Annotated in this window: 52 protein-coding genes (1 of these 52 running past the window's edge); 14 read left to right on the top strand and 38 right to left on the bottom strand. The window is 62.1% G+C overall.

Annotated elements, in window-relative coordinates; all coding sequences use genetic code 11:
- A protein-coding gene (locus NFR87_RS05445) for an ECF transporter S component (RefSeq protein WP_251447463.1) crosses the window boundary here: on the top strand, positions 1-546 show its 3' portion. The gene continues 3 nt to the left of window position 1, outside the view; only the last 546 of its 549 coding nucleotides appear in the window; its start codon lies beyond the left edge, outside the window; its stop codon occupies positions 544-546.
- A gap of 75 nt (positions 547-621) precedes the next feature.
- Here the strand turns inward: NFR87_RS05445 and udp are convergent, their stop codons facing one another.
- Positions 622-1,392 (bottom strand): uridine phosphorylase, encoded by a 771-nt coding sequence (gene udp / locus NFR87_RS05440; RefSeq protein ID WP_251447460.1) that lies wholly within the window; start codon positions 1,390-1,392, stop codon positions 622-624.
- A 246-nt stretch (positions 1,393-1,638) separates the two neighbouring features.
- Between udp and NFR87_RS05435 the strand changes: the two genes are divergently transcribed.
- Entirely contained in the window at positions 1,639-3,765 is a 2,127-nt protein-coding gene (locus NFR87_RS05435; protein ID WP_251447457.1) for a sodium-translocating pyrophosphatase, read from the top strand.
- Between the two features lie 53 nt (positions 3,766-3,818).
- On the opposite strand, the gene NFR87_RS05430 is transcribed toward NFR87_RS05435, so the two are convergent.
- A complete protein-coding gene (locus tag NFR87_RS05430) occupies positions 3,819-4,763 on the bottom strand; it encodes an L-lactate dehydrogenase (RefSeq protein ID WP_251447454.1) in 945 nt (314 codons plus the stop codon).
- Between the two features lie 177 nt (positions 4,764-4,940).
- Between NFR87_RS05430 and NFR87_RS05425 the strand changes: the two genes are divergently transcribed.
- The 8 genes from NFR87_RS05425 (at position 4,941) to NFR87_RS05390 (ending at position 11,818) form a co-directional block, all read left to right on the top strand.
- A complete protein-coding gene (locus tag NFR87_RS05425) occupies positions 4,941-5,306 on the top strand; it encodes an ArsR/SmtB family transcription factor (protein WP_251447491.1) in 366 nt (121 codons plus the stop codon).
- Positions 5,307-5,321: 15 nt separating this feature from the next.
- Positions 5,322-5,540, top strand: a complete 219-nt coding sequence (locus NFR87_RS05420) for a heavy-metal-associated domain-containing protein (protein ID WP_251447451.1) — start codon at positions 5,322-5,324, stop codon at positions 5,538-5,540.
- A 2-nt stretch (positions 5,541-5,542) separates the two neighbouring features.
- Complete coding sequence (locus tag NFR87_RS05415) at positions 5,543-6,151, top strand: class I SAM-dependent methyltransferase (protein WP_251447448.1); 609 nt, start codon at positions 5,543-5,545, stop codon at positions 6,149-6,151.
- A 19-nt stretch (positions 6,152-6,170) separates the two neighbouring features.
- On the top strand, positions 6,171-8,027 hold the full coding sequence (locus NFR87_RS05410; RefSeq protein ID WP_251447445.1) for a heavy metal translocating P-type ATPase: 1,857 nt from the start codon (positions 6,171-6,173) through the stop codon (positions 8,025-8,027).
- An 88-nt stretch (positions 8,028-8,115) separates the two neighbouring features.
- Entirely contained in the window at positions 8,116-9,324 is a 1,209-nt protein-coding gene (locus NFR87_RS05405) for a type III PLP-dependent enzyme domain-containing protein (RefSeq protein ID WP_251447442.1), read from the top strand.
- Between the two features lie 15 nt (positions 9,325-9,339).
- Entirely contained in the window at positions 9,340-10,215 is an 876-nt protein-coding gene (locus tag NFR87_RS05400; RefSeq protein WP_251447439.1) for a metal ABC transporter substrate-binding protein, read from the top strand.
- Entirely contained in the window at positions 10,212-10,976 is a 765-nt protein-coding gene (locus NFR87_RS05395; RefSeq protein ID WP_251447436.1) for a metal ABC transporter ATP-binding protein, read from the top strand. The genes NFR87_RS05400 and NFR87_RS05395 overlap by 4 nt, the downstream gene beginning before the upstream one ends.
- Positions 10,976-11,818: a metal ABC transporter permease gene (locus NFR87_RS05390; RefSeq protein WP_251447433.1), complete on the top strand. Its 843-nt coding sequence runs from the start codon at positions 10,976-10,978 to the stop codon at positions 11,816-11,818. Before NFR87_RS05395 ends, NFR87_RS05390 begins: the two co-directional genes overlap by 1 nt.
- 37 nt (positions 11,819-11,855) lie before the next feature.
- Here the strand turns inward: NFR87_RS05390 and NFR87_RS05385 are convergent, their stop codons facing one another.
- From NFR87_RS05385 to ybeY, 10 genes are all read right to left on the bottom strand, one after another.
- Positions 11,856-13,232, bottom strand: a complete 1,377-nt coding sequence (locus NFR87_RS05385) for an MATE family efflux transporter (protein ID WP_251447431.1) — start codon at positions 13,230-13,232, stop codon at positions 11,856-11,858.
- 4 nt (positions 13,233-13,236) lie between these two features.
- Positions 13,237-14,112 carry a radical SAM protein gene (locus tag NFR87_RS05380; RefSeq protein ID WP_251447429.1) on the bottom strand — a complete coding sequence of 292 codons (876 nt, stop codon included), beginning with the start codon at positions 14,110-14,112 and terminating at the stop codon, positions 13,237-13,239.
- Between the two features lie 105 nt (positions 14,113-14,217).
- Positions 14,218-14,481, bottom strand: coding sequence for an HPr family phosphocarrier protein (locus NFR87_RS05375; RefSeq protein ID WP_251447427.1), 264 nt, complete (start codon positions 14,479-14,481; stop codon positions 14,218-14,220).
- Between the two features lie 139 nt (positions 14,482-14,620).
- Positions 14,621-16,990 (bottom strand): endonuclease MutS2, encoded by a 2,370-nt coding sequence (locus NFR87_RS05370; RefSeq protein WP_251447425.1) that lies wholly within the window; start codon positions 16,988-16,990, stop codon positions 14,621-14,623.
- Positions 16,991-17,040: 50 nt separating this feature from the next.
- Positions 17,041-19,101: a ferrous iron transport protein B gene (feoB, locus tag NFR87_RS05365; RefSeq protein ID WP_251447423.1), complete on the bottom strand. Its 2,061-nt coding sequence runs from the start codon at positions 19,099-19,101 to the stop codon at positions 17,041-17,043.
- 1 nt (position 19,102) lies between these two features.
- Positions 19,103-19,318 (bottom strand): FeoA family protein, encoded by a 216-nt coding sequence (locus NFR87_RS05360; RefSeq protein WP_251447421.1) that lies wholly within the window; start codon positions 19,316-19,318, stop codon positions 19,103-19,105.
- A gap of 13 nt (positions 19,319-19,331) precedes the next feature.
- On the bottom strand, positions 19,332-20,084 hold the full coding sequence (recO, locus tag NFR87_RS05355; protein ID WP_251447419.1) for a DNA repair protein RecO: 753 nt from the start codon (positions 20,082-20,084) through the stop codon (positions 19,332-19,334).
- Positions 20,085-20,280: 196 nt separating this feature from the next.
- Positions 20,281-21,180, bottom strand: a complete 900-nt coding sequence (gene era, locus NFR87_RS05350) for a GTPase Era (RefSeq protein ID WP_251447416.1) — start codon at positions 21,178-21,180, stop codon at positions 20,281-20,283.
- A gap of 17 nt (positions 21,181-21,197) precedes the next feature.
- Entirely contained in the window at positions 21,198-22,259 is a 1,062-nt protein-coding gene (locus NFR87_RS05345; RefSeq protein WP_251447413.1) for an acyltransferase, read from the bottom strand.
- A 6-nt stretch (positions 22,260-22,265) separates the two neighbouring features.
- Positions 22,266-22,973 carry an rRNA maturation RNase YbeY gene (gene ybeY / locus NFR87_RS05340; protein WP_251447410.1) on the bottom strand — a complete coding sequence of 236 codons (708 nt, stop codon included), beginning with the start codon at positions 22,971-22,973 and terminating at the stop codon, positions 22,266-22,268.
- Between the two features lie 84 nt (positions 22,974-23,057).
- On the opposite strand from ybeY, the gene NFR87_RS05335 reads away from it, so the two are divergent.
- Positions 23,058-23,234: a hypothetical protein gene (locus tag NFR87_RS05335; protein ID WP_251447407.1), complete on the top strand. Its 177-nt coding sequence runs from the start codon at positions 23,058-23,060 to the stop codon at positions 23,232-23,234.
- Here the strand turns inward: NFR87_RS05335 and NFR87_RS05330 are convergent.
- From NFR87_RS05330 to NFR87_RS05315, 4 genes are all read right to left on the bottom strand, one after another.
- A complete protein-coding gene (locus tag NFR87_RS05330; RefSeq protein ID WP_251447403.1) occupies positions 23,231-24,205 on the bottom strand; it encodes a PhoH family protein in 975 nt (324 codons plus the stop codon). The two genes, NFR87_RS05335 and NFR87_RS05330, sit on opposite strands and share 4 nt — an antisense overlap.
- A gap of 28 nt (positions 24,206-24,233) precedes the next feature.
- The gene (locus NFR87_RS05325) at positions 24,234-25,436 is read right to left on the bottom strand and encodes a sporulation protein YqfD (protein WP_251447400.1); all 1,203 of its coding nucleotides are present in this window, start codon (positions 25,434-25,436) and stop codon (positions 24,234-24,236) included.
- Positions 25,437-25,445: 9 nt separating this feature from the next.
- On the bottom strand, positions 25,446-25,724 hold the full coding sequence (locus tag NFR87_RS05320) for a YabP/YqfC family sporulation protein (protein ID WP_251447397.1): 279 nt from the start codon (positions 25,722-25,724) through the stop codon (positions 25,446-25,448).
- A gap of 91 nt (positions 25,725-25,815) precedes the next feature.
- Positions 25,816-26,808, bottom strand: coding sequence for a CCA tRNA nucleotidyltransferase (locus NFR87_RS05315; RefSeq protein WP_251447395.1), 993 nt, complete (start codon positions 26,806-26,808; stop codon positions 25,816-25,818).
- A gap of 121 nt (positions 26,809-26,929) precedes the next feature.
- Here NFR87_RS05315 and murC point away from each other — a divergent pair, with 121 nt between their 5' ends.
- Entirely contained in the window at positions 26,930-28,303 is a 1,374-nt protein-coding gene (murC, locus tag NFR87_RS05310; protein ID WP_251447392.1) for a UDP-N-acetylmuramate--L-alanine ligase, read from the top strand.
- 115 nt (positions 28,304-28,418) lie between these two features.
- Here murC and mreB read toward each other — a convergent pair whose 3' ends face one another.
- The 8 genes from mreB to NFR87_RS05270 all read right to left on the bottom strand — a co-directional run bounded on the left by mreB (position 28,419) and on the right by NFR87_RS05270 (position 36,609).
- Positions 28,419-29,444: a rod shape-determining protein gene (gene mreB, locus NFR87_RS05305; RefSeq protein WP_251447389.1), complete on the bottom strand. Its 1,026-nt coding sequence runs from the start codon at positions 29,442-29,444 to the stop codon at positions 28,419-28,421.
- A 142-nt stretch (positions 29,445-29,586) separates the two neighbouring features.
- Complete coding sequence (locus NFR87_RS05300; protein ID WP_251447386.1) at positions 29,587-30,231, bottom strand: ComF family protein; 645 nt, start codon at positions 30,229-30,231, stop codon at positions 29,587-29,589.
- Positions 30,218-30,406, bottom strand: a complete 189-nt coding sequence (locus NFR87_RS05295; protein ID WP_251447383.1) for a hypothetical protein — start codon at positions 30,404-30,406, stop codon at positions 30,218-30,220. The genes NFR87_RS05300 and NFR87_RS05295 overlap by 14 nt, the downstream gene beginning before the upstream one ends.
- 68 nt (positions 30,407-30,474) lie before the next feature.
- Entirely contained in the window at positions 30,475-31,155 is a 681-nt protein-coding gene (locus tag NFR87_RS05290; protein ID WP_251447380.1) for a YoaK family protein, read from the bottom strand.
- A gap of 125 nt (positions 31,156-31,280) precedes the next feature.
- Complete coding sequence (locus tag NFR87_RS05285; protein WP_251447377.1) at positions 31,281-32,909, bottom strand: gamma-glutamyltransferase family protein; 1,629 nt, start codon at positions 32,907-32,909, stop codon at positions 31,281-31,283.
- A 99-nt stretch (positions 32,910-33,008) separates the two neighbouring features.
- Complete coding sequence (locus NFR87_RS05280) at positions 33,009-34,217, bottom strand: hypothetical protein (RefSeq protein WP_251447374.1); 1,209 nt, start codon at positions 34,215-34,217, stop codon at positions 33,009-33,011.
- Positions 34,218-34,310: 93 nt separating this feature from the next.
- Positions 34,311-35,441: a M20/M25/M40 family metallo-hydrolase gene (locus tag NFR87_RS05275; protein ID WP_251447371.1), complete on the bottom strand. Its 1,131-nt coding sequence runs from the start codon at positions 35,439-35,441 to the stop codon at positions 34,311-34,313.
- A 34-nt stretch (positions 35,442-35,475) separates the two neighbouring features.
- Positions 35,476-36,609: a M20/M25/M40 family metallo-hydrolase gene (locus NFR87_RS05270; RefSeq protein WP_251447368.1), complete on the bottom strand. Its 1,134-nt coding sequence runs from the start codon at positions 36,607-36,609 to the stop codon at positions 35,476-35,478.
- 229 nt (positions 36,610-36,838) lie between these two features.
- Here NFR87_RS05270 and NFR87_RS05265 point away from each other — a divergent pair, with 229 nt between their 5' ends.
- A complete protein-coding gene (locus NFR87_RS05265; RefSeq protein ID WP_251447365.1) occupies positions 36,839-38,164 on the top strand; it encodes a helix-turn-helix domain-containing protein in 1,326 nt (441 codons plus the stop codon).
- On the opposite strand, the gene NFR87_RS05260 is transcribed toward NFR87_RS05265, so the two are convergent.
- The 14 genes from NFR87_RS05260 to NFR87_RS05195 all read right to left on the bottom strand — a co-directional run bounded on the left by NFR87_RS05260 (position 38,127) and on the right by NFR87_RS05195 (position 54,867).
- Complete coding sequence (locus NFR87_RS05260; RefSeq protein WP_251447362.1) at positions 38,127-39,311, bottom strand: M20/M25/M40 family metallo-hydrolase; 1,185 nt, start codon at positions 39,309-39,311, stop codon at positions 38,127-38,129. The two genes, NFR87_RS05265 and NFR87_RS05260, sit on opposite strands and share 38 nt — an antisense overlap.
- A 20-nt stretch (positions 39,312-39,331) precedes the next feature.
- Positions 39,332-40,492, bottom strand: coding sequence for a M20 family metallopeptidase (locus NFR87_RS05255; RefSeq protein ID WP_251447359.1), 1,161 nt, complete (start codon positions 40,490-40,492; stop codon positions 39,332-39,334).
- Between the two features lie 239 nt (positions 40,493-40,731).
- Entirely contained in the window at positions 40,732-42,480 is a 1,749-nt protein-coding gene (locus NFR87_RS05250; protein ID WP_251447356.1) for an S-layer homology domain-containing protein, read from the bottom strand.
- Positions 42,481-42,790: 310 nt separating this feature from the next.
- Positions 42,791-43,348, bottom strand: coding sequence for a hypothetical protein (locus NFR87_RS05245; RefSeq protein WP_251447353.1), 558 nt, complete (start codon positions 43,346-43,348; stop codon positions 42,791-42,793).
- 48 nt (positions 43,349-43,396) lie between these two features.
- Complete coding sequence (locus tag NFR87_RS05240) at positions 43,397-43,810, bottom strand: hypothetical protein (RefSeq protein ID WP_251447350.1); 414 nt, start codon at positions 43,808-43,810, stop codon at positions 43,397-43,399.
- Between the two features lie 24 nt (positions 43,811-43,834).
- The gene (locus NFR87_RS05235) at positions 43,835-44,278 is read right to left on the bottom strand and encodes a helix-turn-helix domain-containing protein (RefSeq protein WP_251447347.1); all 444 of its coding nucleotides are present in this window, start codon (positions 44,276-44,278) and stop codon (positions 43,835-43,837) included.
- Positions 44,279-44,509: 231 nt separating this feature from the next.
- Positions 44,510-46,720 (bottom strand): SF1B family DNA helicase RecD2, encoded by a 2,211-nt coding sequence (gene recD2, locus NFR87_RS05230; protein WP_251447344.1) that lies wholly within the window; start codon positions 46,718-46,720, stop codon positions 44,510-44,512.
- A 29-nt stretch (positions 46,721-46,749) separates the two neighbouring features.
- Positions 46,750-47,079, bottom strand: a complete 330-nt coding sequence (locus NFR87_RS05225; RefSeq protein WP_251447341.1) for a hypothetical protein — start codon at positions 47,077-47,079, stop codon at positions 46,750-46,752.
- A gap of 62 nt (positions 47,080-47,141) precedes the next feature.
- Positions 47,142-47,642 carry a COG2426 family protein gene (locus NFR87_RS05220; RefSeq protein WP_251447338.1) on the bottom strand — a complete coding sequence of 167 codons (501 nt, stop codon included), beginning with the start codon at positions 47,640-47,642 and terminating at the stop codon, positions 47,142-47,144.
- A gap of 67 nt (positions 47,643-47,709) precedes the next feature.
- Positions 47,710-48,642: a hypothetical protein gene (locus NFR87_RS05215; protein ID WP_251447335.1), complete on the bottom strand. Its 933-nt coding sequence runs from the start codon at positions 48,640-48,642 to the stop codon at positions 47,710-47,712.
- Positions 48,643-48,866: 224 nt separating this feature from the next.
- The gene (locus NFR87_RS05210; RefSeq protein WP_251447332.1) at positions 48,867-49,214 is read right to left on the bottom strand and encodes a TIGR04076 family protein; all 348 of its coding nucleotides are present in this window, start codon (positions 49,212-49,214) and stop codon (positions 48,867-48,869) included.
- A 13-nt stretch (positions 49,215-49,227) separates the two neighbouring features.
- On the bottom strand, positions 49,228-52,050 hold the full coding sequence (uvrA, locus tag NFR87_RS05205) for an excinuclease ABC subunit UvrA (RefSeq protein ID WP_251447329.1): 2,823 nt from the start codon (positions 52,048-52,050) through the stop codon (positions 49,228-49,230).
- Positions 52,051-52,128: 78 nt separating this feature from the next.
- Entirely contained in the window at positions 52,129-54,096 is a 1,968-nt protein-coding gene (gene uvrB, locus NFR87_RS05200; RefSeq protein ID WP_251447326.1) for an excinuclease ABC subunit UvrB, read from the bottom strand.
- 87 nt (positions 54,097-54,183) lie between these two features.
- Positions 54,184-54,867: a JAB domain-containing protein gene (locus NFR87_RS05195; RefSeq protein ID WP_251447323.1), complete on the bottom strand. Its 684-nt coding sequence runs from the start codon at positions 54,865-54,867 to the stop codon at positions 54,184-54,186.
- A 209-nt stretch (positions 54,868-55,076) separates the two neighbouring features.
- Here NFR87_RS05195 and NFR87_RS05190 point away from each other — a divergent pair, with 209 nt between their 5' ends.
- Positions 55,077-57,437 (top strand): M13-type metalloendopeptidase, encoded by a 2,361-nt coding sequence (locus tag NFR87_RS05190; protein WP_251447319.1) that lies wholly within the window; start codon positions 55,077-55,079, stop codon positions 57,435-57,437.
- The last annotated feature ends 51 nt before the right edge of the window (positions 57,438-57,488 follow it).

Raw genomic sequence — 57,488 nt, 5'->3', positions numbered from 1 at the left:
CAGAAATTCTCCACCAAACAGCTGGTCTTCGCCGCACTCTGTGTGGCCCTGGGGGTAGTACTGCCCCAGGTCTTCCATGCCGTGCCCAATGCGGGGAACGTCCTGCTGCCCATGCACCTGCCCGTGCTGCTGTGCGGCCTCACCTGTGGCTGGCCCTACGGCCTGGCCTGCGGAGTTCTGACCCCCCTGCTGTCCCACCTGCTCACCGGGATGCCCGGGGCGGCCTATCTGCCCGCCATGCTCTGCGAGTTGGCGGCCTACGGCCTCATTTCCGGACTTCTCTCCCGCCTGATCCACACTGGGCGGCGCAGTCTCGACCTCTACGTCCAGCTGATCGGCGCGATGGTCATCGGCCGGGTGGTCTACGGCGTGATGAACGCCCTGGTGTTCCGGGCGGGGGCCTACTCCATGGAGCTCTTTCTCACCGCCGCCTTCGTCACCGCCCTGCCGGGTATCCTCATCCAGCTGATCCTTCTGCCCGGCCTGGTGCTGGTGCTGGAAAAGGCCGGGGTGCTGGAGCCCCCCTACCGGCGGGCCGCCGCCTGAACTCCCGGGACAGAAAGCGCGAAAAACCAGCTGTTTCACGAAGAAACAGCTGGTTTTTTTGATCTCTTTTTCCGTTCAGAGCTTCGCCCGATCTTCCCGGATGAGCAGCTTCACCGCCTCCACGCCCACCTCCAGGGCGGCGGAGAGGTCGTGGCTCTCTTTCTGATCCAGGCCGGCAGCCTCCCGCTCCTGGTTCCAGATCACGTGGAAACAGGAGCCGCACCGCACACCCAGAGCGGCGGCGCAGCAGAACAGGGCGGCGGACTCCATCTCGGAGGCCAATACCCCCAGCCGTTTCCACGCCTCCCATTTGTTCAGCAGCTCATAGCTGACGGGCATCCGCTTGGGGTCGTGCTGGCCGTAAAAGGAATCCTTGCACTGCACCACGCCGGCATGCCAGGGTTTGCCCAGGTTCTTGGCCGCCTGCACCAGCGCCTCCTGCACGGTATAGTCGCTCACCGCCGGGAACTCGATGGGGGCGTACTCCCGGCTGGCCCCCTCGTGGCGGATGGCGCCGGTGGCGATGACCACATCGTCGGACTGCACCTTCAGGGCAATGCCGCCGCAGGTGCCCACCCGGATGAAGGTGTCCGCGCCGATATTGTGGAGCTCCTCCATGGCGATGACCGCCGAGGGCCCGCCGATCCCGGTGGAACAGACGCTGACCTTCTCCCCCAGAAGCGTGCCGGTATAGACCACATACTCCCGGTTTTGCTGCACCTTTACCGGGTCGTCAAAGTAAGCGGCAATGATCTCGCACCGGCCGGGATCCCCTGGGAGAAAACAGTACCGGCCCACGTCCCCTTCCTTACATTTGATATGGAATTGCAGCTCATGCTCCTGCATAAAGACCGCCTCTTTTCTCACTCAATTGTCCAAAAAAGAAACTACACAGTATATCATATCACCGATTCGTCGTTTTTGCAAGTTCTGCACAAAAAAATTCTTCTCTTTTTCTTATTGTTGTCACTTATGGAAATATATGCCGAAATGGCTCACAAAATTTTTTCTTCTCTTGAAATGTGCAGTTTCGTTTGATACACTTTTGTTTATACCAAGGGTTCAAAAACCTCGCAAAAAGGAGATGGATCTATGCACATTGAGGATATGTTTTGGATCGGATTTGTGGGCGCCGTCGTGGCGCTCGTCTTTGCTTTTATGCAGAGAAACAAGGTTCTGAAGTTCTCAGAGGGCACGGAGCGAATGAAAAAACTGGCCGCCTCCATCCGGCAGGGCGCCAATGCCTACCTTCGCCGGCAGTATAAGACCGTATTTCTCATTTTTCTGATCGTCTTCGCCCTGCTGCTGGGCCTGGCCTATGCCGGGATGCTGGACAACTGGTTCATCCCCTTCGCCTTCCTCACCGGCGGCATCTACTCCGCCCTGAGCGGTTTTATCGGCATGAAAATCGCCACCAGCTCCAACGCCCGCACCGCCAACGCCGCCCACGAGAGCCTGAACCGGGGCCTGAACGTGGCCTTCTCCTCGGGTACCGTCATGGGCTTCACTGTGGTGGGCCTGGGCCTTCTGGACGTAACGGTGTGGTTCCACATCCTGCGCTATGGCGCCGGATATGACGCGGTGCAGATCGCCCAGACCATGGTCATGTTTGGCATGGGCGCCTCCTTCATGGCCCTCTTCGCCCGGGTGGGCGGCGGTATCTACACCAAGGCTGCCGACGTGGGCGCCGACCTGGTGGGCAAGGTGGAGGCCGGCATCCCCGAGGACGACCCCCGCAACCCCGCCACCATCGCCGACAATGTGGGTGACAATGTGGGCGACGTGGCCGGCATGGGAGCCGACCTCTACGAGAGCTATGTAGGCTCCATCCTGGCCACCTTCGCTCTGGGCGCCTCCGCCTTTGCCGCCGACGGCCTGGCCTGGCGGGCCATGCTGCTGCCCCTGGCGGTGGCCGTGGTGGGCGTGCTGTGCTCCCTGCTGGGCTCCTTCCTCATCAAGACCAGGGAGCAGGCCGACCAGCGCTCCCTGCTCCAGACGCTCCGCAAGGGCACCTACTCCGCCGCGGCCCTGGCCGCTGTGGTGTGCGCCCCGGTGACATACCTGCTCATGGGCTCCTTCCGGGCTTACATCGCCATTCTCATCGGCCTGGTGGCCGGCTGTGCCATTGGCTACTTTACCGAGGTTTACACCTCCGACACCTATAAGCCCACCCAGACCCTGGCCGCCGCTACCGAGACCGGCTCCGCCACCACCATCATCGGCGGCCTGAGCCTGGGTATGAAGTCTACCGCCGCCCCCATCGTCATCATCTCTGTGGCCATCATCGTGGCCTTCGTGGCCGCCGGCGGCAGCCTGAATACCGCCGACCAGGCCCTCTATGAGGGCAGCTTCGCCAGGGGCCTCTACGGCATCGGCATCGCCGCGGTGGGCATGCTCTCCACCCTGGGCATCACCCTGGCCACCGACGCTTACGGCCCCGTGGCCGACAACGCCGGCGGCATCGCCGAGATGGCGGGCCTGGGCGCCGAGGTGCGGGAGCGCACCGACGCGCTGGACTCCCTGGGCAACACCACCGCCGCCACCGGCAAGGGCTTCGCCATCGGCTCCGCCGCCCTCACCGCCCTGGCCCTGCTGGTGAGCTATGTGGACGTGGTCAAGGGCAAGACCGCCGCGCTCGATCTTGAGCTGACCAATCCCGCCGTGCTGGTGGGTATCTTCGTGGGCGTGATGCTCACCTTCGTCTTCGCCTCCCTCACCATGTCCGGCGTCCAGCGGGCAGCCCAGTCCATCGTGGTGGAGGTGCGCCGCCAGTTCCGGGACATCCCTGGCATCATGGACAGCGCCGCCGACCCGGACTACGCCTCCTGCGTAGATCTGTGCACCAAGGGCGCCCTTCACGAGATGGTCAAGCCCTCCCTGCTGGCCATCATCGTCCCCGTGGTCACCGGCCTTCTGCTGGGCCCTGAGGCCGTGGTGGGCCTGCTGGGCGGCGTCACCGTCTCCGGCTTCGCCCTGGCGGTGTTCATGTCCAACGCCGGCGGCGCCTGGGATAACGCCAAGAAGTACATCGAGACCGGCACCCATGGAGGCAAGGGCTCCGAGCAGCATAAGGCCGCCGTCATCGGCGACACGGTGGGCGATCCCTTTAAGGACACCGCCGGCCCCTCCCTGAACATTCTCATCAAGCTGTGCTCCACTGTCTCCATCGTCTTCTCCACCCTCATCGTCAGCTGCAATTTGACCGCCCTGCTGGGTTGAGGAGAGCCATAACAAAAAGGGACGCCGCTTACAAAGCGGCGTCCCTTTTTCTTTTACAGCCCCAGCTGATCCGCCACCTGGCGCAGGGTGACGGCGGAGGCGTGAAAGGCCCGGCTCTCCTCTGGCGACAGCTCGATCTCCAGCACCCGTTCCACCCCGGAGCGGCCCACCACGGCGGGAACGCTCATGCACAGATCCTCCACCCCGTAGAGCCCGCCCAGCTGGGCGGACACCGGAAGCACCGAGTGTTCGTCGCGCACGATGCACAGGGCAAGGCGCTTCACCGCGGCGGCGATGCCGTAATAGGTCGCTCCCTTCTTCTCAATGATCTCGTAGGCCGAGTCCCGTACATCCCGGTAGATGCGCTCCATGTTCTCCCGGTGGGCGGTGTGGCCGCACAGCTCGCAGAAATGATCCAGATCCACCCCGGAGACGTTAGCCCCGCTCCACACTGCCAGCTCGCTGTCCCCGTGCTCCCCCACGATGACGGCGTGGACGCTGCGGGCGTCCACGTTCAGGTGCTGACTGAGCAGGTACTTGAGCCGGGCGGTATCCAGCACGGTGCCGGAGCCGATGACCTGCCGGGCGGGGAGCCCTGAGAGCTTCTGAGCCACCCAGGTCAGGATGTCCACCGGATTGGAGACGATCAGCAGAATGGCCTCCCGGTTATAGCGAACGATCTGGGGAATGACGGACTTGAGTATGGCAACATTTTTGTGCACCAGATCCAATCGAGTCTCCTCAGGCTTCTGGTTGGCGCCCGCCGTGATAACGATGAGGGCGCACTCGCGCAGGTCGGGATAATCCCCGGCGAATATCTTCATGGGCCGAGCAAAGGGCAGGCCATGGGAGAGATCCATGGCCTCCCCCTCCGCCTTTTCCCGGTTCACGTCGATAAGCGCCAGCTCAGAAAAAACTCCGGTCTGGGTCAGGGCAAAGGCGATGGACGAACCCACAAAACCACAGCCGATAACGGCGGCCTTTTGGATGTTGACCATGGGACACGCTCCTTCCAACGAAATTTTTCATAGTATCCCCTGAAGAAAAGGGGCAATTCCTCAATTTCTTTTTTCCGAGCTATTGACAACGGCGGGAAAAGGTGTATGATATAGGCAGACAAACATATGAGCATTTATTCATATGTTTGTGAGAAAGGAGGCTTCCCTGTGGACGATATGAGAGAGCCCACCGCTGAAATGCAGGGGTGCGAAGCGGGCCACGACCACACGGAGGCGGTGCGCCGGGTCAGCGCGCAGCTGCCGGAGGACGACATCCTCTACGACCTGGCGGATCTCTTCCGCATCTTTGCCGATTCCACCCGCATCAAGATCCTCTACGCGCTGTACGAATCGGAGCTGTGCGTGGGAGCCATCACCCAGCTGCTGGGTATGACCCAGTCGGCGGTGTCCCACCAGCTCCGGGCGCTGAAGCAGTCCAAGCTGGTAAAGTACCGCCGGGAGGGCAAAACCATTTTCTACTCCCTGGCCGACGAGCACGTGGTGACCATCCTGGCGCAGGGTATGGAGCACATTGAGGAATAATAGGAGGACAACATGATGAAAAAGAAATTCAAGCTCATGGATCTGGACTGCGCCAACTGCGCGGCCAAAATGGAGGAGGCCATCAACCGCATCGACGGCGTCGGCGCCGCCACCGTCAGCTTCATTCAGCAGAAGCTCACCATCGAGGCCGACGACGCCCGGTTTGACGATATCATGGCCCAGGTGGTAAAGGTCTGCAAAAAGGTAGAACCCGACTGCACCATTCTTCTCTGAACATGACCTTCTGGGATAAGACCGCCAAGGTCTACGATCTGGCAGAGCGGCTCAACCGCAAGGCCAACGCCGAGACCGCCCGCCGGGTGGGCGCGCTCATCCCCCAGTGGGCTTCGGTATTGGACTGCGCCGCGGGCACGGGGGAATTTTCCCTGGCGGCCGCGGAGCGGGCGGGGGCGGTGATGTGCACCGACCTCTCCCCCGCCATGCTCGCCAGAGCGGAGAAGAAGGCCAGGCGCCGGGGAAAGAACAACATCTCCTTTTCCCTGCGGGACTTGACCGCCCTGCCTGAGGGGGACGGCACCTATAATGTGGTCATCGCCGCCAACGTGCTCCACCTCCTGCTGCGGCCGGAGGAGGCAGTGCGGGAGCTGTGGCGGGTCACCGCCCCCGGCGGGATGCTCATCCTGCCCACCTATCTCCAGGGGGAGACCAGCGCCCTCTTCCGGCCTTTCCTCTCCCTCTACCAGTATTTCGGCTTCCGGCCCTACTGGAAATTCACCCTGGGCTCCTACCGGGCCTTCCTTCTGGATATGGGCCTGCCGGTGCAGGTCAGCCGGGTGGTGGGCGCGCTTCCGGTGGGTCTGGCCGTATGCCAAAAGCCCGACTGATCCCAAGGAGGGACGTACTATGAACAAAAAGCAAAAACACACCCTGTGGCGTATCCTCATCGCCGCCGCCCTTCTTGTGGCGGCGGTGCCGGCGTCCTCCAGGCTGCCCATCCCCGCCATCCTCCTCTATCTCATCCCCTATTTCACCATCGGCTGGGACATTTTGTGGAAGGCCATCCGCAACATCGCCCACGGCCAGGTCTTTGACGAGAACTTTCTCATGGCCATCGCCACCGTGGGAGCTGTGGCCATCGGAGAGTATCCGGAGGCGGTCTTCGTCATGCTCTTTTACCAGGTGGGCGAGCTGTTCCAGGCGGTGGCCGTGGGCCGCTCCCGGCAGTCCATCGCCGCCCTCATGGACATCCGTCCCGAGGAGGCCAATGTGGAACGGGACGGCGTGGTGGAGACCGTAGACCCTGACGAGGTGGCGGTGGGCGAGACCATCGTCATCAAGCCCGGCGAGCGGGTGCCCATCGACGGGGTCATCCTGGAGGGCAGCTCCACCCTGAATACCGCCGCCCTCACCGGAGAATCTCTCCCCCGTGATGTGGCCCCCGGAGACGATGTGATCTCCGGCTGCGTCAACCTCTCCGGGCTTCTCCGTGTGCGCACCACCAAGGCCTTTGAGGACTCCACCGTGGCGAAGATCCTCGACCTGGTGGAAAACTCCACCGCCAAAAAGGCCAGGGCGGAGCAGTTTATCACCCGCTTCGCCCGGTACTATACCCCCGCGGTGGTCATCGGGGCCGTACTGCTGGCCATCCTCCCGCCCCTGCTGGGCGGCGGTGCATGGAGCAAGTGGTTTGAGCAGGCCCTCATCTTCCTGGTCATCTCCTGTCCCTGCGCCCTGGTCATCTCGGTGCCCCTCACCTTCTTCGGCGGCATCGGCGGCTGCTCCAAGGCGGGTATTCTGGTCAAGGGCAGCAACTATCTGGAGGCCCTGGCCCGGGCCGAGATCGTGGTCTTCGATAAGACGGGCACCCTGACCCTGGGCGTGTTCAACGTCACCGCCATCCATCCCCAGGCATGCAGTGAGGCCCGCCTTCTGGAGCTGGCCGCCCTGGCGGAGAGCTGGTCGAACCACCCCATCGCCCGCTCCCTGCGGGACGCCTGGAACAAGGAGCTGGACAGCAGCCGGGTGGACAATGTGGCCGAGATCACCGGCCGGGGCGTGAAGGCCGACGTGGATGGGCAGACCGTCTATGTGGGCAGCGGCAAGCTCATGGAGGACTGCGGCGTCAGCTGGCACCCCTGCCACCAGGTGGGCACCACCGTCCACGTGGCCAGCCAGGGGGAATACCTGGGCCACATCGTCATCTCCGACGCGGTGAAGTCCGACGCCAAACCGGCGATCGCCGGGCTGAAGCGCTCCGGCGTGCGCAAGACCGTCATGCTCACCGGCGACGCCCAGGACGTGGGCGAGGCGGTGGGCGCCGAGCTGGGCCTGGACGAGGTGCACGCCCAGCTCCTCCCCGCTGACAAGGTGGAGCGGGTGGAGTCCCTGCTGGCGGAAAAGACGCCCAAGGGCGTGTTGGTCTTCGTGGGGGACGGCATCAACGACGCTCCCGTCCTCTCCCGGGCCGATGTGGGCGTGGCCATGGGCGCCCTGGGCAGCGACGCCGCCATTGAGGCCGCCGACGTGGTGCTCATGGACGACAAGCCCTCCAAGCTCTCCCAGGCCATCGCCATGGCCCGGAGAACCCTGCGCATCGCCAACCAGAACATCGTCTTCGCCCTGGCGGTGAAGGCCGTCTTCCTGCTGATGGGCATTTTCGGCGTGGCCAATATGTGGGAGGCCACCTTCGCCGACGTGGGCGTCAGCGTCATCGCCATCCTCAACGCCACCCGGGCCCTGAAGCTGACCGGGGACATATGAGCAAGCGCTCATTTTACAAATTTCCGGAAATCGGATATAATAGCCAAATAGGGCTATTATATCCGATTTTTTATGGAGGCGGGCGCCCGTGAAACAGCAGCTTTTGTTTGCCCTGGCCCAGGAATACGCCAGCTTTTACCTCTATGAGGAGACGACCCTCTCCCAGCGGGCCGGCCGGCTCCGCCGGGACTTGCCCGGGGCGGAGCTTCTCTACTCCGTGAAATGCAACCCCGCCCCCGCGGTGCTTCGCACCCTTTTCGCCCGGGGCTTCGAGGCCGACGCCGCCAGTCTGGAGGAGGTAAAGCTCGCCGCCCGTCTGGGCCTGGTGCCCCATGAAATCTACTACTCCGCCCCCGGTAAAAGTCAGGCCGACCTGGCCGCCGCCCTGGCCCTGTCCACCGTGGTGGCCGACAGTCTGGGGGAGGTCGACCGCATCCAGGCCATCGCCAAGCGAATGGACAAAAGGGTCTCCATCGGCCTGCGCCTCAACCCCGACTACAGCTTCGGCGGCGGGGAAGGCGCACCCTCCAAATTCGGTGTGGACGAGCTTCAGGCCCTGGAGGCGCTGGCACAGGAGGGCCGCTGGCCCAATGTGCGGGTGACGGGCCTCCATGTCCATCTCCGCAGCCAGGAGCTGCGCGCGCCGGTATTGTGTGAATACTACGAGGCCCTTCTGGCCCTGGCCCTGCGGTTCCAGACCCTTCTGGGCCGGAGCCTGGACTTTCTCAACTTGGGCTCCGGTCTGGGCATCCCCTACGCCCCAGAGGACGCCGAGCTGGATACCGCCGCCCTGGGGGAGACCCTCCAGGCCCTGAAGACCCGGCTGCCCCAGACCCGCCTTCTTCTGGAGACGGGCCGGTATGTGGCGGGGCCCAGCGGCGTCTACGTGACCCGGGTCATGGACAAGAAGGTGTCCCGGGGCGAGACCTTTGTGATCCTGAACGCCACCCTCAACGGCTTCCTGCGGCCCTGTCTGGCCCGGATGGCGGAGGGCTATTCCCCCCACCCTGCCCCCTGCGAGCCCCTCTTCACCTGCACCGAGCCCTTCCGGCTGCTGGCCCTCAGCGCCGCGGCGGAGACCGAGACGGTGACCCTGGTGGGCAGTCTGTGCACCGCCGCCGACGTCATCGCCCGGGACGTGACCCTGCCCCGGCTGGAGGTGGGGGACGCGGTGGCCCTCACCCACGCCGGAAGCTATGGCGCCACCCTCTCCCCCACCCTCTTCTCCTCCCAAGTCCCTCCCGCCCAACTTTTCCTGACCCAGGAGGGACAGGTGGAGGACGCCACCCTGCTGTAAAAAAGGAGGCCCCTTATGCGCAAACGTCTGTATGCCGTCTTTTTCGCGGCCCTGCTGCTCCTGCCCGGGTGCCGCCAGGCCCCAAAGCAGGAGGACAGCGCCCTCCATATCCTGTGTACCACCTACCCGCTCTATCTCTTTACCACCGACCTCACCGGGGGGGTGGAGGACGTGGAGGTGACGCTTTTGGTCAACTCCCAGACCTCCTGTCTCCACGACTACACCCTGACGGTGGAGGACATGAAGGCCATTGAGGGGGCCGACGTGATCGTCATAAACGGCGCGGGGCTGGAGGATTTTATGGCCGACGCCCTGGCCGCCTCCGATGCGGCGGTCATCGACTGCTCCGAGGGGATCGACCTGCTGCCCACCTTAGAGCATGCGGGACACGACGGCCACGACCACGAGGAGGAGTATGACCCCCACTACTGGATGGATCCTCTGTGGGGCCTCATGGTCAGGAACAGTCTGTGTTCGGCTCTGGAGGAGTACACCGGGCCCATCAGCCCCCATACGGACTACCAGCTCCCGGATCCCAGGGAGCTTTTGGGGGAGCTGTCCTGTCCCTATCTCATCACCTTCCACGATGGGTTCCAGTACTTTGCCGACGCCTGCTCCCTGACCCTTCTCAAGGCCATCGAGGAGGAGGAAGGCTCCACCGCCTCCGCCGCCGAGATCAAAGAGATCGCGGCCCTCATCGAGGAATACCACATCCCCGCCATCTTCGTGGAGAAAAACGGCTCCCGGGCCACGGCGGAGGTCATCGCCCGGGAGACGGGCTGCGAAATTTACGAGCTGGACATGCTCATGTCCGGCCAGGAGACGGGCTTTCCCGCCTATCTCAACGCTCTGCACGCCAACATAGAAACCGTCCGGGAGGCTCTCCAATGAGTATTCACAAGCACGAAAACTGTAATGGCTGCGAAGGGCTGTGCTGCCTGGAGCTGAAGGAGGTGGGGGTCAGCGTGGGAGAGGCGGAGCTGCTCCACAACGTCTCCTTCCACCTCCACTGCGGGGAGATCGCCGCCCTCATCGGCCCCAACGGGGCGGGGAAGTCCTCCCTCTTTAAGGCCATTTTGGGGCAGCTGCCCCACTCCGGCGACATCCGCTTCCAGCGCTCCGACGGTAAGAAGAGCCGCCCCGTTATCGGCTATGTGCCCCAGTCTCCCGCCTTTGACCGGGGGGATCCGGTGAGCGTGCTGGACTTCTTCGCCGCCGCGGTGGCGGACTGGCCTGTGTTCCTCCCCATCCCGCAAAAGCTCCGGGAGCGGGTGCGCCAGTGTCTGGAGCGCACCCACGCCGAGGGCCTGATGGACAAGCGCGTCGGCGCCCTGTCCGGAGGGGAGCTACAGCGGGTGCTCATGGCCCTGGCCCTGGAGCCGGTGCCCCACATCCTCATCCTGGACGAGCCTCTGTCCGGGGTGGACATCGACGGGGAGCGCCAGCTTCTGGACATGCTGGACGAGCTGCGGGACAAGTATGACCTGTCCATCCTCCTGTCCACCCATGATTTCGCCACACTGGAGAGCTTTGCCGACAAGGTCATCCTCCTGCAAAACACCGTTCTGGCCGTGGGCGGGCCGGGAGAAGTCCTCTCCTCCTCCGCTTTTGCGCAGGTCTTCCGCCTGCGCCTGGGAAAGGGGGCGGTGTGATGGCGCTGTGGTATTCCCTGGTGGCTCTGCTCCCCTTTGAGTGGGCCCAGCCGGGACATCTGTTCTTTATGAAAAACGCCCTGCTGGCCGTACTGGTCATCGCCCCCCTCTTCGGTCTTCTCTCCACCATGGTGGTGCAAAGCCGCATGAGCTTCTTCTCCGACGCCCTGGGCCACTCCGCCTTTACCGGCATTGCCATCGGCTCCCTGTGCGGCCTGGGAGAACCCATGTGGGCCGCGGTGGCCTTCGCCCTGGTGTTTTCCCTGCTGTTCACCCTCATCCGCCGCAAAAGCGCCCTGGCCAGCGACACGGTCATCGGGGTCTTCTCCTCCACCGCCGTGGCCCTGGGCATCTTCATCGCCACCCTGGGGGGCGGCTCCTTCACCAAATTCAATGCCCTGCTCATCGGCGATATCCTGAGCGTGGAGCCGGCCAAGATCGCCCTGCTGGCCGGGATCCTGGCGGTCATTCTGGTGCTGTGGGTCTGCGCCTACAACACCCTCCTCCTCTCCGCCCTCCACCCCGCCCTGGCGGACAGCCGGGGCGTGAAGGTCTTCTGGCAGGAGGCGGTCTTGAACGCCGCCATCGCCGTGGTGGTCACCCTGTCCATGACCTGGGTGGGCCTGCTGGTCATCAACTCCCTGCTGGTGCTCCCCGCCGCCTCCGCCCGAAACCTGGCCCGGAACACCCGGCAGTATCACCTCTTCTCCGTGGCGGGCGCTCTGCTCTGCTCCGTGGCGGGGCTGATGACCTCCTATTACATCGGCGCCTCCGCCGGGGCGGCCATCACCCTGTATCTGGCGGTATACTTCGCCCTGTCCATGATCTTCCGGCGAAAATAAATAAAAAAAGCTCCGAGCCGCTTGGCTCGGAGCTTTTTTATCCTTCCAGCCCGGACAGGGCCACCCACTTGCCCTTCCGCCAGCGCAAGGCGCACAGCACGCCCCGCAGGACGAGATCCATGGACATGGCGAACCACACCCCCGCCAGGCCCCACGAAAAGCGGAGCACCAGCAGACAGGCCAGGGGCACCCGGATAAACCACATTCCCGCCAGGCCCACCATCATGGGGAAGCGCACATCGTCCGCCCCCCGCAGGGCGCTTGTGAGGATGATGGACAGGGCGAAGAAGGGCTCGGCAAAGGCCACCACCCGCAGGGCCAGGGCGGCCTCCGCCACCACTTGGGCGTCGGAGTTGAACAGGGAGGCCAGAGGCGTCGCGAAGAGGAAGAGGGCGGTGCCGGTGACCAGACACAGAAAGGAGCCCAGAATAGCCGTCAGGTCTCCGTAGGCCTTGGCGTCCTCCCTGCTCCCCGCCCCCACCGCCTGTCCCACCAGCGCGATGGCGGCGTAGCCGATGCCGTAGGCGGGCAGATAACACAGCCCCTCGGCGGTGGTGGCGATGTTGTTGGCCGCCAGGGCAGCGGTGGTGAGGGCGTGTCCCACCAGTCCTGTCATGGCGATCTGCCCCAGGTTCACCACCGCCCGCTCCAGGGCGGAGGGGAAGCCCAGGTGGACAGCCCGGAAGATGATCATCCTATCCGGCTGCAGTCCCTCCCGGAGGGAGGTGGTATACTGTCCCTGACGGAAGGCGGCGATGGCCGCGGGCACGCCGGCGCAGACAATGGACGCGGCGGTGGCCACCGCCGCTCCCTCCACACCCCAGCCCGCGCCAGGGATGGTCAGGCCGTTCCACTCCCGGGTGGGATAGATAAGAAAGAAGTTCAGCACCATATTGGCCAGGTTGGCGGCGGTATTGAACAAAAGCGGTGTCTTGGTGTTGCCCATACACCGCAGCACCGCCGCGAAGACAATCAGCAGGGCGTTGAAGGGCATGGCGGCGCAGTAGATGCGGATGTAGTGGACGGCGTGGGGGAGCACCTCCGGCTTGGCCCCCAGCCACCGGGGAAGATAGCCCCCCAGCACTTCATAGAGCCCGCAGGCCGCAAGGCCGCAGATCAGCGCCGCCAGAAAGGCCTGCCGGATGACCTTCCGCACCCGCTGGGGGGCGTTTGCCCCCACAGCGTTGGAGACCTGGACCGAGTAACCCACGCCCACTCCGGCCAGAATACCGTTGAGCAGCCAGATGGGCGGGCCGTTCACCGACACGGCGGCGGAACCCACCGCGCCCAGCACCCCTACCATGGCGGCGTCCACATAGCTCACCATGGTGCCCAGCACCTGCTCGATGATGGCCGGCCAGGACAGACGCCACAGGATACGCAGCCGCTCCTGTTGTCCTGTCAGCACAGACATGGTATCACACTCCTGTCAAGTCGAAATGGGGAACATACTCCCCTGTGGCCGAGTCGGCGTCCTGGGTGAAGCCGGGCAGCGCCAGCGCCGCCATATATTCCTGGGCGGCTTGGATCTCGCTCCGGCGCAGCCGCCGGTCGATCTCCGGGTACTGACCCGCCCTTCCCAGGGGCACATACTGGCTCATGAGGGAAAAATATACCTCTCCCCGGGGGAAGGTCTCCCCCACCCAGTCCATCACCGCCCTGGCCTCCGGAAGGCCGCCGGGGAGGAGCAGGTGGCGGATGACGACCCCCCGCCGGATAAGCCCGTCGCCGTCAAAAACACAGGGGCCGGTCTGGCGAACCATCTCCCGGATGGCGGCGGCGGCCACCGCCGGGTAATCAGGGGCCGCGGAGTAACGCCGGGCCCGCTGGGGATCCAAATATTTCAGGTCGGGCAGGTAGACCTGCACCTTCCCCTCCAGCCTTTGCAGGGTCTCCACCTTCTCATAGCCGCCGCTGTTCCACACCACGGGCACGGGAAGGGGCTCCTCCAAAGCCTCCAGGATCACATGGGTAAAGTGGGTGGGGGTCACAAGGTCGATGTTGTGGGCCCCCTGGGCAACGAGCTCCCGGAAGATCTCCCGAAGCCGCTCCACCGTAACAGGCTTCCCATAGCCCGCCTGGCTGATGGCGCTGTTCTGACAGAACACGCACCGCAGGTTACAGCCGGAGAAAAACACCGTCCCCGCCCCCCGGGTGCCGGAAATGGGCGGCTCCTCCCAATGGTGGAGGGCCGCCCGGGCCACCACCGCCTGCCGGGGCATGGCGCACACGCCGCCCGGGGCGGTCTCTCCCCGCGCCGCGCCGCAATTTCTGGGACACTGACTGCAGACCACGCCTTCCCCCTCCCCTCTCTCCAGGCTCTGCGCGAAAAGACGCGCAATCGTCAAAAAAAGCGCCGCGTTCGCGGCGCTTTTTTCTGCGCGTTGTTGGGTATTTGCTCAGTCCTCAAAGTTGCCGGAGATCAGCTCCACGAGGGCCTCGACGGCCTCCTTCTCGTCGGCGCCGTCGGCGATCAGGTTGATGGCGGTACCCTTGACGATACCAAGGGACAAAACGCCCAACAGGCTCTTGGCGTTCACCCGGCGCTCATCCTTCTCCACCCAGATAGAGCACTTGAATTCGTTGGCCTTCTGGATAAAGAAAGTGGCCGGACGGGCGTGAAGACCCACCTGATTGTTTACGGTAGCTTCCTTCATATACATAGCGATTTCCCCCCAAGCACACTTGTACTGTGGTAATAGAATAGCAAATTTATCCCCTGCCGTCAACGGCAAAATACACAAATAAAAGCCACCGGCTTATGCAAAACCCCACAGGGCGATGCAACGGGGACACGGTTTCTCACTTCAGCTCCGCGACGGTCACGCCGTCCTCCCCTTCTCCATAGCGGCCGGGACGGAAGGACTTGACATAGCGGCTGCGCTTGAGATGCTCCCGCACCGCCGCGCGCACCGCGCCGGTGCCCTTGCCGTGGATGATGCGCACCTCCTGGAGCTTGCCCATGACGGCCTGATCCAGGAACCGGTCCAGCTCTACCACCGCCTCGTCCCCCGTCATGCCCCGGAGATCCACCTCCGGGGAGGCCCCCAGGGAGCGCAGCTGGTGGGTGGCCCGGGAGACGATGCGCTTTACCGACTGCTCGGTCTCCCCCTGGGTCACCCGCACCTCGGCCTGGCTGGCGGTGAGCTTCAAAATGCCCGCCTGGAGCTGCAGGGTGCCATCCTTCTTCACATCCAGCACCACGGCCTTGGTGCCCGGCATCTTCACCAGCTCCACCGTGTCCCCCTTCACCGCGGGGCGGGTGGGGGGCGGCGGAGGCGTCTCCGGCCGCTGGCCCAGGGCGTCCTCGGCGGCGTTGAGCCGGCGGCGCAGGCCGGTGCGGGCCTCGTTGACCCGCTGGGCGTCCAGCTCCTGTTTGCTCTTTTTCCGCATGTCGTCCAGTTCCTGGAAGGTCTCGTCGGCGGCCCGGCGCGCCTCCTCCAGAATGATCCGGGCCTCGGCCTGGGCCCGCTCCACCGCCTTGGAGCGCTGCTTTTCCAGGTCGTCCCGGTACTGGGTGGCCTTCTGCTTTGCCTCCTCGGTCTCCCGGCGGAGCAGCCGGGCGGCCTCCTTCTCCTTCTCCATCTCCTGCCGCTGGCGATCCAGCTGGGTGAGCACATCCTCGAACCGGATGTTCTCGGCGTTCACCCGCCCCGCCGCCGCGTCGATGACATGCTCGGGGAGCCCTAACCGCCGGGAGATGGCAAAGGCGTTGGACTTGCCGGGGATGCCGATAAGCAGCTTGTAGGTGGGGGCCAGGGTCTCTACGTTAAACTCGCAGGAGGCGTTCTCCACCCCGGGGGTGGTCATGGCGTAGACCTTCAGCTCGGCGTAGTGGGTGGTGGCGGCCACCAGGCAGCCCAGAGAGCGGGCCTCCTCGATGACGGCCGCCGCCAGGGCGGCCCCCTCCACCGGGTCGGTGCCCGCCCCCAGCTCGTCAAAGAGGATGAGGGTGTCCTCGTCCGCCTCGGCGAGCATCCCCACAATGTTGGTCATGTGGGAGGAGAAGGTGGACAGGCTCTGGGCGATGGACTGCTCGTCTCCGATATCGGAGAGCACCCGGCGGAACACCCGCATATGGCTGTCCCCTCCGGCGGGGATGTGGAGGCCGCACTGGGCCATGAGCACCAGAAGGCCCAGGGTCTTCAGCGTCACCGTCTTGCCGCCGGTGTTGGGGCCGGTGACCACCAGGGTGTCGAAGTCCTCCCCCAGGCGCAGATCGTTGCGCACCGCCGTGTCCCGATCCAGCAGGGGATGGCGGGCGCTTTCAAAGGAGACACCCCGCTCCACGATCCTGGGGGACATCCCCCGCATCCGCAGGGACAGCCCCGCCTTGGCGAAGACCACATCCAGCAGGATGATAAGGTCGTAGTCCTGGGCGATGTCCTCCCTGTGGGCGGCGCACTCCGCCGAGAGCTGGGCCAGGATACGCTCGATCTCCTTCTCCTCCTTGGCCTCCAGCTCCCGCAGCTCATTGTTGGCCTTCACCACCCCCATAGGCTCGATGAAGAAGGTGCCGCCGCTGGCGGAGAGGTCGTGAACCAGGCCGGGCACGTCGTTTTTGTGCTCGGACTTGACCGGCACCACATACCGCCCGTTGCGCTGGGTGATGATGTTCTCCTGCAGGTATTTGGACTGGTTGGAGGAGATGAGCTTCTGCAAAATGTCCCGCACCTTCCCCGCCGCCGCCCGCTTCTTCCGGCGGATGTCGGCAAGCTCCGGACTGGCGGCGTCGGCGATCTCCTCCTCGGAGAGGATGGAGCCGGAGATCTGCTCCTCCAGAAAGCGGTTGGCTGTCAGGCCCTTGAAAAGCGGATCAATGGGAGTCTTCTCCCCCCCGGCGGCATACTCGATGCACCCTCTGGCGCACCGGAGCACCGCCGCGATCCCCAGCAGCTCCCGGGTGTTCAGCGCGCCCCCCATATCCGCCCGCTGGAGACAGGCGCGCACCGGCTTCACCCCGCCGAAATAGGGGGCGCCCCGGAGGGCGACCAGATCCACCGCGGCGGAGGTCTCATGGAGGGCACGCTGTACGTCGTCGGCGTCGATAAAGGGCCGCAGCGCCAGGCACCGCTCCTTTCCCTCCTCGGTCACCGCCTCGTTTGCCAGCAGCTCCAGGATCTTGGGCAGCTCCAGGGTAAGCATGGATTTTTCAAATAATTCGTCTTTCATAGCATACCTCAATTCCCGTGCCGGGGCGGGCGCAAATGCGTCCGCCCTGTTCATCTCAAAAACAGTCCGCCGACCTGATAGATCAGGACGCTCATACCATAGGCCACCGCCACCTGGAAGCACACGGAAAAGGCAGTCCACTTCCAATTGCCCGACTCCCGGCGGATGACTCCGATGGTGGCCGCGCAGGGGACATAGAGCAGGCAGAAGACCATCATGCAGTAAGCGTTGAGCGGCCCGAAGCCCAGGGCGGACAGTCCCGCGTGGACGGCCGCCATCCCGGCGGCGGAGTTGACGTTGCTCACCCGGAACAGGATGGCGGTGGAGGAGACCACCACCTCCTTGGCGGATACGCCGGCGATCAGCGCCACCACCACGGGCCAGAACCCCAGTCCCGCCGGGGCCATCACCGGAGCCAGCGCCCGGCCAATGAGGCTGGCAAAGCTGTCGTCCATGGCGGCGGTATAGCCGGCGGGGCCGAAGTTGAGCACGAACCACAAGATCACCGAGGCGGCGAAGATGATGGTGCCCGCCTTGGTGAGGTAATCCTTCACCTTCTCCCACACGTAGACCGCCACTGTCCGCCCAGAGGGCATCTTGTACTCGGGCAGCTCGATAAGCAGGTCGTTGCGCGCCCGGCCGGTGCGCCGCTCGGCGGTGTGGATGACGAGAGCCACCAACAGCGCCACCAAGATACCGATGAGATACATGGAGTAGGCCGCCAGCATGGCATACCGCTCAAAAAAGAGCTGGGAGAAGAGGATGTAGATGGGGAGCCTTGCCGAGCAGGACATGAAGGGGGTCACCAGCATGACCTTAAACCGGTCCCGGCGGCTCTCCAGCGCCCGGGAGGCCATGATGGCGGGCACCGAACAGCCGAAGCCCAGCACCATGGGAAGGAAGGCCCGGCCGGACAGGCCCATCTTTCCCATAATGCCGTCCATAATATAGGCCACCCGGGCCATATAGCCCGTATCCTCCAAAAAGGCCAGGGCCAAAAAGAGAATGAAGATATTGGGCAGAAGGGTCAGGATGCTCCCCACCCCGGCGATGATGCCGTCGGTGATAAGGGCCACCAGCAGCTCCCCCACCCCCCAGCGGGAGAGGGTCTCCCCCACGAGGGTGGAAAACCAGCCGATCCCCAGCTCGAAGTACGCCGCCAGAAAGTCCCCCAGGGTGAAGGTGAGGAAAAACACCACCGCCATGATGCCCAGGAAGATGGGAAGGCCCCAGATGGGATGGGTCAGCACCCGGTCGGCCTTCTCGGTGCTGGCCGCCTTCTCCTCCCGGTGGACCAGCACCTCCGCCATGATCTCTTCGATGAAATCGTATTTCTGGTTGATGATCTCGGTCTCGCAGCTCTCCTCCAAAAGGTCGGGCAGGTCCACGGAATATTCCTGCCGCAGCTCCCTGTCCCCCTCCAGCATCTTGATGGCGTACCACCGGGCGGGCGTCAGCTCCGGCCGCTTCCGCTTGAGGGCGGTCTCCACGGCGTCGATGCGGAACTCCATCAGCTCGTCGTAGACCATGGCGTACTTCTCGTGCTTGGGACTCTGGGCGGTTTGGCCGTGGCCGTGCCACGCATGCTCGTGGATGATGGGGTCGTGATGGCCCGCACCGGCGTGGTGGGCGGCGGCGTGCATGAGCACCTCAAGGCCCGTCCGCTTCCGGCCGGAGACGGGGATCACCGGTGTGCCCAGCATCTCGGGCAGGCGGTGCAGGTCGATCTCCATGCCCCGCTTCTCCACAATGTCCATCATATTGAGGGCCACCACCACCGGCTTGCCCAGCTCCAAAAGCTGGAGGGTGAGGTACAGGTTTCGCTCCAGGGCCGAGGCGTCCACCACGTCGATGATCACATCCACCTCATCGGAGAGGATGAACCCCCGTGAGACCTGCTCCTCCATGGTGTAGGAGGTCAGGGAGTAGGTGCCCGGCAGATCTACCAGGCGAATGTTCAGCCCGTGATCCTTCATGACTCCCTCCACCCGCTCCACAGTGACGCCCGGCCAGTTGGCCACCTTCAGGTTGGCCCCGGTATAGGCGTTGAAGAGGGTGGTCTTGCCGCAGTTGGGGTTGCCGATAAAGGCCACGGTCAATTCCTTTGCCATGTCAAGCCACCTCGATCTTTCCCGTGATGCCCCGGCCTATGGCGAACCGGGTACCCCGCACCTTGAGAATGAGGGTGCCCTTATCCTTGCTGCCCAGCACACACACCCGGGTGCCCAGGGTCATCCCCAGGGCCTCCAGGCGGTGCTCCACCTGCTCGGGCAGGTTCATTTTTTCCACGGTGTAGCTCTCTCCTGCCGCTCCTTTATCCAAGGTCATGGGTATCTCCTCCTCAGACCTGCAGTGATTTATAAAAATCCAGCGTGCGGAACCCCCGCTCCAGCTGGGTCAGCAGAAAGCTCTCCGCCGCCCCGGTGAAGCGGCCCATGCTCTCCCCCTCCAGCCGGAAGGAGAAAAGCCGCTTGGCCTCGCCATAGGCCACATGCCGCATGGCGGCCAAAGAGGGGCCGTCCAGGGGCATGGAGATGCCCACATCCCCCAGCTCCTCCCGGCACCGGGCGCAGTGGAGCACCCCCTCGGACAGGTTCAGCCGGGGCTGGGTGGGCTCCACGCCGCACACGGCGCAGGCATCCAGCAGCGGCTCATACCCCGCCAGACAGCACAGCTTGATCTCGAAGGCGGCCTTGATCTGCTCCAGGGGAAGGCGCAGCTTGTCCATGGCGTAGAGGGAGTTGAGCGTCAAGGACAAAAGTCCCGGCGTCTCCACGCCCTCTTCGGCCACCGCCTCCGCCACCTCGGCAAAATAGGAGCCCAGCGCCAGCTTGTCCAAGTCCTCCCGCACCCCCCGAAACTCATGGAGGGTGGCGGCCTCCTTCAGGCTCCAGCGATCCTGATAGTCAAACCAGGTCATTTCGGAATAGACCAAAAGCTGGGACGGGGCCGCCAGAGGACTGTTCTTCCTCCGGCAGCCCTGGGCCTTCACGGTGCGCTTGCCCTGACCCTCCGCCAGGACGGTAAGGATCTTGTCGCTCTCTTTGTAGTTGACCTCCCGGAGCACCAGGCCCCGCGTCACCAAATGCGCCATATGTATCGGGCGTCAGGCGCTTTTGGCCTGACGCTCCTCCTCCTTCAGCCGGCAGTAGACAGTATACGCCTCGGGAAGTCCCGTGGCAATGAAGATGTTCCATGCGGTCTCGGCAGTCATGGACAAGCCCTCCTTTTTTCTCTGGAGTTAGCTTGCCTGACACGCCGAAAAACATGTCAGGGAAATTTTGCGCTTCTCAGTCTTCCCGGTAACCGAAATTGTGGATGAGATTGACGTTATCTCTCCAATTTTCCTTCACCTTTACCCAGGTCTGCAGGTAAATTTTCCCGCCCATAAATTTTTCCATATCCTCCCGGGCCAGGGTGGAGATCTTTTTGAGCATGGCGCCCTTTTTGCCGATGATGATGCCCTTATGGCTGTCCTTCTCGCAGTAGATCGTGGCGTCGCACTCAATGACCTCGTCCTCCCGCTCAGAAAACTTGGTCAGCTCCACCGCGGTGCCGTGGGGCACCTCCTTATCCAGGCACAGGAGAAGCTTCTCCCGCAAAATCTCAGCGCAGACCTGCCGCTCGGGCTGGTCGGTGACCATCCCCTCGGGGAAGAGCCAAGGCCCGGCCGGAAGGTAGTCCTCCAGCAGGGAGAGAAGGTCGCTCACCCCTTCCCCCTCCTTGGCGGAGATGGGCACCACGGCGGCGAAGCTGTGGTTTTCCGTATAGGCGGCGATGACGGAGAGAAGCTCTTCCTTCTTCACCGTGTCGATCTTGTTGATGACCAGCACCGTGGAGATCTTCGCGCTCTCCAGCCGCTCTATCAGCTCCTCCTCCGGCCCGCCTACGTTGGGGATAGGCTCCACCAGCAGCAGGGCGGCGTCCACGTCGCTGACGCTCTGGCGCACCACCCCCACCATATAGTCTCCCAGCCGGGTGCGGGCCTTGTGGAGGCCGGGGGTGTCCATGAACACGAACTGGCTCTCCCCCCGGTTGACCACGGCGCAGATGCGGTTGCGGGTGGTCTGGGGCTTGTTGGAAACGATGGCGATCTTCTCCCCCACCAGGGTGTTGGTGAGGGTGGACTTGCCCACATTGGGCCGGCCCACCACGGCGATCATGCCGGCCTTGGTCTTTTGTGCCTTCATTCAGGTGATCCTCTCTTTCAGAGCAATTTCTCCAGGGGCTTTTTCACCCCTTTCACGATCCAGCCGCCCACCCATTCCAGAACCTGGGCCACCACCGCCGAGCAGAGGTAGACCGCCAGGGTCATCACCGGGAAGAAGGGCATCCGGGCCATGAAATCGGGGACTTTCTCCCACAGGACGGGGTAAAAGGCGTTGTCGAAGCACCAGGACACCAGGTAGATGTTCAGCGACAGCTCCGAGCCTTTGGCAATGCACCACTTCACACCTCCGGGAAGTCCGTCCAACCTGATCTGCCGGAGCACGAGGAACAGCAGGCAGGCCGAGCACACCACCGTGGGCCCCGCCCAGTCGGTGGCCTCCGTCCAGACGAACATCTGGTTCCGGCTGGTGACATAGACCAGTGCCCCGCCGGCGGCGACGGCGGCCAGGAAGCCCAGAAGCCCCTTGCCCCAGGAGATGCGGGTATCATAGGTACGGAACCAGGCCCCCAGGAAGTAGTAGGCCAGGGGATAGATCCCCTTCCACCAGTCGGGCAGGATGCTGTACCTGACATTCACCAGCACCGGAAGGCTGGCCAAAACCAGCAGGGTGACAATGAGGGCCTTGCGGGCCCCCTTGCTCTCCGCCCCTCTCCAGAGCATGTTGAGGAAGGGGATGAGCAGGAACAGGCCCAGATACATCTCAATGTACCATCCGGTGGCAATGCCGGAGTAGTCCAGCACCATGCGCCCGGCGTGGAGCAGGCTCATCTCCTCCCCCAGCCGCCACCAGCGGTAGAAGACGCTCACGCCGCTGCACAGCAGATAGGCCACCACCACCCGGAGCACCCCCAGGTAGTAGCCCTTGGACAGCTTCTTCTCACAGCACAAATAGCCGCTGAGAAGGAGGAACAGGGGCACGCAGTTCATAAAGGCCATGCGCACACAGCCCAGCAGATACATCCGTCCCCCCGCCATGGTCTGGTAGTAGAACTCGCTCATCATCATAAAGTGGACGGCGATGACCAAAAAGGCGGCCAGGCCCCGGATGAAGTCCAGGTTCAGATCCCTCTGCTTTTCCGGCAGGCGTTTTTCTTCCATATCTCTCTATCCTCTCGTAATGCCCAGCTGGGCCAGGATGGCCTCTTCCCGCGTGCGCATCTGGGCCTTCATGGGCCCTTCGTCCATGTGGTCATAGCCCAGCAGGTGGAGCACGGAATGTACCGCCAGATAGGCCGCCTCCCGCTTGGGGCCGTGGCCGTATTCCTCTCCCTGGCTCTTCACCCTGTCAAGGTTCAGAACCATATCCCCCAGGGGAACCAGACCCGTGCCGGGATCGGCGTCGGCCGGCGAGGGCTTGTCCCCCGGGGCCAGCTCCAGCATGGGGAAGCTGAGCACATCGGTGGGGGCGTCCACCCCGCGCTGGGCCAGGTTGATGGCGTGGATGCCGGCGCCGTCGGTGAGGAGCACGTCCACCTCACAGGGCATGTCCACCCCTTCCGCCGCCAGGGCGGCGGGGATGACCTGCCGGAGCAGGGCCTCTATTTCGGTGGTCTCCTCCTCCAGTTCGGAGGAGAGGAGGACTCTGTGGCCTGCCCCCCGGTTGACCTCCCAGTTATCGGTGCGACCCGCCAGATAGTCCATGGACACACCGAACAGGTCGGCGATCTGCACCAGATTGGCAAAGTTGGGGGTGTTCCCGTCGGCCTCCAAACGCTGATAATTCCGATAGGCGATAGACAGCTTTTCCGCAGTTTGCGGCTGTGTCCATCCCCTTTCTTTTCGAAGCGCCCGCAGTCTCTCATTAAAAATCATTTTTTCTTTCCTCCCCCCGTTGACACGTATCCTGTTATCGTGTATAATGAACACGATAATAATATCGTGTCAGGAGTTTTCTCTATGAAAGAACTGATCCCCGATGTGGTAGATGAGCTGTATCAGTATTTCGTCACCCCGCCCAACCCGGCCTTCTGGCCGGAGCACATCGTCCACGACCCCGTCCAGGCCCACGGCTTGTATTCCTTCTACCAGGGTCTTCAGCTGGGGCTGAAGCTGGCCGAAGCCTGCCGGGATTAACGCCTGTCCCGCTTCCGCCGCTCCTCGTCCTGCTCGTAGGCCTTGATGATCCGCTGGACGATGACATGACGCACCACGTCGGCCCCGGTGAGGGTGCAGATGGCGATGTCCTCCACGCCCTTTAAGACCCGCATGGCCTCCTTCAGGCCGCTGACCTGATCTCCCGGCAGGTCGATCTGGGTCACGTCGCCGGTGATGACGATCTTGGAGCCGAAGCCCATTCTCGTCAGGAACATCTTCATCTGCTCCCGGGAGGTGTTCTGGGCCTCGTCCAGGATGATAAAGCTGTCGTCCAGGGTGCGGCCGCGCATATAGGCCAGAGGGGCCACCTCGATGTTGCCCCGCTCCACGTATTTCTGGTAAGTCTCCGCCCCCAGCATTTCAAACAGGGCGTCATAGAGGGGCCGCAGGTAGGGATCCACCTTGCTCTGGAGGTCGCCGGGCAGGAAGCCCAGCCGCTCCCCCGCCTCCACGGCGGGGCGGGTGAGGATGATGCGGTTGACCTCCCCTGCCCGGAAGGCGGCCACGGCGGCGGCCACCGCCAGATAGGTCTTGCCCGTGCCGGCAGGGCCGATGCCCAGGGTCACCAGGTTTTTGCGGATGGCCTCCACATACCGCTTTTGGCCCAAGGTCTTGGACTTGATGGGCTTTCCCTTGGCGGTGACGCACAGCACGTCGTTGGAGAGCTCGCCGATCTTGTCGGCGTGGCCCGCCTTTACCAGATTGAGGATATAGCGCACGTTCTGCTCGGTGATGGTCTCCCCCCGGCCGATGACCTTCAGAAGGCCTTCCACCGCCTGAACGGCGTGGAGCACGGCCTCGCCATCCTCACCGGAGATCTTCAGCTCTCCGGCCCGGTTCACCACCGAGACCCCCAGCTCCTTTTCGATCAGCTTTACATTCTCGTCCAGAGAGCCGAAGAGGTTCACCGCCTCCTCCAGCCGCTCTATGGAAATCGTCTGTTCCGTCAATGTCTGGTCTCTCCTTTGTAAATCCTTGTCACGAGGCGGGAACGAAGCGTCCCAGCTCCTCTTCACATTCGGCGGTGAGGGTGACCTTCAAAAGCCCGTCCTCCTCCACGGCGGAGAAGCTGTGGCTCACCTCCCGGCCCGTGTCGCCCAGCAGCTGATCCAGCCGCGTCAGCAGCTGCTGCTCCAGCATGGCCTGGGCGGCGGCGGGGTCGATGGACGCCTCCGCCGTCTCGTAGCTCCGCCAGGTCTCTCTGCCCAAAACCAGGGGCAGGGCGCCGCCGGGGAGCTTCACTTCCCATGTCCTGCTTATTCTATCATATCTTTCAAAGGGAATTCCACTATTTTGGTAAAAATTGACCCTTTGACCCAAAATTGTGATCCACCACCCCTTTTTTTCGTCGCCGGCGGCGGCCTTCACCTCCGCCGTCAGCGGAATGGCGGCGGTGAGGGTGCGCCAGGTGCGCCCTTCCACCCGTCCCATGGCCCGGACGCTCATCCACAACGGCTCCCGCTCGCTGTACTGGGGGGGATCCATCCGCACCGAGCCCCGGATAAGCACCTCTCCGGCAAGAACGGTGTCCCCCACCTCCACCGCCGGATCTCCCGACCACGCCTCCACCCGGGTGACGATGCCCGCCGCCTCGGAGACGATGTCCCCCAGGACGGTCTCGTCCAGCAGCTCCGGCTTGGGGATCTTCTCCCGCACCACCACCTGGGCCCGGATACCGTGGAGATTCACCGCCATCCAGGACAGGTCGTCCAGCTGCAGCAGGGCCTCGTTGGAGATGTCCTTGACGTTGAGGCTGGGGCCGTAGACCCCGGGATGGAGCCCCAGCCGCCGCAGCTCGGTAAGGATGACGGCGGTGGGCACCTGCTCGTTGCCCTCCACATCCACCACCATGACAAACCGCCCCAGAAAGCACACCGCCAGCAGGGCCAGAGCCAGCCCCGCCAGCAGGGCGTACCGCTTTTTGAACCGCAGCAGGAAGGGGGGCATTCCCTTTCTCCCCGCCTCGGCCACAGTGCAGCCCGTCCGCTCTCCCAATTCCTCCAGGCCCTCCCTGTCCTGCCAGGCCACCGTCAGGCGGAGGGTGTGGCTGTCCGGCCAGTCCACCGCCCAAAAGGCTGTTCCCTGCTGGGCGCACAGGTTCAAAAACCGCTCCGGAAAGGCCCCGGTCACCTCCAGGCGCACGCTGCCCCGGAGCAGATTTATCACACTTCGTACCGCCATGCCCTCACCTCACTCCAATTCTACCGCCAAAATCGTTCCGGTGATGAGCAGTTCCCCGGCATTCATGGCTTTCAGCTCCAGCTGTGTCCCCTTCACCCGGATGAGGAGCTTCCCGCCGCTGACCAGGATCTCCTCCCGGCCATAGGCCAGGATGCCCCGGTGATTCTCCATACGCAGCTCCCCCTGGCCGATCAGCTCCACCTTGGGAAGCCCCACCACCTGGCCGGGCACCTCCAGCAGCTGGGCGGTCTTTTCCAGAAAGCCCTCCTTTTTTCGGTTCCTGTCCATAAAAAACGCCCTCCCGTCCCCGCATTTATATGCGGAGCGGAAGGGCGGTATGAACCCCCGGACACAGCGCGAACGGCGCCGGAAGACGGCCTCATTTTTCTCTCAGCAGCTGCGCCAGCTTCTCCCTGGTGTTGTCCTCCGGCCGCTCCAGCACATGGAGCGCCAGCTTTTTCTGGGCGGCGCTGATCTCCGGCCCTCGGAGTCCCAGGGTCATCAGATCCCGGGGGGTGAGGGCCAGAGCGGGGATGAGGCCGGCCTCCGGGTGCTCCACCGCCCGGCGGAGCTTCCGCTCCACAGGAAGGGCGGTGATGGGAAAGCCGGTGCAGGCGCAGAACCCCCGCCAGCGCGCCGCCTGTGTGGCGGGCAGGGCCGCCAGGCAGGCCCAGTCCACCTCCTCGGGGAAGGGGTAGAGGTGATCCAAAAGCCCCAGCTCTGCCAGCTGCCCCACCATCTCCGGCGACGGAGAGAGAAGGATCTTCTCCATCTCCGCCCGGATCCGCTCCCGGGAGACCCTGGCCGCCCGATAGGCGTTTCGGACTATGGCGGCGCGGGTCTCCTCCTCGATGGAAAAGCCCAGCTGGGCGGCGAAGCGCACGGCCCGGAGCATCCGCAGGGCGTCCTCGGAAAACCGTTTATCCGGATCGCCCACGCAGCGGATGACCTTCTTTTGCAGATCCTCCCGGCCGCCGAAGGGATCGATGACCGTCCCGTCGGCGGACAGGGCCATGGCGTTGACGGTGAAGTCCCGCCGGGACAGATCCTCCGTGAGGCCCACATCAAAGCTGACCCCATCAGGGTGGCGGGCGTCGGCATAGCCCCCCTCCCGGCGGAAGGTGGTGATCTCAATGGGGCCGTCGGCGGTGGGAACGGTGACGGTGCCGTGTTTGAGCCCGGTGGGGGCGGCGTCTGGAAAGAGGGCCATCACCTCTTCCGGCCGGGCGGCGGTGCAAACGTCCACATCTCCCGGCGCCCGGCCCAGCAGCAAGTCCCGGACGCAGCCCCCCACGGGGTAGCTCTCCTTCCCCGCCAATTTCAGCCGCTCCAGGCACGCCTGTGCCCCGGCAGCGAGCGTTCTCCAGTCCATTTCCACCCCTCCTTCCGGTATAACTGCCCCGGCTTTTGTATAGAATTACCTTGCCAATTTCCGGCATATGAACTATAATAGCCGCAAAGAACCATAACTTACATTAAAAGGTTGTGTCGCTATGACAACTGCTGATATTGTCTCCTATCTCGCCCCCGGACGCCGCGCCCACCTGGTGGGCATCGGCGGGGTGTCCATGGCCCCCCTGGCTGAGGTTCTCCACGGCCAGGGCATGACCATCACCGGCTCCGACGCCCGGGAGAGCGCCACTGTGGAGCACCTGCGCTCCCTGGGTATTCCCGTCTTTATCGGCCACAGCGCCGAAAATCTCGGGGAGGCAGAGCTGGTCATCCGCACCGCCGCCGCCCACGACGACAATCCGGAGATCTCCGGGGCCCGGGCCCGGGGCATCCCTGTTTTTGAGCGGGCCCAGGCCTGGGGCGCCATTATGAAGGGCTACAAGAACGCCCTGTGCGTCTCCGGCACCCACGGCAAGACCACCACCACCAGCATGTGCACCCACATCATCATGGCCGCGGGACTGGATCCCACGGTGATGATCGGCGGCACCCTGCCCCTGCTGGGGGCGGGCCACCGGGTGGGGCACGGCGATACCATTGTACTGGAAAGCTGCGAATACTGCAACTCTTTCCTCTCCTTTTTCCCCACCATCGCCGTGATCCTGAATGTGGACGCCGACCATCTGGACTTCTTCAAGGATCTGGAGGACGTGGAGCACTCCTTCCGGGCCTTTGCCGACCTGGTGCCGGAGAAGACCGGCCTTATCGTGGCCAACCGGGACGACGGGAACACCATGACCACCCTCAAAGGGGAAAAGCGGCCCATCCTCACCTTCGGCCTTGCCGAGGGGGACGTTCACGCCCAGGGCCTCACCTACGACCACGGCCTGCCCGTGTTCGACATCGTCTTCCGGGGCGAGCGCTTCGCCCACGTAAAGCTCCAGATCCCCGGCGAGCACAACGTGCGCAACGCCCTGGCCGCCGCCGCCGCCTGCATCTCTCTGGGGGTGCCCCACGAGGCGGTGGAGAAGGGTCTGGCCGCTTTCCGGGGGGCGGGCCGCCGGTTTGAGAAGAAGGGAACGTACAACGGCGCGGCGGTCTACGACGACTACGCCCACCACCCCAGCGAGGTCAAGGCCCTGCTGGACACCGCCATGAATCTGGGCTACCAGCGGGTCATCTGCGCCTTCCAGCCCCACACCTATTCCCGCACCCACGCTCTCTTCCAGGAATTTGTGGAGGTGCTCTCCCTGCCCGATGTAACTCTGCTGGCGGAGATCTTCGCCGCCCGGGAGGACAACGATCTGGGCATCTCCTCCAAGGATCTCTGCGAGAAGATCCCGGGCAGCGAGTACTTCCCCACCCTGAAGGCCCTCACCGCCCGGCTCCGGGAGCTGGCCCGGCCCGGCGACCTGATCCTCACCGTGGGCGCCGGGGACATCTACACCGCCGGCGAAGCCCTGCTCAAGGACTGACGCCGCTTCAACGCCCCCCCGGAGAGCGGCGGTTCCACGCGCCCTCATCTTCCCGTCATTTTTACAAAAAAACGCCCAGTTCACGCGAACTGGGCGTTTTTCCTGTTTTTCTCCCTTACCCGTTGAGCTGCTTGCGGCGGGAGAGATTGATGGTGCCGTCCTGCATGCTGTCCAGGCTCTCCAGGCTCTTGCCGGTGCCATAGGCCACGCAGGAGATGGCGTCGTCAGCCACGTGGGTCTCGATGCCGGTATGGGACTCGATGAGTTTGTCAAAGCCCTGCACCAGGGAGCCGCCGCCGGTCATGACGATGCCGTTGTTGGAGATGTCCGCCACCAGCTCGGGGGGCGTGCGCTCCAGCACGCCGTGGATGGCCTCCAGGATGCGGGTGGAGGGCTCCTCAAAGGCCTCGATCATCTCGCTGGAGGTGACGGTAAAGACCTGGGGCAGGCCGGTCATCAGGCTGCGGGCCTTCAGGCTCATGCTCTTCTCCTCCTCCGGGGGGAAGACGCAGCCGATCTGCATCTTCAGCTCCTCGGCGGTACGCTCGCCGATGAGCACATTGTGCCGCCGGCGGATATATTTGATGATGGCCTCGTCGAACTTATCGCCGGCGATCTTGATGGAGGCGGACTCCACCACGCCGCCCAGGGAGATGACGGCGATGTCGGCGGTGCCGCCGCCGATGTCCACCACCATGTGGCCGTCGGGCTTGGTGATGTCGATGCCCGCGCCGATGGCGGCGGCCACGGGCTCCTCGATGAGATAGGCCCTCCGGGCGCCCGCCTGGATGCCCGCATCCACCACGGCCCGCTCCTCTACCTCGGTGATGCCCGAGGGCACGCAGATCAGAAGGCGGGGCTTAAAAAGCGTGAAGGAGGTGACCTTGCGGACAAACTCCTTGAGCATCCGCTCGGTCATGTCGTAGTCGGAGATAACGCCCTCCCGCAGGGGACGGATGGCCACGATGTTGCCGGGGGTACGGCCCAGCATAGCCTGAGCCTCGGCGCCCACCTTCAGCAGCTTGCCGGTGTTCTTATCCATCGCAACCACAGAGGGCTCCCGCAGGACGACGCCCTTACCCTTGACATAGACCAGGATGGAGGCGGTACCCAGGTCGATCCCGATATCTTTACTGAACATACATGCACCTCATATATCTTTCCGCAGGGCGATCTCGTCCGCCCTGCTTTTTTGCCGCAATAGAAATAATATAGTATTATATCGGGTTTTCATCCGCATTTCAACGGGAAAGGCAAAATTTTCACTAAATTGTCACCACTTCTCACCTGGCCCGGGCCAGGGTGGCGCAGAGGATCCTCTCCGCCCCCGCCAGGCGCAAGGTCTTGGCGCACTCGGAGAGAGTAGCCCCTGTGGTGACCACATCGTCAACAAGGAGGATGGTCTTCCCCCGAACCCCCTCCGGATCGCAGGCGGAATAAGCCCCCAGCAGATTGCTCCGGCGCGTCCCCTCCTCCTCCAGTCCGGACTGGGCGGGGCGCTCGGCCTTGTTCAGGGTGCGCGCCACCGGCAGGGCCAGCTGCTTCCCCACCATTTCGGCCAGGAGCTGCGCCTGGTCGTAGCCCCGCTTCCGCAGCCGCTTGGGGGACAGGGACGGCCAGGAAACCAGGTCGGCGGTGAGGCCGTGGTCTTGGACGCACTGGGCAATGAGCCTTCCGAAGGTCTCGCCCCGAATCCTTTTGCCCCGGAACTTGAAGGCATGGACGCCCTCCCGCACCAGGCCCTCGTATCGCAGGGGCGCTACGCAGCCCCCGGTGAGCTCCACCGCCTTCTCCCCCGCCGCGCCGGCGAGCCAGGGCAGGGAGCGCTGACAGTCCGGACACAGCAAAAGCCCCTCCTCCAGCAGATGGCCGCAGAAGGGGCACTTGGGGGGAAAGAGGAGATCAAGAAAAACGTCATAAAAGGGCACTTTTCAGCTCCTCCTCCGAGATGGAGCCGTGCTCCTTCTCAAACTCCCGGATACACGTTTGGATCAGATAGACGATCTGCCCGCTCATGGAGCGGCCCTCATAAGAGGAAATATAGCGGAGCTTGTCATGGATCTCGCAGCCCATGCGAAACCCCAAATGGCGGTCTGTGTGCATACTGTCACCTCGTTTATCAGAATATGTCGACCTGGATAGGCAGGCATCATTCAAAAAGGAAACAGCTCTCAAGCCGTCGCGGAAGCCGCCATCTTTTTTTCGTCTAAGATCATGGACACATAGAGTCCAGCTACGATGACCGCCCCCACCAGGGAGGCAAATCTACCCATCACACCGCACAGCAGGCTGCTGGCGGCGGAGCCCAGAACGAAGGTGACGATGAAGCTGCCGTACTTGAGAAAGCGCATCCAGGAAGACGCGCTTTTATCCTGCAAAGCGCTGAAAAAGAACTGACCCACAGAGCGCAGGTTGCCCGTACAAATGGTGGTGTTGTGGACGCCGAACTCACATTTGCGGAACAGGCACAGCTGATAGGCAGTAATAAAACAGCCGAAGCAGTTAATGGTCTGGTCAGGCACCCAGTCTGGGACAAAGGCCACGCCACACAGCAGCAAAAACTCCAGAAGTAGGCCAATGCTCCGCCAGTCCCGATCCTTGACCACGGTACGAACTATTTCACTGACGATAACGCCCAGAACGAAGGCGATGGGGAACATAAGGGTCTGGAAAAGAGAATTCCAGTTCCCCTGGGCCAGGGCAATGCCCACCTTGGCCATGTTGGTGGTGTGGCCGTTGGGAAAAAATCCGTTACGAACGGTGTAGATATAGGTATCCAGAAATCCGCCCATGAAGGTGACCACTGTCAAAAACAGCATGCTCTCTGCTAGGGGGATCCGCTTGGTTTCCATAGATGCTTCCTCCCGTCTCTCCTAGGCCCTCTATAAAAGGGTGGCCGCACGCCCGGAGGTGTGCGGCCACTTTAGGGTTAATGAAAAGTATAGCACAAATACAAAGAGTTTGCAAGTGGCCGCCATTACCAGGCAGCAATGGTGCCGTCGGCCCGGGGCTCTGTGCCGCCGATGAGAGTGCCATCGTCCATACGCCAGATGATCTCGCCCCGGCCCATACCGATGTTAGTGTTGACGATCTCGATCTGGTGACCCATCTGCGCCAGACGCTGGGCGATGCTGGGATTGACCTCCCGCTCCAGCTGCACCTTCTTCTCCCCCACCCACTGGAACCGGGGAGCGTCCAGAGCCTCCTGGGGGTTCATGTGGAAGTCGATGGTGTTCACCACCACCTGCACGTGGCCCTGAGGCTGCATGAAACCACCCATAACGCCGAAGGGGCCGATAGGCTTGCCGTCCTTGGCCAGGAAACCGGGTATGATGGTGTGGTAAGCCTTCTTGCCACCCTCCAAATAATTGTCGCTGGTCGGATCCATGGAGAAATTGGCCCCCCGATCCTGGAGGGTGATGCCGGTGCCGGGCACTAGGATGCCGGAACCAAAGCGGTTGTAGTTGGACTGAATGAAGGAGACCATGTTACCCTCGCCGTCAGCCGTGCAGAAGTAGACGGTGCCGCCGCAGGAGGGATCACCAGCCTCGGGATAGAGGGCCTCGGTGTCGGAGATGAGGGCCCGGCGCACATCCGCATAGCGGTCGGAAAGCATATCCGCCACCTTGGTCTTCATGTACCGGGGATCGGCCACGAACTTCTTGGTGTCCACGAAGGCCAGCTTGGTGGTCTCGATCATCTTGTGGTAGGCCCCGGCGGTCTCCCGGTCGGCGCCCAAATCCATCTTCTCCAGCATCTTCAGAGCCATAAGGGCGGTGATGCCGTGACCATTGGGGGGCATCTCCAGCACATCGTAGCCCTTGTAGTTGACGGAGATGGGATCCACCCACTGGGCCTTGTAGCTGGTGAAATCGCTCTCCTCGAAAAAGCCGCCAGTCTCCTTGGAGAAGGCCACGATCTTTTTCATGATATCCCCCTGGTAGTAGCTGTCGCAGTCGCTGGCAGCCAAGGACTCCAGGGTATCGGCAAAGTCAGGATTATAGAAGGTCTCACCAGGTTCGAACATCTTGCCGTTCTTGGTGAAATGCTCCATCCAGGGGCCAAAGAGCTTGGGATCGTGCTTGGCGGCATTGCCGATACGGGTGACCTCCGCCTTCCACTGGTACCAGACATTGACGGGGATGCAGGCGCCCTGGCGGGCATACTCGATGGCGGGCGCCAGCAGCTCGGTCATGGGCTTGGTGCCGAAGCGGCGGCGCAGCTCAGCCCAGGCGCTGGGGGCGCCAGGCACCATGACGGACAGCCAGCCCTCCATGGGCACAGCGGTATACCCGGCCTTTTTCACCTCCTCAGCAGACAGGGCCTTGGGGGAATAGCCGGAGCCGTCCAAGCCAAAGAGCTTCTTGTCCTTAGCGCTCCACACCAGAGCAAAGCAATCGGAGCCCAGGCCGTTGCCGGTGGGCTCCACCAGGGGAAGCACAGCCGCCATGGCGATGGCGGCGTCCATAGCGTTGCCGCCCGCCTTCATCACATCGATGCCCACCTGGGACGCAACGGGAGAAGTAGAGGCGGTCATACCCTTCTTGGCATAGACCACATTGCGGTGAGAGGCATAGGAGTACTTAAGAGGACTAAATTCAGGCATGAAAAACTTCCTTTCTTTGATAGAGAAAAAGAAAGCCGGTTCTCCGGCTCCCCGGAGAACCGGCTTTCTTACAGGTCGGTTTATCAGGAATGTACTCGATCAGCCGATAAAGTTGGCCAGAACGCCCGCGATGACCACAGAGAGGATGGTCACGGAGGTGAAGCCGGAGATAACATAGGCGGTCTGGATCTTGGCAGTGACAGCGTCCCGCTCCTCCTCGGTCTCGGCCACGGCGTTGGTGATCTCAGTGGCGATGAGCTCGGTGCCGGGATAGCCGATCATCTGGCACATGGCGATACCAATGGACAGCTTCTTGCTGCCCACCACCTTCCAGGCGGGGGTGAGGAAGAAGACCACGAAGGTGAAGGCCATGACCAGCACGAAGATGACCACAGTGGCGAAGCCGATGGTGGGGATCATGCTGATGTCGATCTTAGCGAGAGAGGGGATGATGGTGCACAGGGACAGGAAGGAGAAGAAGCCGTTGGCCTTGGCCTGGGTGGCCATGATGGCGGGGGGCACCAGGCCGGTGTTCCGGGCCACGATGCCCAGCACCATGCACATGATGGACATGTTAATGAAGCTCAGGGGCGTGCCCTTGAAGAAGCCGGCCACCACCTCAGCGATGACGATGGCAGCGGCGCCGATGGCCAGGCAGATGAAGGTGGTGTAGTACTTTTTGATGCTCTGCCAGAAGGGGGCCTTCTTGGCGGTGCCGGACTCGCCGGACTGCTCGTTATACCAGCTGTAGTTGGGGTCGGCGGCGTGCTTGGCCCGCAGCTCCTCCACCAGCTTGTTGGCCACGCCCAGGCCGCAGTTGGAGGCGGGCAGAGTGCCCACGAACTTCTGCACGGCGTAGATAAAGGTGGCCAGACCCGCGGCGGCGGGAAGGGATGCCTCCTCACAGGCTTTGACCATAGTAGTGGTGGCCACGATGCCGCCGTTGACGACGGGGGCGGCGGCCAGGGCAAAGTCCTTGCCGATGATGGGGATGGCCACGGCGCAGCCCACAACGGCAGCGGCCATGCCGATCATAGCGCCCACCACGGTGCGCCACTCCCGCTTGAGCTGGGGAATGTCAACGGTGGTGCCCATGTTGAACAGCAGGAAATACTGGCCGAGAGACGCCACCGCGGCAAAGCCGGAAGTGGTCATGATGTCGGCGGGATAGGCTCCGGTCATAAACAGGACAAGGAAGCCCATCATAATGACGAACATGGAAGAGATCTTGGCTTTGGTGAGCGCGCCGATCAGGTCGCCTGCGAAGAAGATGAGCAGGATCAGGAATACTGCTTGATACTGTGACATTTTTGTACCTCCATTTTACACACAGTTTTTTCTATTTTCGCCGCCTGCCCTCTCTCAAAACAGGCGGTAAAAACCAAAGGAATGGAAACGGACTTATTTCGCCTTGCACTGCTGGGCAAAGAGCTCGATGAGGGTGGTGCCCAACTGGCCCAGCTTGAAAAACTCCTCCAGCACCAGGTACTCATCCCGGGTGTGGTTCTTGGCGTAGCCGCAGCCGCAGCCGATGCAGCGGATGCCCCGGCCGGTGAGGTTGTTGGCGTCCATTCCGCCGCCGCCGGCCTCGGGGTTGAACGTAAGGCCCAGCTTCTCGCAGGCGGCCTTGGCCAGGAGCAGCACCGGCTCGTCCTCCGTGATGTTCAGAGGGGGATAGCTCAGCTCGGTGACGATCTCGATGCCCACATTGCGCTCGGCGGCGATCTTGCGGCAGTGCTCGTCGAAGTACTTCATATACTTCTCCAGCTTCTCGGGATCCCGGCTGCGGGCCTCGCCCTTGAACCCGGCGCTGTCGCACACAGAGTTCCGGGCGGTGATGCCGTGGACGATGGGGAAGTTGGATACGGTCTCGAAGTCCAGTCGGCCGGTCTTCAGGGTAAAGAGCATCTCGCCCATAGCCTTGGCCGCGTCGATGCCCTTCTCCGGATCCGCCCCGGCGTGGGCAGGCTTGCCGGTGAGCTCCACGTCGATGGTGTACCGGCCGGGGCCCTTGACCACGAACCGGCCAACATCGCCGGTGGCGTCAAAGACATAGCCCATCTTGGCCTGGAACACAGAGGTGTCCAGCACGTCGGCTCGGGAGCCCCAAACGCCGGGCTCCTCCTGCACGGTGAAGACCACCTCCAGCCGGGGCAGAGGCTTGCCAGAGGCGATTGCCTGGCGGAAGCTCTCCAGGATACCGCACACGCCAGCCAGGTCGTCGGCGGCCAGGATGGTGGTACCGTCGGAGTAGAGAACCCCGTCCTTTTCCACCGGCTTGATCCCAAAGCCGTTGGGCATACGATCCATATGGGAGGAGAACAGCAGCGCGCCGTCCAGCTCACCCTCCCGGATCCCGATGACGTTGCCGCAGTTGCCGCCCAGCTTGGGCCCCGCGTCGTCCCGGGTCACGGTGAAGCCCAGAGCCTCCAGCTTCTTGACCAGAATATCGGCCACCTTGTCCTCCTGGCCGGAAACGGCGTCAGTAGTCACCAGCTCCATAAAGTCCTTCAGCATTGCTTCGTTCCTCATGGTAAAACCTCCTTTTTTTTAGTGGGGGGATCGCTTACTTGCTCTTCAGACTCTCGGCGAAGGTCTCAATAAGGGCCACGCACAGTTCGCCGGACTGGAAGAAGTCCTCCAGCACCAGCTGCTCGCTGGTGGTGTGGTTCTTGGAGTAACCGGTGGCCACACCGATGCAGTCCATGCCCCGGGCGTTGTGGATATTGCCGTCAAAGGCGCCGCCCAGCACCGCGGTCTGGAAAGGCAGACCCAGCTTCTCACAGGCCTTTTTGGCCGTGACCAGGGCGGGGTCGTCCTCGGGGGTATAGAAGGGCAGGAAATTCTCCTCCGTGGTGATCTCAATGCGGGCGCCGTGCTCATCGGCCACCTTCTGGCAGTGGGTGCGGAAGTACGCCACATAGTCCAGCAGCCGCTGCAGATCCCGGCTGCGGGCCTCCCCCTCAATGAGGGCGTGGTCGCAGACCACATTGATGTTGGCCGCCCCGGTGCCCGACTCCAGATGGGGGAAGTTGGAGGTGGTGATCTCGTCCAGCCGGCCCTGACGCAGGGTGGAAATAATGTCGGCCATGGTCTTGGCCGCGTCAATGCCCTTCTCCGGCTCATTGCCGGCATGGGCGGGCTTGCCGAAGATCTCCGCCTTCAGGATGTACCGGCCGGGGGCGCCGTTGATGAACCGGCCCGCACCGCCGGGGGAGTCGAAGATATAGCCGATATGGGCCTTCAGCGGGCTGGGATCCATGACCTTGGCGCCGCCCAGGCACAGCTCCTCCTGAATGGTGAACAGGACTTCCAGCCGGGGCAGGGGCTTGCCCGAGGCGATGACCCGGCGCAGGCCCTCCAGAATAGCGCACACACCGGAGATGTCATCGGCGGCCAGGACGGTGGTGCCGTCGGAGTAGAGAACGCCGTCCCGCTCCACCGGCTGGATGCCAAACCCGTTGGGGACACGATCCATGTGGGAGGAGAGCATCAGCGCGCCGGGCAGCTCCCCCTCACGAATGGCGATGAGATTGCCGCACACCCCGCCGAACTTCGGGCCGGCGTCATCCATGGTGACGGTAAAGCCAAGCTCCTCCAGCTTCCGGGTGAGCTTAGCGGCCACGGCGTCCTCCTTGCCGGAGGCGGAATCCGTTTGCACCAGCTCCAAAAACTCTTGATACATCCTCTCGTTTCTCATGTCGTCCCTCCTGATCCGTTCCCAGGTCTCTTTGTGGATCGCTTCGTCGCAGACGAACCGATCCCTTTTATTGTGAAACAATAAAAATTTTGCTCTTGATCCATATAAAGCCGTTCAAAACAGCAATCCTGATGCTTTTAATACGATATCACTTGCGAAGCGTCTTTAATAGGTGTAAAATAATGTCCGAAAACGAAAATTGTGTCCGAAATAAAGGGAGGGCAAACCTATGAAGCTTGGCATCATCGGGCCGGAGACCACGGTCAGTTTCATCCGAAAGGTTTTGGAGCGGGATATCACCGACGTTCAGACGGTCTATTCCTGCACGGAATTCTACGAGGAAACAGTGGAGTTGGCCGCCCGGTTCCAGCGGGAAAAGGACGTGGACGCCATTCTCTTTTCCGGCCCCACCAACTACGCCTACACCCGCAAGCGCCTCTCCCCTACCATCCCCTGGGGCTATCTGCCCCACAGCCGCACCGCCGCCCTTCAGGCCTTTTTGGAGGCCACCACCATCTGCGGCAGTGACCTGAAGGGAAAGGGCATCAGCGTAGACCGTTACAGCCCCGAGCTTTTGGCCGAAGTGCTGAAAGATGTGGGCATTGTGGACACGACCTTCTACCAGGCCCCCCATGATTTTGAAACCCCTGGCTATGAGAGCAAGCTGCTGGAATTTCACCGCAGCTGCTTCCGCCAGGGGTTGAGCTCAGTATGTTTCACCAGTATGGAGCACGTCCAGGCGCCCCTGCAGGCGGAGGGGATCCCCTGCATCCGCACCTATCCCGCCGAGGAGATGATCCGGGAGCAGGTCTACCTGCTGCAGATCCGCCACTTTTCCGCCCAGGGCAACCACGGCAAGCTGGCTGTCATCGGCATACGCTATGACTATATCTTCGACGACGAACGGAACCTGGACATTCGTGAATGGGAAAAAGTCCGTTACCAAAATGAGTTTAAGGAGCGGCTGTTCGGCCTGGCGCAGCGGATGGGCGCCGCTGTCTTTGAGCAGGGCACCGAGATGTTCTTCCTCGTCACCAGCCGGGATATGCTCATCAACGGCTTTCTGAAAAGCGGCGCCCACCAGGATCTGCTCCAGTTCGGCCGCCGCACCTCCAACTACAAGGTCTGGGTGGGTATGGGGGTGGGCGGCACCATGCTGGAGGCCAAGTCCCGGGCCAACATGGCCCTTAACACCGCGCAGCGAGACCGCCGCAGCGGCTCCTATCTGGTGGAGGACGACATGTTGGTGACGGAGGTCTCCTCCCTCTCTTCGGAGGAGAGCAGCCGCAGTCCCTTCTTCGCCCGGCAGCTGAAGGTCAGCGCCGGCACTCTGGCCCGGCTGGCCTTTATCCTGAACCGGGACGGAAACGTGACCACCTCCGAGGAGCTGTCCCAAAAGCTGGGCATCACCTCCCGCAGCGTCAACCGCATCATCGTCCAGCTGGAGGAGGCAGGCTATGTGGCCACGGTGGATAAGCGTTCCGCCGGCAAGGGCCGCCCTGCCCGGGTGATGAAGATCACCCTTCCCGACACGGTTTCTCCTGCACGCGAATGATGCAGGCGGCAGCCAAAAGGGTACGCTGGAACAGGGATTCCACCACCGCGTATTCCCGCTCGGTGTGGTTGAAGGCGCCTCGAACGCCCATAGCGCAGACCGTGGGCACCCCCTCGTTCACCGAGATGGAGGAATCAGAGGCTCCGCTGACCTCAAAGGGATGGACGGGGCCATAGCCGATCTCCCGGGCAGTCTCCTCCACCAGCTCGTAGAGCTTTTGAACGCCCTGCGTATGCTCCATGGGGTCAAATACGCCCCCCACCCGCATCGTCGCGGTGGTGTCCGGAACTGTGGAGGGGGCCTCCATGATCCGGCGGCAATCCTCCAGCAGCTCCTCCTTTATGGCAATGGTGGGGAACCGGAGGGAGGCGGTGATGGTGCAGCTGTCCGGCACCGTATTGGAGCTCTCCCCACCGGTGATGACCCCGCAGTTGATCAGTTTGCTCCTGGGAAGATCGTTGAGAGCCTCCAGGGCGATGATCCGGTGGGACGCCTCCAGGATCGCCGAGCGGCCCTTCTCCGGCTCGATGCCCGAGTGGGCTGAAACGCCGGCAATGTGAAAGTTGACGATGGCGGCGCCCCGGCGGCCCACCACAATGCCGTCATCCAGATAGCCCGTTTCAAAATTGAAAGCGGCGGCGCAGCCCCGGGCCTCCCGGGCCATGACCGCCTTGGCGTCGGAGTTCTTGTGGGCGGTCTCCTCGTCCCCGGCAAAGAGGAAGCGGACGTTTCGCCCTGCCCAGCCGACGCTTTGAAGGGCCTTCACCGCGTACAGGGCAATGACCAGCCCCGCCTTCATATCCAGGACTCCGGGGCCGTGGGCGGTGCCGTCGGGATCGATGCGGAAAGGATTCTTCGTGGCGGCTCCCGGCTGGAAGACGGTGTCCATATGGCCGATGAGCAGGACGGGGGCCTCCTCGCCGCCATTGTCCCAGTCCGCCACCAGCACCTGGGAGCCGTCCTCCATGGGCACAGGCCGGGTATGTACCCGCATGGCCTCCAGCTCGGCACAGAGACGGCGGCACACCGCTCCAACGCCCTCCTTTTGGGCCGGGCCGCTCTCGGTGTTCACCAAGTCCCGCCACAGATCCAGCATCTCCTGGCGGTGGGCGTCAATATAGCGGCGAATGGCGTCAATATGTTCCATGTTTGCTCACACTCTCTTTCTCAGATCCTTGCGATGCAGGCGGCCGCCAGCGCGGTACGGGTAAAGAGGCTCTCCATCTGGGCATATTCCTTTTCCGTGTGGTTGAACTCGCCCTTCACGCCCATGGCGCAGACAGTGGGCACCCCCGCCACCACAGCCACGGAGGAATCGGACACGCCGCCCACCTCGAAGGGATGAACCTCTCCGTAACCCATGTCGCGGGCGGTCTCCTCCACCAGCTCATAGAGCTTCTGGACGCCTTCGGTGCGCTCCATGGGATCCATGACCATCTCCACCCGCATGGTGGTCTTGGTTCCCTCAATGTTCACCGTGTCGGAAATGGCCTTGCAGTCGGCCATCAGCTCTTCCTTGATGGCCACCGTGGGGAAACGAAGGCCGCAGCGAATGGAGCAGGCGCCGGGGATGGTGTTCTCTCCAATGCCGCCGGAGACAAGGCCGCAGTTGATCAGCTTGCCCCGCGGAATGTCATTGAGGGCCTGGATAGCCAGGATCTTGTGGGCCGCCTCGGCAATTGCAGAGCGGCCCTTCTCCGGGGCGATGCCGGAATGGGCGGCCACACCCTCGATGTCAAAGACCACGACGCTGCCGCCCTTGCGGCCCACCACAACGCCGTCGTCGGGATAGCCGGTCTCAAAGTTGAACGCGGCACAGCCTCCGGCCATGATCTGGGCCATGACCTCCTGGGCGTTGGAGTTCTGGTGGAGGGTCTCCTCGTCGCCGGCCAGAACGAACATGATGGGGTGCTTATTGTACCCCACCGACTGGAGGGCCTTCACCGCGTAGAGGGCCACCACCACGCCCCCCTTCATATCCAGGCAGCCGGGGCCGTGAACCTTGCCCTCAGCGTCGATGCGGAAGGGGTTCTCGGTGGCGGCGCCGGGCTTGAAGACCGTGTCCATATGGCCGATGAGCAGGATGGGGGGCAGCTGGCTGCCGTTGTCCCACTGGGCCACCAGAATGTCGCCCACCTTTTCCATGGGGATGGTCTGCACAGACAGTCCGCAGGCGACCATCTCCTTGCGCAGCAAGGCGTTTACCGCATCCACGCCCTCCTTCTGTGCGGGGCCGCTCTCCGTGTTTACCAGATCCCGCCACAGATCCAGCATCTCCTGGCGGTGGGTGTCAATATAGCTGTGAATCTGCTGATAAAACTGTTCCATTATGATCCTCTCCATTCTGCTTTTTGGGGTTATATTGGCTTCATCGTAGCAAGATTACCTTTTTTTGTCAAGTATTCCCACCGCCGAAATTTGGGTAAAAAGCAGCCCAAACCGCACAAATTGTGTGTGGTTTGGGCTGTTTTTTGATCCTTATTTAAAGGCAGGCGCGGAACAGAGAGACGGTTCTTGCGTCTTGCCAAAAAGAACCGCCCCGTCCTCTATCCACTCTTCCCGCCCGTTTATTTCCCCGGCTGGGCGGGGACCTCCGGCAGAGTCTCTATCTGAAAATACTCCTGAAGGAAGGTCCTGTCGCTGGGCTTATATTCCCAGATCCTCCCCGACTCGGAAAAGGTCCGCATATTGGAATAGCACCCCAGGGCATTATAGAGCATCTGGGCGGCATTCTCTCTGGAGATCGGGGCGTTCATATCCACCGCCTCAAGTTCCTCATACAGGTCGGGGACGGTATGGCGGACCAGCGCGTCGACATGGCTGGCCCAGGCGCTCCCCGTCAATTGGTAAACCGCCGGGTCGTAGCCCAGCATGCCCAGGCACAGCTTGGCAAACTGGATACCGGTGACCTCCCCGTCGGGGTCAAAGCTACCGTCCCCGCCCCCATCGAGAATGTTGAACATGGAGCCAAAGTTGATATACCCCTCGGCCCAGTGTCCGTGGATGTCGGAAAAGAGGGGCACCGGGTCGGCGGGAATGTCAGGCTCCCTGCCGCCGGTACTCATCAGAACGATCATCTTGGCGGCCTCGGCCCGGGTCACGGTACCGCCGGGGTCAAAGCATCCGTTTTCCTTGCCTGAAATGACGCCCAGCCCGCACAGGGTACTCACTGCGTCCCAGTTGGCAATGCTTGCCGAATCGGTGAAGCGAGTCGGATCGACAACGACAACTTCTCCGGGCTGGATGGCCGGCGTCTCCACCTCCCCCGCGCCGGGGTCGGGACAGAAGAACACATTCGTCCCGGCGCAGGACAAGAGGTCCTCGCACTGCGTACAGATCTTCTCCAGGCTCAAAAAATTGGAGGTCACATCTTTGGGCTTGGATATCAATGTCTCCTTGATCATCCGCCATTTTGAGTCCGGAGATCTTTTCCAAAAATCGTTTATATAGGGGGAATCAGAAGCAATGGCATTCAGCGGCAAATAGGGCTCTATGTCGTCAGACAGGAGATGTTGCGTATAGAAGGACACCGCATCCAGATACCACGTCATATCAGGCGGTTCCGGCAGACTTTGTATCGCCTGAACTGACGCCCGGATCTGCCCCATGTATTCCACGAATTCCTCGTCGGAGTCAAGGGCATAATTCTTCTCCAGCAGCATGCGCACATCGTCCAGGTGGCCGCGCAGGGCGGTGACGTATGTGCCAATGGCCTCCAGTGCGTCCGGGTCATAGACATCCACGGTGTTCCACTGCTCCAGCCACAGGGCCTTTAACCCCAGCAGCTGGGCCGCGCCGCTGACAGGAAGGTAGATACACTCACGGAACAGGAGGGGACACAGCGGCGTTCCCCCGTCGGAGACAAAGGTCTTGATCTGGCCATCAACGGTTACGGTGACATCCGGGCACAGGAGCACATCGATCCCGTTTTTCATGTCCAGCTGATATTGCTCGTCCCCCTCCGGCCGCTTCAGATCCAAGCGGTCAAAATCAAGATCCTTGGGCCGGTAGTAAACGGGCTCCGCCGCGTTGGAGGTGATCGTCACCGCGTTTGTATCGGCATCCCACCGGGCGTCCGCCCCCATCCAAAGTCCCACCGTCGCCAGGGGGATATATACCATGTTCTCATAGGCAATGGCTTCCCGCCGTCCCTGCTGGTCATCCACAAAGCCCGCCTGCGTCCCCTTGACAATGACCCACCACGGGGAACGGATGTCGGCGTGGACCGTCTGCTCCCCCGCGGCGAATGCCAGCGTCCAGCAACAGGCCAGCGCGGCACAGAGACAGGCAGACAAAAATCTGTATATCCGTTTCATCGTTGACCCTCCCTATTATATTTTGTAGGACAGGAGAGGACAGAGGGACGGTCCCTCTATCTGCTCATACGCTTCTCCGCCAAAGCGGAGGGAACCAGCGTGACACACAGAGCTATCGCTGCCAGTACGGAACAAATGCGTTTCATTGAACTTCACCCCTGAAATATTAGAATGTGCCGCCGGACAAAAGGACTGTCCCCATGTCTGCTCACCTCTGTACTCTATTTGCGCCGGATTTTTTTATAAATTAAGTAAACTGCTATCGCTACCGCAGCACAAAAAAGCGGCAGCACGACCGTCAATGTATCCATTAGTTCCAAGATACCGTTACGATTCCATCATCAGAAACCGTCGTATTAACAACCCCTGTAGATGTAAAGAGCAAATCTGTAATTAGCGTATACTGTACGCTCGCATTAATTTCAGCCGGAAAACTTGCAGTTGATATCGACCGAGCAATTTTTAAGGACGGATTTGAAGTAGAATAGCCAATTGCGCTATAACGATGATCCCTCGCATTGGACACTTTCCAGTGTGAACCCGACTTTTCCAAATCATATTTATAGCTCATACTAAGAATAGGACTATTATAATACGAAGTCCATACGCCTTCTGAGGCTGGATCTGATTTGCTTCCCGAACGCGTTTGCGCTGCCGGTTCATACCGCACCCCAATTGTTACTTCTTGACCATTTTCAAGAAAAGTCTTGCTATAGTGATATGGCATCGACATATCAATTTCATTAGCACTAACAGATAGTTCGGATGCAACAGTCGAAGAGGAATTCACATCCACCGCAACCGCCGGGACTGCCAGGCCCATACACATGGCCAGGGCCAGGAGCATGCTTACCAAACGTTTCTTCATTATGATACACTCCTTTTCTTTCTTTTGTCAAATCTTTGTGACCGAAACTTAGTAGCTCACGAACCCGGACACTTCGATCTCCGACGAAGAATTGTTGCGGACTGCCAGGGTATACTGGCCGCGCTTTTCGATCTCGATGCCCTGATTGACGCTTCCGTTTGTCGCGGTCACAAAGTGGAAGACATTATCAGAATCGATCAGACCAAAATCCACGCTGGCCGAGGAGGGGGCATAGCTTGCGTTGATGGTCACCACTTCTCCCGCATCCAGGGAAAAGCTGCTGTTGGCTCTTCTCAATTTGTTTGCGGAAACGGTCATGCTGAATTTCCCGGATGCCCGCTGCATGTCGATGGAGAAGGCGGCGGGCTCCGCCTGTGTGTTTGCCGCTGTCACAGGAAGGCAAAAACAATTTACCATGACGGCACAAGCCAACGCAACGCCCAAAGCTCTCTTCAGTTTCATATTCTCACCCCCTTTCCCCAGTTCTTACCAGCCTTCGATAGAAAACTCCTCTTCCTCTTCCTGGGGCAGTACCTCCTGCTGTTCCAAATCGCTGATGGGTCTGGGGCTCTCCTCATTTTTGACCGGCCCGCCGGTATGCTTCACAAATAAAAACACGATAGAAAGGAGCACGATCACGCCGAGAAAAATCGCAGCCGCCGTTTTCCGGCGCCCTGCGCGGCCTCTTTTGATCTCTTCAGTTCTTGCGCTTCCTTCTGCCTCTGTCTCCGACGCAGAGTCACTCAGTAAGTAATCAAGCGTAACGTGATATAGCTCGCTCAGATACTTTAAATTTTCAGTAGAAGGGACCGCCTCGCCCTTTTCCCATCGAGAGACGGCTTGCCGGGAGACGTCCATTTTCTCCGCTAACTGCAATTGCGTCAGTCCGTTTTGTCTGCGCAGGGAAACAAGCCTTTCTGCCAAATTCATCCTTTTCATCTCCGATTTTAGTTTGATTGCCGCAAAAAATAAACCGCTTTCGGTTTACATTCGCGCAATTTTTAGTTGCGCGGGGCTTTTTGCACAAATTTTTGATAGGTCGATTCATTCACTGTATCACACAGCGGACACTTTGTCAAAATTTGAACAATGATTCTTTTACCCATCCAAACATACAAGGAGAGCCTGCCGTAAGGCAGGCTCTCCTTGTTTTAATATCCTTTATTCCTCCGCCAGGCGCCAGCGCAGGCCGGAGTACCGCCTGGACTGGCGGTTGTTGGCGGTCATCCGGGCGACGACCTCCTCCTCGCCCACGATCACCAGCAGCTCTCTGGCCCGGGTGATGGCGGTATAGAGCACGCCCCGGATGAGCAGCCGGGGGGCGGTATCCAGCGCAGTGAGCACCACCGCCCGGTACTCGCTGCCCTGGGACTTGTGCACGGTCATCGCGTAGGCGGGCTCCAGCTCTCCCAGCATATCGGGGGAGTACTCCACGATGTGGCCCTCAAAGTCCACCGTCACGATCTCCCGGCGGTTGTCCACCTCCAATATATGACCCACATCCCCATTGAAGACCCCCATGCCCATCTCCAGGCCGTCGGGAGTCTTCCAGAGTACGTCGTAGTTATTCTTCACCTGCATGACCCGGTCTCCCTGACGGAAGATATAAGGGCCGAACTTCCGCTCCCCCTTGTCCTCCGCCGGCGGATTCAGCGCCTGCTGAAGGGCCTTGTTCAGGCTGGCGGTGCCGCCGGCGTACTTCCGGGTGGGGGACAGGACTTGTATCTGGTGGGCGGGGATGCCCATGTTCTCCGGCAGGCGCCTGCCCACCAGATCCACGATGGTCTCCTCCGCCAGGGCGGGATCCGGCCGGCGAAGGAAAAACACATCCTGGGTACTGTCGTTTTTCAATACCGGAGCCACCCCCTGGTTCACCTGATGGGCGGTGCGGATGATGGCGCTCTGCGCCGCCTGGCGGAAAACTTCTGTCAACCTCACCATCGGCACTTCTCCGCTGCGGATCAAATCAGAAAGCAAATTTCCCGCCCCTACGGAAGGAAGCTGATCCGGGTCTCCTACCAGTACCAGGCGGCACTCCTCCCGCAGGGCGGAGAGAAGGGCCGACATTAAAGTTATGTCAACCATCGAGGTCTCGTCCACGATCACCGCGTCCACCTTCAGCGGGTCGTCCTCCTTATGGGCAAAGACCAACTGGCCCGTCTTGGGGTCAAAGCGGGTCTCCAGCAGCCGGTGGATAGTGGTTCCCTCGGCCTGGCAGAGCTCTCCCAGACGCTTGGCCGCCCGGCCGGTGGGGGCGGCGAGGGCGGTCTCCAGCCCCAGAGCCTCGAAAAGGGAAAGCACCCCCCGCAGGGAGGTGGTTTTTCCGGTGCCGGGGCCGCCGGTGAGGAGCATCACCTGCCGCTGGGCGGCCAGCTCCACCGCCTGCCGCTGCTGGGAGGCATAAGTGATCCCCTGCTGGGCCTGGATGCGGTCGATGACAGCGTCCAGGTGGTCGGGACAGTAGAGCTCGTTTTGGCTCATTGCGGCAATACGCTGGGCCACATGAGTCTCCGCCTCCCAGAGCGCCGTGAGGTAGCAGGCATCCTCCCCCGCCACCTGATCCATCGTCACCTTCCCGGCGGCCTCCAGCATATCCAGGCCCGCCGTCAGCGTCTCTGGGTCACCCACTCCCGTAAGCGCCTGAGCCGCCCCCAGCAGCTTCTGCCGGGGCAGAAAGGTGTGGCCGTTGTCCAAATTGTGGGTCAGTACAAAAAGGAGCCCCGCCATCACCCGCTGGGGATGATCCTCCGCAAAGCCCAGCTCCATGGCAAGCTGATCGGCCTGGGCAAAGGGGACGGAGAGCTCCCCCTCCGTCAGCAGGTAGGGGTCGGCCTCCACCGCCTCCCGGGCCCGGTCGCCAAAGCGGCGGTACAGCGGCATGCCCAACTGTGGGGGCAGGCCGTGCTCCGAGAGAAAGTCCAGCAGCCGGCGCATGCCCATCTGGAGACGGAATGCCTCCCCCATGGACTCCGCCCGCTTTTTGGTGATGCCCTTGATGGCGGTGAGCTTTTCCGGCGTGCGCTCCAGCACCTCCAGAGCGGCGTCCCCGAACTCCTCCACCATGCGCCGGGCCGTGGCTATACCGACGCCCCTTACCACCCCGGAGGCCAGATAGTCAAAGATCGCCTTTTCCCCCTGGGGCATGCCCCGGCGGGCCACCTCCGCCTTGAATTGAGACCCGTAGGAGGGGTGGCGCATCCACTGGCCCTGCGCCCACAGGCTCTCGCCGGGCGCCACTCCGGGCATGCAGCCCACTACGGTGACGCACTCCTCCTCCCCCACGTCCAGCTTGAGGACGGTGTAGCCGTTCTCCTCATTTTGATAGATCACCGTGTCCACGGCGCCCTCTATGCAGTTGGGAAATTCATCCATGGGGGCACCTTCTTTCGTGGACAGGGCTGTTATCCCTCCGGGATTTGTTTTATGTAAACTGAAAGCTCCGACGCTGGGCACAGGCCGATCTCCGGCTCCCGAAGGCAGAGAGCAGCGGCCACCGCCCTCCCCTCCTCGTCCAACCCGCAGTCCGCCACCAGGATGGGGGCGTTCATGAGTCCGCCGGCCCGGAGCCAGAGCATCCCGGTGACGGCCTGCTCCAGACCGTTCCCCGCCCCCTGGGCGGGGATGACCACGCAGCAGCGGCCCGTTCCCGCCGGAGTCAGCAGATGGCCGAAGGTCAGCCAGCCCAGGCTCAAAAGGCCCATTACCGCCAAAAGGGATAAAACTACTTCCAAAATTGCCCGCATATTGCTTCACCTCTCCCCAGTTTACGGAGGAGAGGTGAAAAAGGTGTCATTCAGGCCATAACAGTGGCAAAAAGATCAAAGCCCAGATGGGTCAGTCCGGTCATGATGCACCCGGCCAGGATGACGCCCAGGACGATGGAGGGCATGGCCTTTCGCAGCGGCATATCCAAAAAGGCGGCGGCCAGCGCCCCTGTCCAGGCCCCCGTCCCCGGCAGGGGGATGCCCACAAAGAGCAGCAGGCCCAGATATTTATAGCGGCTGACCTTGTTCCCTTTCAGGTGGGCCTTCCGCTCCAGCGCGTCAACCATGCCGTCCAGCCTGGGAAAGTGGGCGCGCAGCCACTGAAAGATGCGGCGGATATAGATGATGATGAAGGGGGCGGGCAGGATGTTGCCGATGACGGCGGCGGTGAAGGCCACCGGATATGGAAGGCCAAGGCCCACTCCGAAGGGGATCCCCACCCGAAGCTCAATAATGGGGATCATGGACACCAGGAGGGTGAAGATAAATTCGCCCCCCATGGTGGTCTCCAGCCAATTCAAAAGATCCAAGGAATCCCCCTCCTCTTTTGCGTTTCCTCTATCATACCACAGTTTCCCATAGGAGGAGATAAAAATTTTATGAATCTTTTTCTCTGTGGATCAGATAAGGCGGCTCCTCCCCCTCAAAGATGGCCGACCACAGTCTTTCCCTCTGGATGGGGTCGGAATACCGTTTCCGGAATATCTCCCACTCCTCCTGCTTTTTTCTTTCCAGCTCCTCCGCCGGCATTCCCTCAAAAATGAACGCCCGCATCTGCTCCAGCAAGCCGAGATTCTTTTTGAAGTAGGTCCGGGCCCGCATCCAGGCCCGCTCCCGCTCAGCCGACCGATCATTCCATGTGGAGCGGCGGGGGATGGGTTTTCCCCGCAGGACCCACTCCATGATCAGCATTTCTCCCATAACTCCCCAGCGGGTGGTCTTCTTCCTGTACTCCCACTCCTCCCGGGGAAAGGCGGGAAGCTGTTCCAAATGCCCCAGCTTTTTCAGGTCGTTCCATAAATAGTCCTGCCGGAGAGGATGATCCACAGAGTGGAAATACCGCTTATGCTCCTCCGTTCCCCGAAACCAGTCGTCCCCCCGGAGAAAGGGCATCACCGCCAGGTCCTCCATGGCAGCCTCTTCCGCCCCCATCCAGTCATAGACCGCCACCACGGGGATATCGTAGATGTCCCCCGCGTCCTCCTCCCAGCTATCCACGATCAGCACCGCCGTATACAGGTCGTCAAAAGGCCAGCAAAAGGTGGAGCCACGCCATGGCTCACACTCCCGCCCCAACCGCAGGGAGAGCACATCCCCCACCTTCCAGGGCAGCCTCTTGTGGGTGTATGGCCGGAGTTTCTTCCCCCCGGCCGGCTCCGAGCGCAGCTTTTCCTCCAGCTTGACCATGACCTCCCGGCGCTTCTCCCGGTCCCTAGGCCTAGCCTCAGCCCACCGGGCTTCGTCTACACTGGAGGCCAGGATCGCCAGAGCCTTCTCCCGGCGCTCCTGGGCAAATGACCGTATTCCCACTGAAGGAGCGCAATGGTGAGCCAAAAGAGATACCACACTCTTCGTCCCGGTCCGGCTTCCACTCCTCCAGCATCTGAGCCACCGCCTCCTCGGGCGGCACTCTCTTCCGCAGAAGGTCCAGATAGGTATCCCTCACGTCGGAGGTCGTGTCGTCGCTGTAAAATCCTGTGCCCCACGCGCCCATCGGATCCCCTCCTTCCTGCCGCAGGCCAATCTGAGCTTATTCAGTCAAAAGCCTTCCCCCTGAAAGGGTTCGGATTCCCCAGGGGCTTCGCTGTCAGGCGGAACATGACGCAGCCGTCGGGACAGACCACTACCTTGCTGTATTTTCCGTCCCCGCCGATGTTCTCCAGGTCGCCTCCGCTGCGAACCGCCTCCATAATGGGAAACAGGGTCATCATCACCTTGGAGCAGATACCGCAGCCCTGGGCGTTCACCGGGCAGCCATAGGTGCAGGTGTATTTGTCCCCGATCTCCTCCCCGTTCCGGCAGTAATGCTCCGTCTGTTCTCCCTGGAGGAAGCCCATCACTTCAATTTCAAATTCGTACTCCTCGTCCAGCCACTTTTTCATATCCTGTCTCCTCTTACAGCATCCGCTTCAGGTACCGCCCCGTATAGCTGTCCGGACAGGCCGCCACTTCCTCGGGAGTGCCGGTGCAGACGATATTGCCGCCGCCGTCTCCCCCCTCGGGGCCCAGGTCGATGAGGTAGTCGGCAGTCTTCACCACGTCCAGGTTGTGCTCGATGACCACCACAGTGTTGCCCATATCCACCAAACGCCGGAGCACGTCGATGAGCTTGTGGACGTCGTAGCTGTGCAGGCCGGTGGTGGGCTCATCCAGAATATAGATGGTGCGGCCCGTGGCCTGCTTTGCAAGCTCGGTGGCCAGCTTCACCCGCTGGGCCTCGCCGCCGGACAGCTCCGTGGAGGGCTGACCCAGCTTGATGTAGCTCAGGCCCACCTGGGAGAGGGTCAGCAGCTTATTATAGATCTTCGGCAGATTCTCAAAGAAGGGCAGGGCCTCATCCACGGTCATCTCCAGCACCTCGTAGATGTTCTTGCCCTTGTAGCGCACCTCCAGGGTCTCCCGGTTATAGCGCTTGCCGTGACACACGTCGCAGGGGACGTAGATGTCGGGCAGGAAGTGCATCTCGATCTTCAGAAGGCCGTCCCCCTGGCAGGCCTCACACCGGCCGCCCCGGACGTTGAAGGAGAACCGGCCGGGGCCGTAGCCCCGGGCCTTGGCGTCTGGGGTGGAGGCAAACAGTTCCCGGATATCGTTGAACAGGCCCGTGTAGGTGGCCGGGTTACTGCGGGGGGTGCGGCCGATGGGGGACTGGTCGATATTGATGACCTTGTCCAGGTACTCCTCCCCCTCCATTCCATCGTGCTTGCCGGGCCGGGTCTTGGCCCGGTTCAGGTCGGCCGCCAGCCGCTTATATAAGATCTCGTTCACCAGAGATGACTTGCCCGAGCCGGATACCCCCGTCACACAGGTGAAGGTGCCCAGGGGAACGGACACGTCCACCCCCCGCAGGTTGTTCTCCGCCGCTCCCCGAACCGCGAGGAACTTTCCACTGCCCTTCCGCCGCTCTTTGGGCACGGGGATACTCAGCCGCCCGGAGAGGTATGCCCCCGTCAGGGACTCGGGGCTGTTCATAATATCCTCTGCCGTGCCCTGGGCGATGATCCGGCCGCCGTGGACGCCGGCGCCGGGGCCCACATCGATAAGGTGGTCGGCGGCGCGCATGGTGTCCTCGTCGTGCTCCACCACCAGCAGGGTATTGCCCAAATCCCGCAGGTGGCGCAGCGTCTCCAGCAGCTTGTCATTGTCCCGCTGGTGCAGGCCGATGGAGGGCTCGTCCAGAATATAGAGCACTCCCATAAGGGAGGAGCCGATCTGGGTGGCCAGGCGGATGCGCTGGCTCTCGCCGCCGGAGAGGGTGGCGGCGGCCCGGGAGAGGGTCAGGTACTCCAGACCCACCGAGTTCAAAAAGCCAAGCCGGGACTTGATCTCCTTGACGATCTGCCCGGCAATGAGGGTCTTCTGCTCCGAGAGGGTGAGCTTTTCCATAAAGTCCAGTGCGTCGGTGACCGACTTGCTGCAATACTCATCGATGCTCAGCCCTCCCACCGTCACGGCCAGGGACTCCCGGCGCAAACGGCGGCCGTGGCAATCCGGGCAGGGCTTTTCCGCCATGCACTCCTCCAGCTCCCGGCGCATGGCGTCGGACTGGGTCTCCCGGTAGCGGCGCTCCAGATTGTTGCAGATGCCCTCAAATGCCTGCACCAGGGTGCCCTGGCCGTTGGCCCGGTCGTAGGTCAGCTTCAGCTTCTCCCCACGGGTGCCGTAGAGGATCACGTCCAGCACCTCCGCCGGCAAGTCCTTCACCGGGGTGGTGAGCTTGAACTTATAGCGCTTTGCCAGGGCCTCAAAGTACATCCGGGAGATGGAGTCCCCCTTGATGTTGCTCCAGCCGCTGGCGGTGATGGCCCCGTCCAGGATGGACAGCTCCTTGTTTGGGATGATAAGCTCCGGGTCGATCTTGAGCTGTATCCCCAGGCCGGTACAGGTGGGACAGGCGCCGAAGGGGTTATTGAAGGAGAACATGCGGGGGGTCAGCTCCTCGATAGAGATGCCGCAGTCCTCGCAGGCGTAGTTCTGGGAGAAGGAAATGTCCCTGTCCTCCCCCACGATGTTGATGATAATGAGCCCTCCGGACAGGCCGGAGGCGATCTCCACGCTGTCGGTGAGCCGCTGGGCGATGTCCTCCCGGATCACCAGCCGATCCACCACGATCTCGATGCTGTGCTTTTTGTTCTTGTCCAGGCTGATCTCCTCGCCCAGATCGTAGAGAGAGCCATCCACCCGCACCCGGACATAGCCCGACTTCCGGGCGTCCTCGAAGATCTTCTGGTGCTCCCCCTTCTTCCCCCGGATGACGGGGGCCATGACCTGGATCCGGGTGGCCTCAGGCAGGCGCATCACCTGGTCGATGATCTGATCCACGGTCTGCTGCTGAATCTCCTTGCCGCAGTTGGGACAGTGGGGGGTACCCACCCTCGCCCAGAGAAGGCGGAGATAGTCGTAGATCTCCGTCACTGTGCCCACGGTGGAGCGGGGGTTTTTGGAGGTGGTCTTCTGGTCGATGGAGATGGCGGGAGACAGGCCGTCGATGGAGTCCACATCCGGCTTCTCCATCTGGCCCAAAAACATCCGGGCGTAAGAGGACAGGCTCTCCACATACCGCCGCTGCCCCTCGGCATAGATGGTGTCGAAGGCCAGGGAGGACTTGCCGGAGCCGGACACGCCGGTGAGCACCACCAGCTTGTCCCGGGGGATGGTCACGTCCACATTTTTCAGATTGTTGGCGCGGGCGCCTTGAATGGTGATGGTATCCTGCATAAGAACGTTCTCCTTTGTATGGGGGATCGGGCCAAACCGTGATCCTTGGGCCCTCTTATAAGGCAGAGCGGCAGACCATTATTTGCCCCGCAGCTCGATGATGCGGTCGCGCAATACGGCGGCGTACTCGAACTCCAGCCGCTTGGAGGCCTCCCGCATCTCCTTTTCCAGCTTCTCCACAGCGGCGTCCAGCTCCCGCTTGGTCATGTTGTTCTTCAGGCGGACGGCGTGCTCGGCCTCCTCCTCGCCGTGGGACAGATCCACCAGCTCCCGGACAGACTTGATGATGGTCTTGGGGACGATGCCGTTGGCCTTGTTGTAGGCGTCCTGCTTGGCCCGGCGGCGGTCGGTCTCCCCGATGGCCGCCATCATGGAGGGAGTCATCTGGTCGGCGTACATGATAACAAGGCCGTCGGCGTTCCGGGCGGCCCGGCCGATGGTCTGGATGAGGCTTGTCTCGCTGCGCAGGAAGCCCTCCTTGTCCGCGTCCAAAATGGCCACCATGCTCACCTCGGGAAGATCCAGTCCCTCCCGGAGCAGGTTGATGCCCACCAGCACGTCATAAGTGCCCAGGCGAAGGTCGCGGATGATCTCCTGCCGCTCGATGGTGTCGATATCATGGTGCATATACTGCACCTTGATCCCCACGTTTTTCAGGTAGCCGGTCAGATCCTCCGCCATCTTTTTGGTCAGGGTGGTGACCAGCACCCGCTCCTTCCGGGCCACCCGCTGGTTGATCTCTCCGATGAGGTCGTCGATCTGGCCCTCCACAGGCCGCACCTCCACCCTGGGATCCAGAAGGCCGGTGGGCCGGATGACCTGCTCCACGATCTGACCGGAGCGGCTCTTTTCATACTCGCCGGGGGTGGCGGAGACGTAGACCACCTGATTGACCCGCTGTTCAAACTCCTCAAACTTCAGCGGCCGGTTATCAAAGGCACAGGGCAGGCGGAAGCCGTAGTCGATGAGGGTGGTCTTCCGGGCGTGATCGCCGTTATACATGGCGTGCACCTGAGGCAGGGTCACGTGGCTTTCGTCAATGAACATCAAAAAGTCCTTGGGGAAATAGTCCAGCAGGGTATAGGGCGGCGAGCCCTTAGGCCGCCCGGAGATGGGCCTGGAATAGTTCTCGATGCCGGAGCAGAAGCCCAGCTCCTGGAGCATCTCAATATCGTACATGGTGCGCTGCTTGATGCGCTGGGCCTCCACCAGCATGTTGTTGCTCTCGAAGAAGGCCACCCGCTCCTCCAGCTCCCGGTAGATCTCCTGGATGGCGGCGGCCATCTTGTCCCGGGGAGTAATGTAGTGGCTGGCGGGATAGATGGGGATGTGCTCCAGCCGGCGGATCACCGCCCCGGAGACCACATTGATCTCGCTGAGGCGGTCGATCTCGTCCCCAAAAAACTCCACCCGGATGGCGGTGTCCCGCCAGTAGGCGGGCCAGATCTCGATGGTGTCTCCCCGGACGCGGAACATATTGCGCTCCCAGGCGATGTCATTGCGCTCGTAGCGGTCTTCGATGAGGCGGCGCATCAGCTCCTCCCGCTTCATCTCCTCCCCCACTCGCAGGGTGATCATCATGTGGGCGTAATCCTCCGGCTCGCCCAGGCCATAGATGCAGGAGACCGAGGAGACCACGATCACGTCCCGCCGCTCGATGAGAGATGCGGTGGCGGAGAGGCGCAGCCGGTCGATCTCGTCGTTCACCGAGGAGTCCTTTTCGATGAAGGTGTCGGTGTGGGGGATATAGGCCTCGGGCTGGTAGTAGTCGTAGTAGGAGACGAAGTACTCTACGGCGTTGTTGGGAAAGAACTCCTTGAACTCGGCGCACAGCTGGGCGGCCAAGGTCTTGTTGTGGGCCAGTACCAGGGTGGGCCGCTGTACCTTTTCGATGATCTTCGCCATGGTGAAGGTCTTGCCCGAACCGGTGACGCCCAGAAGGGTCTGCTCGGTCAGGCCGTTTTCCACGCCCATGGCCAGGGCCTCAATGGCCTGGGGCTGGTCGCCCGAGGGTTCAAAGGGACTGACGACCTTGAATTCCGGCATGGGTACACCTCCTGTCCGCGGTTTTTCCCCAGTATATCAAAACATTTGTTCGATTGCAAGGGGTTTCCAAAGAAAAATATCTCGATTTTATCCCCGCCAGAATTCCACGCCGCTCTCCGCCATGGAGACCATATCGTCATCCACGAAGACCAGGTGATCCACCAGCTCCACCCCCACCGCCTTCAGCACCTGGAAAAGGTAGTGGGTGGTGGCCTTGTCCTCGGCTGAGGGGATGGCCAGCCCGGAGGTATGGTTGTGGGAGAGGACTACCCGGGTGGCGTTGAGGGTGAGGGCGGCCTCCGCTACGCTCCGGACGGTGACCTCGGCGGCGTTGGCGTTGCCCTCGGAGATCTTGCGCACGCCCAGGCTCTTTCCCTTGCCGTCCATGCACAGCAGAAACACCCGCTCGTTCCGGGCGCCGAAAAAGTAGGGCCGGAGGAGCCGGCACATATCTTTTGTGGTGGCGACGATCTTCCCCATGTCTGTCCGGCCCACCAGATAGCGGCCGGAGACCTCCTTCACCACCTTAAGCAGGGTGGCGGCATGCTCCCCGATCCCCGGCGTCTTCATCAGCTCCTCTGTCGGGGCGTCCAGGATCCCGGCAAGAGAGTCGAAGCGCTCCAGCAGGGCGTGGGCCGTCGGGTTGGTGTCTCCCCTGGGATTGGCGCAGAAAAGGAGCATCTCCAGCAGCTTATGGTCGGGAAAGGACTCAGGCCGGGCCAAAAACTCCTGCCGCATCCTTCCTCTGTGTCCGTCATGAATGGACGCCATGACGCCTCTCCCCCTTCTCTCTGTCTATCATTTCCCGTTTTCCGCCCAAAAATTGTCAAGGTATTATATCACTTTCACGCCCACGGCACAAGGGCAAATGGGTGAGAAAGAATTGGAAGAGCGGTCTTTCCAAAACATTTCGTTTCTTTTTTCCCCATCTATGATATAATGAGGGAGATCATTCTCTTGCTTGAAAGGAGTTCTTTTTCATGTTCAACGCAAAATCTCGGTTTACCGCCGCCCTCCTCACCGCCGCCCTATCCCTCTCCTTCTGTCCCGCCGCCCTGGCGGCCGAGCCGGAGGGGATGACCCGGGCCCAGGTGCGGGACGCTCTTTTGACCGCCGCCACCGATTATAACCCCGGCGTCACTGGAGAGGACATCCTCCGCGGTGATGAAAACGGCGAGCTTCACCTGGAGCGGACTGTGACCCGGGCGGAGGCGCTGGTGATGCTGGAGCGGGCCTTCGGCGGTCTGCCCGCCCCGGTGGGTGCAAACGCCCGGAGCGCCTTCCCCGCTGAGGAATTCACCGATGTGCCCGCCTGGGCGCAGGAGGAGCTTACCGGGGTCTTTGCCGCCGGCATCGTCGCGGGCACCGAGGCGGGCCGCCTCTCCCCCCAGCAGCCGGTGAGCGAGGCGCAGCTGGACGCCCTCATCCGCCGGGTGTACGCCCTGGAGGGCACCCAGCTCAAGGACGACTTCTACGCCGCCGTCAACAAGCAGTGGCTGGACTCCTCCACCATCCCCGCCGGCCAGCTCATCAACGGCCCCTTCTACGGCCTGTCCTATGAGGTCAACGACCAGGTGGCCCAGCTCATTACCGGCATCGCCTCCACCCCCCAGGAAAAGGGCACTCCCGAGGCCAAGATCGCCGCTCTCTACCACACGGTCACCGACCTGGAGGGCCGGAATCAGGCGGGGGCGGAGCCCATCCGCAAATATCTGGACGCCATCGAAAACGCCAGGGATCTGGACGAGCTCCTGGCCGCCGACGCCCTGATGGAGGAGGAGCTGGCCTTCTCCACCCTGCTGGGCTTCGGCCTTATGGTGGATCTGAAGGATTCCACCCGGTACAGCGTGATCTTCAGCTCCTTTATCCCCACCCTGAGTCAGGAATTTTACCGCGCCGGGACTCCGGAGCAGAAGGAGGCCTATCTCACCTATATCATCACCTTGCTCACCCTTTCCGGACTGTCTCAGGAGGAGGCCCGGACCCAGGCAGAGCTGGTCTATGAGGCGGAGGCCGCCGTCTCCGCCGCCTCCCTCCCTCCCCAGGATGCGGGAAACGTGGACAAGATCTACAACCTCTATACCATGGCTCAGCTCCAGGACATTTTCCCCCATGTGGACTTGGAGCGGGTCTATGCGGCCTCCTCTTTGAAGGAGACCGATGTGATCGGGGTCACCGACGTGGGGGCTATGGAGGCCGCCGCCGCATTTTTTGACCAGGCGCATCTGGACACCCTGAAGGCCCTGGCCCGCCAGGCTCTGGTCAGTATCACCAGCCGCTATCTCAGCCAGAACTTCACCGACGCCGCCTACGACTTCCAGGCGGTCTACTACGGCGTCGAGGGCCGCCTGTCTCCAGAGGAGCTGGCCGCCGCCCAAGTCCAGGGCCTGCTGTCCGACTACCTCTCCCACGCCTATGTGGACGCCTATTTCTCCTCCCAGGCCAAGGCCGATGTGGAGAATATGGTCTATGCGTTCATCGACATCTATAAAGAGCGGCTCCAGGCCCAGGACTGGATGAGCCAGGAGACCCGGGCCATGGCCCTGAAAAAGCTGGATACCTTAGGGGTAAAGGTGGGCTATCCCGACGACTGGAGCACCTATCTGGACAACGCCGACATCCGCACCCCGGAGGAGGGGGGCACCTTCTTCTCCAACTACACCTCCATCCAGTGCTCCGCCAAGGCGGAGTTCCTCCTCTATCAGGACAAACCGGTGGACAAGGCCCAGTGGGTCACCTCCCCCGACACGGTGAACGCCTTCTACAACGCCACCGCCAATGACATCACCTTCCCCGCCGCCATCCTTCAGGCCCCTCTGTATGATGTGAACGCCAGCCGGGAGGAGAATCTGGGCGCCATTGGCTACGTCATCGCCCACGAGATCACCCACGCCTTTGACAATTCGGGGGCCAAATTTGACGAGAATGGCAACGCCGCCAACTGGTGGACTGCGGAGGACTACGCCGCCTTCCAGATCAAATGCGACGCGGTGACGGCCTGGTATGAGGGGCAGGAATCCGCCCCCGGACTGGCCTGCAGCGGTGCGCTGACCCTGGGGGAAAACGTGGCCGACCTGGGGGCCGTCGCCTGTGTTGTAACGGCCGCCGGTGGCCTGGAAGATCCCGACTATGACGCCCTCTTCCGCTCCATGGCCCACACCTGGGCCTCCACCGCCTCCCGCCAGACCCAGGCCGCCCTCCTCTCCGCCGACGTCCACGCCCCGGACAAGCTGCGGGTCAACCGGGTGCTGCAGACCATCCCGGAGTTCTACGAGACCTACGATATCCAGCCCGGGGACGGCATGTGGGTCAGCCCGGAGGAGCGGGTGTCCATCTGGTGAGCCTTTCCCACTCCATATCAAAAGAGAAGCGGAACGCCGCGGCGTTCCGCT

Source organism: Vermiculatibacterium agrestimuris, assembly GCF_943193085.1.
GTDB classification, from domain to species: Bacteria; Bacillota; Clostridia; order Oscillospirales; family Oscillospiraceae; genus Vermiculatibacterium; species Vermiculatibacterium agrestimuris.
This window is presented reverse-complemented; position numbering and strand designations above follow the sequence as displayed.

Coding starts and splice junctions, on each gene's coding strand:
- NFR87_RS05385 (WP_251447431.1), bottom strand. CDS start 13,232: ATGTCTGTGCTGACAGGACAACAGGAGCGGCTGCGTATCCTGTGGCGT.
- NFR87_RS05255 (WP_251447359.1), bottom strand. CDS start 40,492: ATGGAACAGTTTTATCAGCAGATTCACAGCTATATTGACACCCACCGC.
- NFR87_RS05190 (WP_251447319.1), top strand. CDS start 55,077: ATGTTCAACGCAAAATCTCGGTTTACCGCCGCCCTCCTCACCGCCGCC.
- NFR87_RS05320 (WP_251447397.1), bottom strand. CDS start 25,724: ATGGACAGGAACCGAAAAAAGGAGGGCTTTCTGGAAAAGACCGCCCAG.
- NFR87_RS05235 (WP_251447347.1), bottom strand. CDS start 44,278: ATGAATTTGGCAGAAAGGCTTGTTTCCCTGCGCAGACAAAACGGACTG.
- NFR87_RS05425 (WP_251447491.1), top strand. CDS start 4,941: ATGAGAGAGCCCACCGCTGAAATGCAGGGGTGCGAAGCGGGCCACGAC.
- NFR87_RS05400 (WP_251447439.1), top strand. CDS start 9,340: ATGCGCAAACGTCTGTATGCCGTCTTTTTCGCGGCCCTGCTGCTCCTG.
- NFR87_RS05285 (WP_251447377.1), bottom strand. CDS start 32,909: ATGCCTGAATTTAGTCCTCTTAAGTACTCCTATGCCTCTCACCGCAAT.
- NFR87_RS05280 (WP_251447374.1), bottom strand. CDS start 34,217: ATGTCACAGTATCAAGCAGTATTCCTGATCCTGCTCATCTTCTTCGCA.
- NFR87_RS05195 (WP_251447323.1), bottom strand. CDS start 54,867: ATGGCGTCCATTCATGACGGACACAGAGGAAGGATGCGGCAGGAGTTT.
- NFR87_RS05245 (WP_251447353.1), bottom strand. CDS start 43,348: ATGAAGAAACGTTTGGTAAGCATGCTCCTGGCCCTGGCCATGTGTATG.
- NFR87_RS05315 (WP_251447395.1), bottom strand. CDS start 26,808: ATGGACTGGAGAACGCTCGCTGCCGGGGCACAGGCGTGCCTGGAGCGG.
- NFR87_RS05420 (WP_251447451.1), top strand. CDS start 5,322: ATGAAAAAGAAATTCAAGCTCATGGATCTGGACTGCGCCAACTGCGCG.
- NFR87_RS05275 (WP_251447371.1), bottom strand. CDS start 35,441: ATGAGGAACGAAGCAATGCTGAAGGACTTTATGGAGCTGGTGACTACT.
- mreB (WP_251447389.1), bottom strand. CDS start 29,444: ATGTTCAGTAAAGATATCGGGATCGACCTGGGTACCGCCTCCATCCTG.
- NFR87_RS05345 (WP_251447413.1), bottom strand. CDS start 22,259: ATGGAAGAAAAACGCCTGCCGGAAAAGCAGAGGGATCTGAACCTGGAC.
- NFR87_RS05370 (WP_251447425.1), bottom strand. CDS start 16,990: ATGAAAGACGAATTATTTGAAAAATCCATGCTTACCCTGGAGCTGCCC.
- NFR87_RS05265 (WP_251447365.1), top strand. CDS start 36,839: ATGAAGCTTGGCATCATCGGGCCGGAGACCACGGTCAGTTTCATCCGA.
- ybeY (WP_251447410.1), bottom strand. CDS start 22,973: ATGATTTTTAATGAGAGACTGCGGGCGCTTCGAAAAGAAAGGGGATGG.
- uvrB (WP_251447326.1), bottom strand. CDS start 54,096: ATGCCGGAATTCAAGGTCGTCAGTCCCTTTGAACCCTCGGGCGACCAG.
- recD2 (WP_251447344.1), bottom strand. CDS start 46,720: ATGGATGAATTTCCCAACTGCATAGAGGGCGCCGTGGACACGGTGATC.
- recO (WP_251447419.1), bottom strand. CDS start 20,084: ATGGCGCATTTGGTGACGCGGGGCCTGGTGCTCCGGGAGGTCAACTAC.
- NFR87_RS05415 (WP_251447448.1), top strand. CDS start 5,543: ATGACCTTCTGGGATAAGACCGCCAAGGTCTACGATCTGGCAGAGCGG.
- NFR87_RS05250 (WP_251447356.1), bottom strand. CDS start 42,480: ATGAAACGGATATACAGATTTTTGTCTGCCTGTCTCTGTGCCGCGCTG.
- murC (WP_251447392.1), top strand. CDS start 26,930: ATGACAACTGCTGATATTGTCTCCTATCTCGCCCCCGGACGCCGCGCC.
- udp (WP_251447460.1), bottom strand. CDS start 1,392: ATGCAGGAGCATGAGCTGCAATTCCATATCAAATGTAAGGAAGGGGAC.
- era (WP_251447416.1), bottom strand. CDS start 21,180: ATGAAGGCACAAAAGACCAAGGCCGGCATGATCGCCGTGGTGGGCCGG.
- NFR87_RS05410 (WP_251447445.1), top strand. CDS start 6,171: ATGAACAAAAAGCAAAAACACACCCTGTGGCGTATCCTCATCGCCGCC.
- uvrA (WP_251447329.1), bottom strand. CDS start 52,050: ATGCAGGATACCATCACCATTCAAGGCGCCCGCGCCAACAATCTGAAA.
- NFR87_RS05295 (WP_251447383.1), bottom strand. CDS start 30,406: ATGCACACAGACCGCCATTTGGGGTTTCGCATGGGCTGCGAGATCCAT.
- NFR87_RS05390 (WP_251447433.1), top strand. CDS start 10,976: ATGGCGCTGTGGTATTCCCTGGTGGCTCTGCTCCCCTTTGAGTGGGCC.
- NFR87_RS05290 (WP_251447380.1), bottom strand. CDS start 31,155: ATGGAAACCAAGCGGATCCCCCTAGCAGAGAGCATGCTGTTTTTGACA.
- NFR87_RS05270 (WP_251447368.1), bottom strand. CDS start 36,609: ATGAGAAACGAGAGGATGTATCAAGAGTTTTTGGAGCTGGTGCAAACG.
- NFR87_RS05430 (WP_251447454.1), bottom strand. CDS start 4,763: ATGGTCAACATCCAAAAGGCCGCCGTTATCGGCTGTGGTTTTGTGGGT.
- NFR87_RS05360 (WP_251447421.1), bottom strand. CDS start 19,318: ATGACCTTGGATAAAGGAGCGGCAGGAGAGAGCTACACCGTGGAAAAA.
- NFR87_RS05335 (WP_251447407.1), top strand. CDS start 23,058: ATGAAAGAACTGATCCCCGATGTGGTAGATGAGCTGTATCAGTATTTC.
- NFR87_RS05240 (WP_251447350.1), bottom strand. CDS start 43,810: ATGAAACTGAAGAGAGCTTTGGGCGTTGCGTTGGCTTGTGCCGTCATG.
- NFR87_RS05435 (WP_251447457.1), top strand. CDS start 1,639: ATGCACATTGAGGATATGTTTTGGATCGGATTTGTGGGCGCCGTCGTG.
- NFR87_RS05395 (WP_251447436.1), top strand. CDS start 10,212: ATGAGTATTCACAAGCACGAAAACTGTAATGGCTGCGAAGGGCTGTGC.
- NFR87_RS05325 (WP_251447400.1), bottom strand. CDS start 25,436: ATGGCGGTACGAAGTGTGATAAATCTGCTCCGGGGCAGCGTGCGCCTG.
- NFR87_RS05375 (WP_251447427.1), bottom strand. CDS start 14,481: ATGTATATGAAGGAAGCTACCGTAAACAATCAGGTGGGTCTTCACGCC.
- feoB (WP_251447423.1), bottom strand. CDS start 19,101: ATGGCAAAGGAATTGACCGTGGCCTTTATCGGCAACCCCAACTGCGGC.
- NFR87_RS05260 (WP_251447362.1), bottom strand. CDS start 39,311: ATGGAACATATTGACGCCATTCGCCGCTATATTGACGCCCACCGCCAG.
- NFR87_RS05210 (WP_251447332.1), bottom strand. CDS start 49,214: ATGAAAAAGTGGCTGGACGAGGAGTACGAATTTGAAATTGAAGTGATG.